54 protein-coding genes (1 of these 54 only partly in view) are annotated in these 57,671 nt (G+C 46.6%); 24 read left to right on the forward strand and 30 right to left on the reverse strand.

Annotation, left to right across the window (positions count from 1 at the left end; genetic code table 11):
• Positions 1-187 precede the first annotated feature (187 nt).
• From rfbA to galE, 3 genes are all read right to left on the reverse strand, one after another.
• The gene (rfbA, locus tag GO755_RS33895) at positions 188-1,048 is read right to left on the reverse strand and encodes a glucose-1-phosphate thymidylyltransferase RfbA (RefSeq protein ID WP_157589885.1); all 861 of its coding nucleotides are present in this window, start codon (positions 1,046-1,048) and stop codon (positions 188-190) included.
• A 106-nt stretch (positions 1,049-1,154) separates the two neighbouring features.
• Positions 1,155-2,216 (reverse strand): dTDP-glucose 4,6-dehydratase, encoded by a 1,062-nt coding sequence (gene rfbB / locus GO755_RS33900; protein WP_157589886.1) that lies wholly within the window; start codon positions 2,214-2,216, stop codon positions 1,155-1,157.
• Between the two features lie 60 nt (positions 2,217-2,276).
• Positions 2,277-3,311, reverse strand: coding sequence for a UDP-glucose 4-epimerase GalE (gene galE / locus GO755_RS33905; RefSeq protein ID WP_157589887.1), 1,035 nt, complete (start codon positions 3,309-3,311; stop codon positions 2,277-2,279).
• A 130-nt stretch (positions 3,312-3,441) separates the two neighbouring features.
• Here galE and GO755_RS33910 point away from each other — a divergent pair, with 130 nt between their 5' ends.
• Entirely contained in the window at positions 3,442-4,317 is an 876-nt protein-coding gene (locus tag GO755_RS33910; protein ID WP_157589888.1) for a transglutaminase-like domain-containing protein, read from the forward strand.
• Positions 4,318-4,332: 15 nt separating this feature from the next.
• Here GO755_RS33910 and GO755_RS33915 read toward each other — a convergent pair whose 3' ends face one another.
• A complete protein-coding gene (locus GO755_RS33915; RefSeq protein WP_394351058.1) occupies positions 4,333-4,881 on the reverse strand; it encodes a 4'-phosphopantetheinyl transferase family protein in 549 nt (182 codons plus the stop codon).
• A gap of 216 nt (positions 4,882-5,097) precedes the next feature.
• Between GO755_RS33915 and GO755_RS33920 the strand changes: the two genes are divergently transcribed.
• The 3 genes from GO755_RS33920 (at position 5,098) to folB (ending at position 7,446) form a co-directional block, all read left to right on the forward strand.
• Positions 5,098-5,994, forward strand: coding sequence for a WD40 repeat domain-containing protein (locus GO755_RS33920; RefSeq protein WP_317166013.1), 897 nt, complete (start codon positions 5,098-5,100; stop codon positions 5,992-5,994).
• 120 nt (positions 5,995-6,114) lie between these two features.
• Positions 6,115-7,023 (forward strand): DivIVA domain-containing protein, encoded by a 909-nt coding sequence (locus GO755_RS33925; RefSeq protein WP_157589889.1) that lies wholly within the window; start codon positions 6,115-6,117, stop codon positions 7,021-7,023.
• Positions 7,024-7,095: 72 nt separating this feature from the next.
• Positions 7,096-7,446, forward strand: coding sequence for a dihydroneopterin aldolase (gene folB, locus GO755_RS33930; protein WP_157589890.1), 351 nt, complete (start codon positions 7,096-7,098; stop codon positions 7,444-7,446).
• A gap of 100 nt (positions 7,447-7,546) precedes the next feature.
• Here the strand turns inward: folB and ytxJ are convergent, their stop codons facing one another.
• Both ytxJ and GO755_RS33940 read right to left on the reverse strand, forming a co-directional pair.
• On the reverse strand, positions 7,547-7,876 hold the full coding sequence (ytxJ, locus tag GO755_RS33935) for a bacillithiol system redox-active protein YtxJ (protein ID WP_111344942.1): 330 nt from the start codon (positions 7,874-7,876) through the stop codon (positions 7,547-7,549).
• Between the two features lie 54 nt (positions 7,877-7,930).
• Positions 7,931-8,239 carry a phosphoribosylpyrophosphate synthetase gene (locus GO755_RS33940; RefSeq protein ID WP_157589891.1) on the reverse strand — a complete coding sequence of 103 codons (309 nt, stop codon included), beginning with the start codon at positions 8,237-8,239 and terminating at the stop codon, positions 7,931-7,933.
• Between the two features lie 60 nt (positions 8,240-8,299).
• Here GO755_RS33940 and GO755_RS33945 point away from each other — a divergent pair, with 60 nt between their 5' ends.
• Entirely contained in the window at positions 8,300-9,559 is a 1,260-nt protein-coding gene (locus GO755_RS33945; RefSeq protein WP_157589892.1) for a 3-deoxy-D-manno-octulosonic acid transferase, read from the forward strand.
• 88 nt (positions 9,560-9,647) lie between these two features.
• Positions 9,648-10,574: a ribosome small subunit-dependent GTPase A gene (gene rsgA, locus GO755_RS33950; RefSeq protein WP_157589893.1), complete on the forward strand. Its 927-nt coding sequence runs from the start codon at positions 9,648-9,650 to the stop codon at positions 10,572-10,574.
• A gap of 78 nt (positions 10,575-10,652) precedes the next feature.
• Here the strand turns inward: rsgA and GO755_RS33955 are convergent, their stop codons facing one another.
• Positions 10,653-12,044, reverse strand: coding sequence for a cystathionine beta-synthase (locus tag GO755_RS33955; RefSeq protein WP_157589894.1), 1,392 nt, complete (start codon positions 12,042-12,044; stop codon positions 10,653-10,655).
• A 262-nt stretch (positions 12,045-12,306) separates the two neighbouring features.
• Here GO755_RS33955 and GO755_RS33960 point away from each other — a divergent pair, with 262 nt between their 5' ends.
• A complete protein-coding gene (locus tag GO755_RS33960; protein WP_157589895.1) occupies positions 12,307-12,714 on the forward strand; it encodes a hypothetical protein in 408 nt (135 codons plus the stop codon).
• Positions 12,715-12,980: 266 nt separating this feature from the next.
• Here GO755_RS33960 and GO755_RS33965 read toward each other — a convergent pair whose 3' ends face one another.
• From GO755_RS33965 to mce, 4 genes are read right to left on the reverse strand one after another with little or no spacing between them, the layout of a single operon-like run.
• Positions 12,981-13,601, reverse strand: a complete 621-nt coding sequence (locus GO755_RS33965) for a DUF4276 family protein (protein WP_157589896.1) — start codon at positions 13,599-13,601, stop codon at positions 12,981-12,983.
• Positions 13,598-14,692 (reverse strand): AAA family ATPase, encoded by a 1,095-nt coding sequence (locus GO755_RS33970; protein ID WP_157589897.1) that lies wholly within the window; start codon positions 14,690-14,692, stop codon positions 13,598-13,600. The genes GO755_RS33965 and GO755_RS33970 overlap by 4 nt, the downstream gene beginning before the upstream one ends.
• A gap of 38 nt (positions 14,693-14,730) precedes the next feature.
• The gene (locus GO755_RS33975) at positions 14,731-16,374 is read right to left on the reverse strand and encodes a M1 family metallopeptidase (RefSeq protein ID WP_157589898.1); all 1,644 of its coding nucleotides are present in this window, start codon (positions 16,372-16,374) and stop codon (positions 14,731-14,733) included.
• Between the two features lie 7 nt (positions 16,375-16,381).
• A complete protein-coding gene (gene mce / locus GO755_RS33980) occupies positions 16,382-16,789 on the reverse strand; it encodes a methylmalonyl-CoA epimerase (RefSeq protein WP_157589899.1) in 408 nt (135 codons plus the stop codon).
• Between the two features lie 80 nt (positions 16,790-16,869).
• On the opposite strand from mce, the gene GO755_RS33985 reads away from it, so the two are divergent.
• A complete protein-coding gene (locus tag GO755_RS33985; protein ID WP_142770511.1) occupies positions 16,870-17,196 on the forward strand; it encodes a HesB/IscA family protein in 327 nt (108 codons plus the stop codon).
• A gap of 154 nt (positions 17,197-17,350) precedes the next feature.
• The gene (locus GO755_RS33990; RefSeq protein ID WP_157589900.1) at positions 17,351-17,908 is read left to right on the forward strand and encodes an acyl-CoA thioesterase; all 558 of its coding nucleotides are present in this window, start codon (positions 17,351-17,353) and stop codon (positions 17,906-17,908) included.
• 59 nt (positions 17,909-17,967) lie between these two features.
• On the opposite strand, the gene GO755_RS33995 is transcribed toward GO755_RS33990, so the two are convergent.
• The 4 genes from GO755_RS33995 to GO755_RS34010 form a co-directional block, all read right to left on the reverse strand.
• Complete coding sequence (locus GO755_RS33995; protein WP_317166014.1) at positions 17,968-18,996, reverse strand: methionine synthase; 1,029 nt, start codon at positions 18,994-18,996, stop codon at positions 17,968-17,970.
• A gap of 82 nt (positions 18,997-19,078) precedes the next feature.
• Positions 19,079-19,585: a GNAT family N-acetyltransferase gene (locus GO755_RS34000; RefSeq protein ID WP_157589901.1), complete on the reverse strand. Its 507-nt coding sequence runs from the start codon at positions 19,583-19,585 to the stop codon at positions 19,079-19,081.
• A gap of 12 nt (positions 19,586-19,597) precedes the next feature.
• Positions 19,598-20,380 carry an SDR family NAD(P)-dependent oxidoreductase gene (locus GO755_RS34005; RefSeq protein WP_157589902.1) on the reverse strand — a complete coding sequence of 261 codons (783 nt, stop codon included), beginning with the start codon at positions 20,378-20,380 and terminating at the stop codon, positions 19,598-19,600.
• A 232-nt stretch (positions 20,381-20,612) separates the two neighbouring features.
• Positions 20,613-21,806: a Gfo/Idh/MocA family protein gene (locus tag GO755_RS34010; protein ID WP_157589903.1), complete on the reverse strand. Its 1,194-nt coding sequence runs from the start codon at positions 21,804-21,806 to the stop codon at positions 20,613-20,615.
• A gap of 74 nt (positions 21,807-21,880) precedes the next feature.
• Between GO755_RS34010 and pnuC the strand changes: the two genes are divergently transcribed.
• The 3 genes from pnuC (at position 21,881) to GO755_RS34025 (ending at position 23,985) form a co-directional block, all read left to right on the forward strand.
• Positions 21,881-22,549, forward strand: coding sequence for a nicotinamide riboside transporter PnuC (gene pnuC / locus GO755_RS34015; RefSeq protein WP_157589904.1), 669 nt, complete (start codon positions 21,881-21,883; stop codon positions 22,547-22,549).
• A 2-nt stretch (positions 22,550-22,551) separates the two neighbouring features.
• On the forward strand, positions 22,552-23,517 hold the full coding sequence (locus GO755_RS34020) for an AAA family ATPase (protein WP_227687190.1): 966 nt from the start codon (positions 22,552-22,554) through the stop codon (positions 23,515-23,517).
• Positions 23,518-23,676: 159 nt separating this feature from the next.
• Positions 23,677-23,985, forward strand: coding sequence for an isoamylase early set domain-containing protein (locus GO755_RS34025; RefSeq protein ID WP_111344898.1), 309 nt, complete (start codon positions 23,677-23,679; stop codon positions 23,983-23,985).
• Positions 23,986-24,074: 89 nt separating this feature from the next.
• On the opposite strand, the gene GO755_RS34030 is transcribed toward GO755_RS34025, so the two are convergent.
• Both GO755_RS34030 and GO755_RS34035 read right to left on the reverse strand, forming a co-directional pair.
• A complete protein-coding gene (locus tag GO755_RS34030) occupies positions 24,075-25,025 on the reverse strand; it encodes a hydroxypyruvate isomerase family protein (protein WP_157589906.1) in 951 nt (316 codons plus the stop codon).
• A 121-nt stretch (positions 25,026-25,146) separates the two neighbouring features.
• A complete protein-coding gene (locus GO755_RS34035; RefSeq protein WP_157589907.1) occupies positions 25,147-28,254 on the reverse strand; it encodes a PVC-type heme-binding CxxCH protein in 3,108 nt (1,035 codons plus the stop codon).
• A 197-nt stretch (positions 28,255-28,451) separates the two neighbouring features.
• On the opposite strand from GO755_RS34035, the gene GO755_RS34040 reads away from it, so the two are divergent.
• Complete coding sequence (locus GO755_RS34040; protein WP_157589908.1) at positions 28,452-28,688, forward strand: GlsB/YeaQ/YmgE family stress response membrane protein; 237 nt, start codon at positions 28,452-28,454, stop codon at positions 28,686-28,688.
• Between the two features lie 214 nt (positions 28,689-28,902).
• Here GO755_RS34040 and glgP read toward each other — a convergent pair whose 3' ends face one another.
• Positions 28,903-30,594, reverse strand: a complete 1,692-nt coding sequence (gene glgP / locus GO755_RS34045) for an alpha-glucan family phosphorylase (RefSeq protein WP_157589909.1) — start codon at positions 30,592-30,594, stop codon at positions 28,903-28,905.
• 271 nt (positions 30,595-30,865) lie between these two features.
• Between glgP and GO755_RS34050 the strand changes: the two genes are divergently transcribed.
• A complete protein-coding gene (locus GO755_RS34050) occupies positions 30,866-32,230 on the forward strand; it encodes a M28 family peptidase (RefSeq protein ID WP_157589910.1) in 1,365 nt (454 codons plus the stop codon).
• 16 nt (positions 32,231-32,246) lie between these two features.
• Here GO755_RS34050 and GO755_RS34055 read toward each other — a convergent pair whose 3' ends face one another.
• From GO755_RS34055 to GO755_RS34065, 3 genes are all read right to left on the reverse strand, one after another.
• Complete coding sequence (locus tag GO755_RS34055; RefSeq protein ID WP_157589911.1) at positions 32,247-33,911, reverse strand: hypothetical protein; 1,665 nt, start codon at positions 33,909-33,911, stop codon at positions 32,247-32,249.
• A gap of 77 nt (positions 33,912-33,988) precedes the next feature.
• A complete protein-coding gene (locus GO755_RS34060) occupies positions 33,989-34,480 on the reverse strand; it encodes an NADH-quinone oxidoreductase subunit C (RefSeq protein WP_157589912.1) in 492 nt (163 codons plus the stop codon).
• Between the two features lie 24 nt (positions 34,481-34,504).
• Complete coding sequence (locus GO755_RS34065) at positions 34,505-36,469, reverse strand: M1 family metallopeptidase (protein WP_157589913.1); 1,965 nt, start codon at positions 36,467-36,469, stop codon at positions 34,505-34,507.
• Between the two features lie 210 nt (positions 36,470-36,679).
• On the opposite strand from GO755_RS34065, the gene GO755_RS34070 reads away from it, so the two are divergent.
• Positions 36,680-37,171 (forward strand): DinB family protein, encoded by a 492-nt coding sequence (locus GO755_RS34070; RefSeq protein WP_157589914.1) that lies wholly within the window; start codon positions 36,680-36,682, stop codon positions 37,169-37,171.
• Between the two features lie 142 nt (positions 37,172-37,313).
• On the forward strand, positions 37,314-38,903 hold the full coding sequence (locus GO755_RS34075; protein ID WP_157589915.1) for an N-acyl-D-amino-acid deacylase family protein: 1,590 nt from the start codon (positions 37,314-37,316) through the stop codon (positions 38,901-38,903).
• Positions 38,904-38,975: 72 nt separating this feature from the next.
• On the opposite strand, the gene GO755_RS34080 is transcribed toward GO755_RS34075, so the two are convergent.
• Positions 38,976-40,241, reverse strand: a complete 1,266-nt coding sequence (locus tag GO755_RS34080; protein ID WP_157589916.1) for an MFS transporter — start codon at positions 40,239-40,241, stop codon at positions 38,976-38,978.
• Between the two features lie 164 nt (positions 40,242-40,405).
• Between GO755_RS34080 and treF the strand changes: the two genes are divergently transcribed.
• The 4 genes from treF to GO755_RS34100 all read left to right on the forward strand — a co-directional run bounded on the left by treF (position 40,406) and on the right by GO755_RS34100 (position 45,323).
• Positions 40,406-41,935 carry an alpha,alpha-trehalase TreF gene (gene treF, locus GO755_RS34085; protein WP_157589917.1) on the forward strand — a complete coding sequence of 510 codons (1,530 nt, stop codon included), beginning with the start codon at positions 40,406-40,408 and terminating at the stop codon, positions 41,933-41,935.
• 95 nt (positions 41,936-42,030) lie between these two features.
• Complete coding sequence (locus GO755_RS34090) at positions 42,031-42,786, forward strand: outer membrane beta-barrel protein (protein ID WP_157589918.1); 756 nt, start codon at positions 42,031-42,033, stop codon at positions 42,784-42,786.
• A gap of 99 nt (positions 42,787-42,885) precedes the next feature.
• Complete coding sequence (locus tag GO755_RS34095; protein ID WP_157589919.1) at positions 42,886-43,497, forward strand: hypothetical protein; 612 nt, start codon at positions 42,886-42,888, stop codon at positions 43,495-43,497.
• 170 nt (positions 43,498-43,667) lie between these two features.
• Positions 43,668-45,323, forward strand: coding sequence for a glycerol-3-phosphate dehydrogenase/oxidase (locus GO755_RS34100; RefSeq protein ID WP_157589920.1), 1,656 nt, complete (start codon positions 43,668-43,670; stop codon positions 45,321-45,323).
• Positions 45,324-45,336: 13 nt separating this feature from the next.
• Here the strand turns inward: GO755_RS34100 and GO755_RS34105 are convergent, their stop codons facing one another.
• Positions 45,337-45,648, reverse strand: coding sequence for a hypothetical protein (locus GO755_RS34105; RefSeq protein ID WP_157589921.1), 312 nt, complete (start codon positions 45,646-45,648; stop codon positions 45,337-45,339).
• Between the two features lie 303 nt (positions 45,649-45,951).
• Between GO755_RS34105 and GO755_RS34110 the strand changes: the two genes are divergently transcribed.
• From GO755_RS34110 to ffh, 3 genes are all read left to right on the forward strand, one after another.
• Positions 45,952-46,203, forward strand: a complete 252-nt coding sequence (locus GO755_RS34110; protein ID WP_157589922.1) for a type II toxin-antitoxin system HicB family antitoxin — start codon at positions 45,952-45,954, stop codon at positions 46,201-46,203.
• An 86-nt stretch (positions 46,204-46,289) separates the two neighbouring features.
• Positions 46,290-46,412 carry a type II toxin-antitoxin system HicA family toxin gene (locus GO755_RS41935; protein WP_317166017.1) on the forward strand — a complete coding sequence of 41 codons (123 nt, stop codon included), beginning with the start codon at positions 46,290-46,292 and terminating at the stop codon, positions 46,410-46,412.
• 4 nt (positions 46,413-46,416) lie between these two features.
• Positions 46,417-47,736, forward strand: a complete 1,320-nt coding sequence (ffh, locus tag GO755_RS34120; protein ID WP_157589923.1) for a signal recognition particle protein — start codon at positions 46,417-46,419, stop codon at positions 47,734-47,736.
• 76 nt (positions 47,737-47,812) lie between these two features.
• On the opposite strand, the gene GO755_RS34125 is transcribed toward ffh, so the two are convergent.
• Together GO755_RS34125 and GO755_RS34130 are read right to left on the reverse strand one after the other, a co-directional pair.
• On the reverse strand, positions 47,813-49,180 hold the full coding sequence (locus GO755_RS34125) for a DUF418 domain-containing protein (protein WP_157589924.1): 1,368 nt from the start codon (positions 49,178-49,180) through the stop codon (positions 47,813-47,815).
• Between the two features lie 26 nt (positions 49,181-49,206).
• Complete coding sequence (locus tag GO755_RS34130) at positions 49,207-50,619, reverse strand: DUF418 domain-containing protein (RefSeq protein WP_157589925.1); 1,413 nt, start codon at positions 50,617-50,619, stop codon at positions 49,207-49,209.
• A gap of 474 nt (positions 50,620-51,093) precedes the next feature.
• Here GO755_RS34130 and GO755_RS34135 point away from each other — a divergent pair, with 474 nt between their 5' ends.
• A complete protein-coding gene (locus GO755_RS34135) occupies positions 51,094-51,786 on the forward strand; it encodes a hypothetical protein (RefSeq protein ID WP_157589926.1) in 693 nt (230 codons plus the stop codon).
• 8 nt (positions 51,787-51,794) lie between these two features.
• Here GO755_RS34135 and GO755_RS34140 read toward each other — a convergent pair whose 3' ends face one another.
• The 5 genes from GO755_RS34140 to murC all read right to left on the reverse strand — a co-directional run.
• Positions 51,795-52,499, reverse strand: a complete 705-nt coding sequence (locus GO755_RS34140; protein ID WP_157589927.1) for a DNA alkylation repair protein — start codon at positions 52,497-52,499, stop codon at positions 51,795-51,797.
• A 65-nt stretch (positions 52,500-52,564) separates the two neighbouring features.
• Entirely contained in the window at positions 52,565-54,028 is a 1,464-nt protein-coding gene (gene ftsZ / locus GO755_RS34145) for a cell division protein FtsZ (protein ID WP_157589928.1), read from the reverse strand.
• Positions 54,029-54,110: 82 nt separating this feature from the next.
• Positions 54,111-55,523, reverse strand: a complete 1,413-nt coding sequence (gene ftsA / locus GO755_RS34150; RefSeq protein WP_227687191.1) for a cell division protein FtsA — start codon at positions 55,521-55,523, stop codon at positions 54,111-54,113.
• Positions 55,520-56,293, reverse strand: coding sequence for a cell division protein FtsQ/DivIB (locus GO755_RS34155; protein ID WP_157589929.1), 774 nt, complete (start codon positions 56,291-56,293; stop codon positions 55,520-55,522). Before GO755_RS34155 ends, ftsA begins: the two co-directional genes overlap by 4 nt.
• 36 nt (positions 56,294-56,329) lie before the next feature.
• Positions 56,330-57,671 carry the 3' portion of a UDP-N-acetylmuramate--L-alanine ligase gene (gene murC / locus GO755_RS34160; protein ID WP_157589930.1) on the reverse strand. The gene runs 44 nt beyond the window's last position, so 1,342 of the gene's 1,386 nt are visible here — the last part of the coding sequence; its start codon lies beyond the right edge, outside the window; the stop codon is at positions 56,330-56,332.

Genomic DNA, 57,671 nt, shown 5'->3' on the forward strand with positions numbered 1-57,671 from the left:
AGGAGAGAGCTTTTTACACTTAGAAATTACTTTGTAATACTAATCAACTTGCCCCTCTGACGATTAAAAGCTTGAACAAATTAGTGGAATAACTTCGAAGAATCAGGTTAAGAAAAAAACGCCGAAGCAATTGCCCCGGCGTTTTTTAATGAAATTTATATCAGCTAGTGATTGTAAATAGTATTTCTTATTTCAGCAAATTCAGCAGATAAGCACCATAGCCGCTTTTTACTAAGGGTTGGGCGATGGTAGCCAGCTGATCGGCCGTTATGAATTTCATCCGGTAGGCAATCTCTTCAGGACAGCCGATTTTTAGGCCCTGCCGTTCCTCAATTACATGAACGAACTGTCCGGCTTGCATCAGTGATTCAAAGGTGCCGGTATCAAGCCAGGCCGTTCCCCGATCCAGAACGCCAACTTTCAGTTTGCCACGTTCCAGATATACCTGATTGATATCCGTAATTTCCAGCTCACCCCGGGGCGATGGTTTAATATTCTTGGCTATCTCAACAACGTCATTGTCATAGAAGTAAAGCCCCGGAACAGCATAGTTCGACTTTGGCTTCTTTGGTTTTTCTTCGATGGACAATACGTTAAAATGGGCATCGAATTCGACTACACCATAGCGTTCGGGATCATGCACCTGATAGGCATATACCACGCCCCCATCAGGGTCATTATTAGCCTGGAGTAATTTTGAGAGGCCCGAGGCATAGAAAATATTATCGCCAAGAACAAGGGCAACTTTGTCGTTACCAATGAATTCTTCGCCAATGATAAATGCCTGCGCTAATCCATCGGGACTAGGTTGTACAGCATAACTAAACGTACAACCCAGACGCGTTCCATCGCCGAGAAGTTTCTCGAAATGAGGCAAATCGTGTGGCGTTGAGATAATAAGAATTTCGTTGATGCCCGCCAGCATCAGAATCGACAGCGGATAATAAATCATCGGCTTGTCATAGACCGGCATCAGCTGTTTCGACACAGCGAGCGTAAGCGGATGAAGACGTGTGCCAGACCCTCCGGCAAGAATAATTCCTTTCATAGTTTCTGAATGAGCGAATGAGTGAATGAGCGAATGAGTGAATAGTTAGCGCAAGACTGTTCGGCCGGATGGTATTCACTCATTCGCTCATTCACTCATTCACAATTTATCTATTCGCGTACATTCCCTGGTAATAACTCTGATAGTTGCCCGATGTGACGTTATCGAGCCATTCCTGATTTGCCAGGAACCAATCGACCGTTTTTTCAAGACCTTCTTCAAACTGTAGTGAAGGCTGCCAGCCCAGTTCGTTCATGATCTTGTGAGCGTCGATGGCATAGCGCAAGTCGTGTCCGGCACGATCTGTAACATAGGTAATAAGCTGAGCTGAGGTACCTTCGGGGCGATCTAGTTTGCGATCCATAATCTGGCACAGTAGATGAACCAGATCAATGTTTTTCCACTCGTTGAAACCACCGATGTTGTACGTTTCTCCTGGCTTACCTGTGTGGAAAACGGCATCAATGGCACGGGCATGGTCAACTACAAATAACCAGTCGCGAACGTTTTCGCCTTTGCCATATACGGGCAAAGGCTTGTTGGTCTGGATATTATGAATCATCAGCGGAATTAACTTCTCCGGAAAGTGATTCGGACCGTAGTTGTTTGAGCAGTTCGAGAGTACTACGGGCAGCTTGTATGTATTACCATAAGCCCGAACAAAGTGATCAGAAGCTGCTTTTGAGGCTGAGTAGGGCGACTGTGGATCGTAGGCAGTTTCTTCGGTAAAGAAATCTTCTGGGTTGTGCAACGAGCCATACACTTCGTCGGTCGAGACATGGTAGAACCGTTTGCCTTCAAAGCCGGACGCACTGTCCTTCCAGCTGTTTTTAGCAGCATTAAGCAGGTTCACTGTCCCGACTACATTGGTCATCACAAACGACATCGGATCTGTAATGGAGCGGTCAACGTGCGATTCAGCCGCCAGGTGAATAACTCCATCAAACGACATTTCTGCGAACATATCCTCCAGGAATTTTGCGTCAGTAATGTCGCCTTTAATAAAGGTGTAATTTGGTGACTGCTCAATATCCGACAGGTTAGCCAGATTACCGGCATATGTCAGCGCGTCAAGATTATAAATCTGATATTCAGGATATTTTGTAACAAATAACCGAACGACATGTGATCCAATGAAGCCAGCACCGCCAGTGATAAGAAGTTTCATTTTATGTAAGATTGAAGATTGAAGTTTAGGATTTGTGCCGGGCCACCGGCCCGATACAAACTACAAACTAATTTTTTGCTGCCACTGCCATGCATCGCGCAACGACTCAGCTAAGGTACGACGCGCCGTCCAGCCCAATACGTTATTCGCCTTCGAAACATCCGCATAAACTTGTTCAACATCACCGGGTCGGCGTGGACCAACAACGTAGTTTACGTTGACACCGGTCGCCTGCTCAAACGTTTTAATAACGTTCAGAACCGTCTCGCCACGTCCTGTACCAATATTAATGACATCATAGCTGGCTTCCGCAGTACCCTCATTTAGTTTCCGAAGAGCTTGTACGTGGGCATCAGCAAGATCCATTACATCGATATAATCACGGATACAAGTGCCATCTGGCGTATTGTAATCGTCGCCATATACTGTCAAACTGGAACGAATACCGGCGGCTGTCTGCGTAATAAACGGCACCAGGTTAGCAGGAACTCCTAGTGGTAATTCACCGATTTGCGCTGACGGATGTGCGCCAATGGGGTTGAAATATCGGAGAGCCAGCACTTTAACGGGTATGTTGGCGCGTACAGCATCACGAAGTATATCTTCGCCAATCGCTTTGGTATTACCGTAGGGCGACTGTGCCGGGAGCCGGGGTGTTTCCTCCGTCACGGGTAATAGTTCGGGTTGACCATAAACCGTGCAGGACGATGAAAAGACAAGATTTTTTATATTATGCTTCGGCATTAACTCCAGAAGCAACATCAGCGGATCAAGGTTATTCCGGTAGTATTTCAGCGGTTTAGCTACCGATTCGCCAACCGCTTTATAGGCCGCAAAATGAATAACGCCAAGTGGAGTTTCTTTCTGGAAGATGTCGTCCATGGCGACAGGGTCGTTGCAGTCGACAGAGTAGCAGGTCACGTCCCGACCCAGAATAGCTCGAAGCCCATCGAGAGCTGAGTGTTCGGAGTTGGAAAAGTTGTCGACAATAACCGGTTCAAAACCGGCTTCGACTAGCGACACAACTGTATGGGAGCCAATGAAACCGGCTCCGCCAGTAACCAGAATTTTGGGAGTATTGCCTGTGGAAGTCAAACCGTTTTTTATAAAAATTTTGTTACTACTTTATTGTAGCAACTCGTGAAACCAGACAAAAGTAGTATATTCAGGAGGTTTACGAAAGCAGTATTTATTCTAGGGTTATCCCATAAAGAGGCTCAAACGCATGAATGACAACGAATTGAAGGCCCTTATTTCGCTCTTAGACGACGAAGACCAGGAGGTTGTAGAGCATGTTGAACAGCGAATTCGGCAAATGGGCGGACAAATGATCCCACTTTTAGAAACCGAATGGGAAGGAAGTTTCAATTCTACTCTCCAAAAACGTATCGAAGAAATCATTCATGACCTTCAATACGAGTCTGTATTAGATCGCATGCGCGACTGGAAAAATGGGGGCGCCATGGATCTTCTGGAGGGCCTTTGGATTGTAGCGACGTACCAATACCCTGATCTTTCGCTTAAAAAACTTAAACAGGATGTTGAGCAGTTGTTCTACGATGTGTGGGTAGATTTCAAGACCGATATGCATCCCGACGAGCAGATTAAGGCGATGAATACGGCGTTTTTTTCCAAGCTGAAGTTTGCACCGAATACAAAGCATTTCCACTCGCCTGCCAACTCAATGATTAATCAGGTACTCGAATCGCGTCGGGGAAATCCGATCACGCTTTGTGTGCTCTATATGCTCATTGCCAAGCGGTTGAATTTACCTGTTTATGGAGTGAACTTGCCGAACCTGTTTGTGCTCACCTATAAAAATAATAGTGGTGTTCAATTTTATATCAATGTCTTCAACCGGGGTTTGGTTTTCACTACCAAAGATATTGATCAATATATTGATCAGCTGAATATCAAGCGACTGGATACCTTCTATCAACCTTGTACCAATGCTGACATTGTTCGGCGGGTATTGCGTAATCTGACCCTGGCGTTTGAAAAAAACGGCGATACCGACCGAGTACGCGAGGTTGAACAAATCCTTAATGCCGTTCGGGACGATGGTGATGGCCTGCCACTGTCCGATTATACGCAGCGGTGAGGAGTTAATGTACATTTAAAAAGCCACCGCCAGTAACCCTGGCCCGACCTGAAAACATCTGATTGTCAATTGTTCTTCATGATCAGGTAGTCGTACGTGACCAATGAGTTGTTCCGCATTATCGATAAAAGGTTCTACGTGCAGGTGTTCGCGGAAGGTAAGCTGCCGTTTTCCGTAAAGTTTATACAAAGCTTCTTTAGCACACCAATAGACCGCCAGTCGGTTAGGGTTATTATCGGCATGCGCAATTTCATCTGCCGATAAAACACGCGGTACAACTCGCCTGAACTGATCCCGAATAGGCTCAATATCAATGCCCACAGGCCTCGATCGGTGCAGTACCGCAGCCGCCCAGCCACCTGTATGCGACAGCGAAATATGCCAGGGTGTACCAATAAGGGAAGGTTTCCCAAATTCATCCTTTTGTAATCCCTGATAAGTAATGCCTTGCGCTTCGGTCAACTGCTGGATTGCTACCCGGCATGCCAGCCATTCGACCCGTTGAGCTGGATGAGTAATACGTGCCAACTCTTCCAGTTCTATACTGGTTAATGGCAAACCCATCCGAAGTGTTGGTTCATCTTCAGTAATGGCATGGAGTACCACTACACAATCGTCGTTTATGTTTATCGGCAAAGTCACGAATCAAAAGTCGGAAGACGTTCAAGAAAAAGAAAGGTTTAGCGACCTTTGGCGTTCAATTTTGATAGCTTGAGTGGGAAGCTCGCCCTTGAAGTTAGTTATACATAGCGAATAGTACTCGCTGGATTTCTCAAAAAGGTGATTGTAGAGAAAATAGATACATTCGGAGGGCATCGGGAGCCCATTTATGCACTTGAAGGCAGTGCATCTCCTGACCGTTTTTTTTCAACGGGTGGGGATGGACAAGTCGTACGATGGCGCTTGGATCGTCCTGATCTGGGTGAATTGATCGCAACCGTACCGGCATCTGTTTACGCATTAGCATTGAATCAGCTCAATGGCTTGCTATGGGTTGGTCAGAACTACGAGGGTATTCATGTGATTGATCCAGTTCAAAAGACGGAAGTTGCTTCGCTGAAACTGACATCAGCTGCCATTTTCGATATTAAATTTTATAAAAATGATTCCTTTGTCGCTCTCTCTGATGGCGTAGTGGCTATTGTGGATGCCGATCTTCTGGTTAATAGAAAACACCTGAAAGCATCGGATCAATCGGCGCGGTCTATAGCAATTAATCCTGTTGAGCGCGAATTCGCCGTGGGGTACAGCGATAATGTTGTCCGTATTTTTGACTTAGTAACTCATGAACTCAAAAAAGTCATTCACGCTCATACGAACTCGGTATTCACGATTGCCTATTCGCCCGATTTCCGATACCTACTTACTGCTGGCCGGGATGCTCATTTGAAAATATGGGACGTAGAGAAAAGCTATGCCTTACAAAATGATATTGTAGCTCACATGTTTGCCATTAATCATTTGGTATTTAGTCCCGACAGTCGTTTACTGGCAACCGCTAGTATGGATAAATCGATTAAAATCTGGGATGCCGAAACATATCGACTATTAAAAGTTGTCGATAGGGCACGCCATGCCGGACATGGTACGTCGGTTAATAAATTACTTTGGACTAATCCTCATCAACTTTTGTCGGCCAGTGATGATCGAACAATTTCGGTATGGAAATTGAGCTAATAGATTGAGACAAAATAGGAATCGCCTATTTTTCGGGCTATTTTTTGTAAAATCCGTAGAATGGCTGTTATTTCACCTTTATCTGATAATCAGTAACTCATTAAAACAATAAGCGCACCAATGAAAATTACGCCCATCGAAATCCGGCAGCACACATTTGAGAAGGGCTTGCGCGGTTATAGAACCGAAGATGTTGATGCATTTCTGGTTTCGCTCTCTCAGGAATGGGAGCGCGTAACTGGCGAATATAAAATGTTGAAAATGCAGCTTGAACTAGCCGAAAAAGAGTTGGGCAAGTTGAAAGAAATAGAAATGACGTTATTCCGTACACTTAAATCTGCCGAAGAAAATAGTGCACAGATTGCGGAACAAGCTAACAGCGCTGGTGAAAAATACGTTAATGAAGCAAAGCAGAAGGCTGAGGATATTCTGGCCGAAGCCCGCAAAAAGACGTCTTTAATGGTTCAGGATGCCGAAAACCAGGCCCGCTATTTGAAAGATAATATTCTAAATGATCTAAAATCGTTGGAACATGATTTCAAGGCGCTGGAAGGTTACAAGGAAAACCTGGCAGCCCAAATTCGAAATCTTGCCAGTAATGCGGTTGACAGCGTGGATCGCTTTGAGAAGAAATTCAGCAAACAAAATCTGAAAGGTAAAATCGACGAAGTGTCTTCTCAGATTAAAGATGAACTGAAGCAAACCGAGCCAAAAACGGAGGACGAAACACCTGTAGCAGTATCTTCGGGGCCTGTTGCCAGCGACGCTACAGAGTTACCTTCTCTTATCGAACGAGATAAGTTTGTTCCAGAAGCGATTCCGGAGGATGAAGCCATTGCAGGAAAACTGGATGAGGCCATTGGAACTACTCAACCAGAAGCCAGCCAGGAAATTGCAGAGCCAGCAATAGAGCAGACCACGCCCGAGTCGGTGTTGGCCGAAGCCAATACGCCCGAACCAGAGGTAGCCCTAAATGAAGCTACAGATGAACAACCTAAGAAGGGAGGTTCATTTTTCGACCAGATTTAATGTAATGTAGCAATGCAATATGTTGATGAAATAGAAAGTTCGCACCCAAATACCGCATTACTACCCTACAAGATGGGAACAATCGCTTTAGAGGGGCTTGAGTTTTTCTCCTATCACGGGTTTTATGATGAGGAGCAGAAAATAGGGAACAAGTATTCTGTCGATATTATTGTAACTGCCGACTTCTCGGAAGCTGCCCGGCGCGACCGCTTGAGCGCTACTGTCAACTACGAAGATTTATACCGGATTACAGTCGCTGTCATGCAGCAGCCCGCGCGGTTGCTCGAACACATTGCCCATCAAATTATTCAGGAGATACGGGCTAAGTATACTGACTTGGAAGCTGTTGAGGTCAGTGTGTCGAAATTCAACCCACCCATTGGCGGAGTTTGCCATCGGGCGAAAATTACGTTGAAAGAATAAAAGTTGTAAGTGATTAAGTAGTAAGTCATAAGTGGCTGGCGCATGCAGATAATACTGATGCGCCAGCCACTTATGACTTACTACTTAATTACTTCTTTACTTATACCGCCTGCTGCAGGCCAGCAAAAGAGATGGCCATGTGTGAAGCATCGTAAACACATTCACCGTTGCGAATTAGCAATACCTGTGGCGATTCGTGTTCAACCCCAAATTCATTTTCGATCTTCCTGGATATTGGTTTATTGGCCAGTAAGTCCAGATAATAGGGCTTAACACCAAGCTGGTCGTTCCAATTGCGTTCCATACGACTGAGCGCCATATGGCTTATCGAACAACTTGTGCTATGCTTAAAAATCAGAATTGGATGCTTCGCCGACTCTGCTTTAATGGTGTCAAGTTGAGCTTCGCTCGTTAGTTTGTTCCAGTTCATTGTATCAACATACATTCTGTTGACGTAAAAGCGTTTTCGATGCTAAAAAGTTCGTTAATTCTCAGGAGTATAACGAAGCTTCTCGGCCATTTCGGGCGAAATAGATTCGGAGTAAGCACCATATGCATCCACTAATGTGCCTTTGTTCCCATTCTTCGCTTCAATCGCATACAAAACCGTCTCATCGCCAGGATCGGTCATGCCTTCAAATCGGTATACATCAACGATATCGAAGTCGGAGGGACGTAGCTCAATATTATCGGGCTGGCAATGCAGATGATCGTGTTTCAGGTTATAATCCTGGGTAAAACCCGCTTGGCGGAGACCGTCGAGAGCTTCGGTGAGCGTGTCGTAGGTTTTCATAAATCAGGTGGTTTGATTGGGAGTGTGTAGCTTTGTTAGTATAACCAACCGCATAATAGCTTGTTTTCGGGATTCTATAATACAGGTATTTTTGTTTTTCAGCAATTAGTGCGTCTAACGGCTCCATTTAATCCAAAAGCCCGAAAGTGGGTCGATGGGCGACGTGAGTGGGCTGACAGACTTGCCCAGCAACTCGCCGACAATAAAAGCCCTATTGCGTGGTTTCATGCCGCTTCATTAGGTGAATTTGAGCAAGGCAGGCCAGTGATAGAAGCTTTTCGTATACACTACCCGGATCATAAAATTCTGCTGACATTTTTTTCCCCTTCAGGCTATGAAGTTCGTAAGAATTATGACGGAGCCGATTTTATCCTTTATCTGCCTGCCGACACTCCCGCCAATGCGCGTCAATTTGTTGATCTGGTAAAACCTGACATTGCATTTTTTATCAAGTACGAATTCTGGTACAACTACCTCCGCGAGTTAAAGCAGGCTAAGGTGCCAATCATTTCATTCTCGGCTATTTTTCGGCCCAGTCAGCTCTTTTTTAAGTCCTACGGTACCTTTTATAGAAATCTATTAAGGTACTTCGATCATATTCTGGTTCAAAATCAGGAATCGGTTGAGCTGTTAAGAAATATCGGCATCACTCAGGTTACACTGGCTGGTGATACCCGCTTTGACCGGGTGGCAGAGGTGGCAGCTGCCAGGAAAGAAATTCCCATTGTTCATGCCTTTAAAGCTAGTAAACCGTTGCTCGTTGTGGGTAGTGCGTGGCCAGAAGACATGAATGTATTAATTCCATTCCTGAATACCTTCGATAAACCTCTAAAAGCCATTATCGCTCCTCACGAAATTCACGACGATGAAATCGAACGCTGGCGTAGCCAACTCACACAGCCATCGGTGCGTTATTCTCAGCTAACAGCTTCTCAAGCGCTCGATCACTCAAGCGCTCAATCACTTTTCATTGACAATGTGGGAATGTTGTCATCGCTGTATCAATATGGAGAGTTTGCCTATATCGGTGGCGCGTTCAAACAAGGACTGCATAATAGCCTGGAAGCCGCCACCTTTGGAGTACCGCTATTTTGGGGGCCTGAGTATGATAAGTATCAGGAGGCTGTTGATTTGGTAAATGAAGGTGCAGCCTTTCCTGTCAGTACTACGACAGAGTTGTCAACTGCTTTCGAAAAACAGTATGCTGACCCGTCGAAGGCAGCTCAAGTGAGCCGCAATTATGTGCTAAGGAACATTGGCGCAACGGCGAAGGTTATGGACGTAGTAAATACATTAAAGAGCGAAAGAGTGAAAGAGTGAAAGAGCAAAATCTGGCACAAGCCAATTTGTTCCGAATGGCTTTCACTCTTTCACTCTTTCACTCTTTCACTCTTTCACTCTTTAAGCATTGCAAAAAGGCTTAGTCATACGTTCCACCGGCTCCTGGTACGAAATTCGTAACACAGACGGACATATTTTTCAGGGTCGGCTGAAAGGAAAATTTAAATTAAAAGATTTGAAAGTTACGAACCCAATTGCTGTAGGCGACTGGGTTTTGTTTGAGGTTGAAGACGAAGCCGAAAACACCGCAATTATCACGGACATTGTCCCTCGGGAGAATTACATCATCCGGCAATCTGTTCATAAAACAGCGCATGGGCATATTCTGGCAGCTAACCTAGACCAGGCTGTGTTGCTGGCAACGTTGGCCATGCCCCGTACATCACTGGGTTTCATTGACCGTTTTCTGGTGTCGGCGGAGTCTTTCAGAATTCCAACTACTATTGTTTTCAATAAAGCTGATATCCTGAACGACGAAGGGATGGAATACCAGCAGGAAATCATGGACTTGTACCAAAGCATCGGCTACAAGTGTCTTTCTACATCGGCAACTGAGGGCGAAGGAGTTGATGCATTTCGGCAGTTACTCGACCATAAGGTCACGTTGTTATCAGGGCATTCGGGAGTAGGCAAGTCGTCACTTGTAAACGCTATTGCGCCCGATCTGAACCTACGTACCAATGAAGTTTCGACCTTCGCGAACAAAGGCGTTCACACAACGACCTTTGCCGAAATGTTCGAACTAGCCCCCGACACGTACATCATCGATACGCCTGGAATTAAAGAGCTGGGTTTGATGGATACGTCGAAAGAAGAGGTCAGCCATTACTTCCCCGAAATGCGTGACCGCCTGAACCAGTGCCGTTTTCATAATTGCCTACACTTCAACGAACCCGGCTGCGCTATCAAAGAAGCTGTCGCCGAGGGTGAAATCGCCGAAAGTCGCTACATGAGCTACCTGAGTATGATTGAAGGGGTGGATAACCGGCGGTAGGAATGTATGTATGATATAGGATATATGATGTATGGCTCCTGCTTGTCATACATTATATATCCTATATCATACATCTAATCAGTTTGTCATTGCGGCCAGTAAATCAGCCTGCGTAATGATGTGTACCTGCTCTTTTTCGTCGCGGACAAGAAGCGCTTTGTTATCGCGGTCGATTAGTGATGAGAGGGCGTCGACGGTGTTATCTAATCCTACAAATTTGAATGGTTTATCCATAACCTCGCTGACCGGGTGGTCTTTTACCGCCGGATCTTCGATAAGTCGGTTTAAAACGGTTGAATCGGTCAGGCTGCCGACAATATGCCCATTCTCATCTGTCACCGGAATCTGTGAAATGCTGTGACGATTCAATACCTGAATGGCCTGACTCACCGACACCCCCGTACCAATTGTTGTTAGCTGAGCCTGCCGATGCGTCGTGCTGCCATTTTTATGATGAATAATATCGCGGGCGGTTTTGAATGCACGATCTTCCAGAAAACCGTGGTCTTTCATCCAGGTATCATTGTAAATCTTGGCGAGGTAACGCGTACCGTGGTCGGGTAGAAGAATGACCAGCACGTCGTTATCGGTGAGGTTTTCCTTCGCCCACTCCAACGCACCATGAACTGCTGTGCCACACGACCAACCGATAAACAGACCCTCTTCGCGAGCTAATCGCCGAGTCATAATGGCGGCATCTTTGTCGGTAACTTTCACAAAGTGATCGATCACACTGAAATCGACGTTTTGCGGTAAAATATCTTCCCCAATCCCTTCGGTCAGGTACGGATAGATTTCTCCTTCATCGAAAATACCTGTTTCCTTGTATTTTTTGAATACAGAGCCGTACGTATCCATCCCAATCGACACCACATCTGAGTTCTGTTCTTTCAGGAATTTCGACGTACCACAAATTGTGCCGCCTGTGCCTACGCCAGCCGCGAAGTGCGTGACTTTGCCATCGGTATCGCGCCAGATTTCGGGGCCAGTCGTTTCATAGTGAGCAGCTGTATTGGCTGGGTTGTCATACTGGTTAGGATATAGCGAGTTAGGAATATCTCGGTTAAGTTTTTTTGCCACCGAGTAATACGAGCGGGGATCGTCGGGTGCCACGTTCGTGGGGCAAACGACTACTTCGGCGCCAACGGCCCGCAGAATATCAATTTTCTCCTGCGATTGCTTGTCGGCCATCGTAAAAATGCATTTGTAGCCTTTCCCAATGGCAGCGAGCGCCAGGCCCATGCCTGTATTGCCGCTGGTTCCCTCAATGATGGTGCCGCCGGGTTTTAGCACTCCCCGTTGTTCAGCATCCTCGATCATCCGTATGGCGATGCGATCTTTTACCGAATTGCCGGGATTGAAATACTCAACTTTCGCCAGAACCGTCCCTCGAATACCTTTTGTGACTTTATTCAGCTTTACCAGGGGCGTATTGCCAATGGTGTCGATAATGGAATTATAATAGTTCATGTTGATAAGCAGGCGATTTCGCCAAATTATAGGGTTCAGCGCTGTGGTTTATATCGTTAACGCCAGAAGGTGGAAGTTCGTTTGATGAATTTACCCGTTAACTAACTCCTGTTTCTTCACAGTTCAACGTCTGTTTATAGCTGTTCATCAGGTGTTTTCGCTTGCTCATGCATACGCCTGTTTATGAGCAATTTAAAGCGATATACCTTTGTTGCGTTCCTTTTATTAACCGCCACGGCGAAACAACAACTACTAAAAAATTATGAAAACGTTTGTTCAATCTTTACTGACTGCCCTGCTTCTGAGCACGGCCACATTTGCATCACCTTTAGCCACTACCCCAGCCAAATCGGCGGCTGAGCCCGTCACGACAGGCTCGTACAAAGTGGCCGTTTTCCCTTCATCAAAACCTTCCCGACTGAATGTCTTCGTAGAGCGAACACCAGGTCAAAAAATGGCCGTTTCGCTGAAATCGGCAGATGGTACGTTACTAGGAAAACAGCTGGTGGGCAAGAAGCAGGGTAATTTTTGTTTCCAGTTCGACCTGTCTGAACTGAATGACGGTTCCTACTCTGTTGAGGTTGCTGCTGGCAGCGACGTAACGGTTTATCCGGTTAAGCTAGCCACGCAACCTGCTCAGGCAGCCGCTCGCTCCATCACACTCAACTAATCGAGCCGTGATTTTATGAATCAGCCACGGCCGTGAGGCCGTGGCTGATTTTTGGCGTTTTGCCTGATCCAGTAGGGATAGAAAGTTTATAGAGAAGAATATTATCGTGCATTAGCAAGCATGCCGTAGGTATGCAACGTTTGCGATTGGTTGCATACCTACGGCATGCTTTATCACACATAGAAGGCTGTTTTCTATAAACATGCCATACCTACGGCATGGATAACCAAAATGATAGGATAGTTAGTTTTGAACCTGCATTTGGTTCATTTTTGCTTGCTGTATTGGTCCAGAAAGGCAATTATCTGTTTGTGGAAATGGGCGAAGCTGCGGGATTGCTTGGCGAGTTCATTGAAGTCTGCTTTTTCAGCAATGGCTTGGGCGATTGATCGCATTTTTCGTCCATCATCTTTATCTCCGTATAAAAGCCGTTTTAGATCTTTTTGATGCAGTTTTTCTAAGCTGTCGTTGTTAGGCTTATTATTTATTTTCAGTTGGTAGGCCTGATACGCTAGCCAATGTTCGATAGCCTGAATTGGAACGTAGACTATTATTTGTTCCTGATAGCGCTTGTAGGCACTACCTAAAGCCTTATGCAGTTTTGTGCATTCTAATGTGTGTTCTTTCTGTTCGTCTGTCTGATCAGGGCCATCCAGGTCAATACCGACAATGCAGAAAGCCTGTTCTTCATCACGTAATGCCTTCAAACAGAGTTCTTCCGCTTCCTGTAATACCTTCGATTTACTGGGTTGCTTCTTCAGTAAATCTAAACTACTACGTTTGATTTGTAATCCTTTCTGAGTTGCAAGCCGCTTTACATAAACCGGAATGAACGAATACTCCGCAAAGCCTTCTGCAATCAGAGCGTACACAAGCGGTGGCTTCATAACGATTCTTCGGGAACACCGCCTAGCAAACCATACATCCAGCTTTCACCTAAATTACTGGTAAAGTCAATCTCTTTCGTGCCCGTCTCACGGCTGCGCTGATTTGAGGGTTCAATAATATCACGCTGTAAATTTTTTACGTGCGTTGCGCCCTCCTCATCTTTCGAAAATACAAATACAGCTTCAGGCATAGATGTAAATTCGTTCAGCACATTTTCATTGTGTGTTGTCAGAATGATTTGAATGTCCTTTTCGTCCGCCAGACGAAAAATAAAGTCCATTACCTCCCGAATACGACGTGGATGAATTCCCTTTTCCGGTTCTTCGAGAAGCAGGAGTTTTGGCGGATTTGGTTGGTTTATGATGCAGAGAAGAGCGATGAAATAAAGAGTACCTTCGGAAAGTTCGTCGGCCCAATAAATAGTCTTCTGCCTCTCGTTTGTTAAGCCAATACGCTTAAAGGTTTTGTCGCCAAATTGCTTAACTAATTCAGGTGTTGATTCGACATTCTGAAAATTGATTTCCGTAAATTCTGGAACACATTTCGCTAAATCAATTTTTATTTGAGCAAAAGTTGCCGGGTATTCGTCTCGAATTCGGTCAAAAAAAGCAATTAAATTAGACGCATCGGCGATTACAGACGCATCTCCACGTCCTACTGGAGAAGGCTTATCAAGTTTGTTAGTGTCAGGTTTGTAAATTATTACTGGTCTAATCTTTGCTTTTAGCTCTTCTGGATTATAATGAAGCGTTGTCCCTTTTGATCTTTGGTTGTGTTGAATTATATCTCTTGACCTTTCAATATTCTCAGAACTTGAAATTTGACATGAGAATATTATTTCAACATCATAATCTTTAATGTGATCATAGTATAAATCAATGCTTATTGATTCACCTTCACTTAACCTAAAAATTAGACGCTTGTAATCTTGCTCCTGTTGATTTGTATTATCCTTATCCATATACTCCAGCGCCTTCAAAAAATTCGTCTTACCCGAGTTGTTCGGGCCGATTAACAAATTGACTTTTTGAAGATCGAGCGTGACGTCTTTTAGACTCTTGAAGTTCTGGATGGAAACGCGCTTGAGCATGTCTGTAAAGTTATTTGTGGACAAGTTAAGTAATTCCTCTACTTGCCCATTTCGGTAGCACGCATCAACACGGTATTGTCGGGGTCAATAGCAACAGAACCAGGCTTGATTGCGAGCGGTACAGTGAACGTTTGCGTTTGCTCAGTCATCGTCAGGCGGGCAGTGCGGGTGATTTCTTTCCCGTTACTTCCTCGGATGCTGAATGTAAGCGGAACTACAAAAAGTGCTCCCGTTCGCTGTGTTTGTCGGACATCAATAACCAACGCTTTTTTTGTAGCGTCATAATTTGATCCCCAGACTAGTTCGGGATAACCGGCCTGGTAGAGCCATTGCTGGAAAAACTGACCCAGTTTCTTACCTGATGCGGTTTCCATCACGGCTTGTAAATCGCTGGATTGGGCGTTGCGGTTGCGATAGGTGGAGTAATAAGCCCGAATGCCCTTCCAAAATGCGTCGTCGCCGATTTCGTTGCGGAGCATATGTAGCACCCAGCCGCCTTTTTGGTAGGAATTTGGGTTTAACAAATCCATCAGGTTCGTCGTGGTCGAGTCAACAATAGTGCCTTTGGGTTTTAGGGCCGAGAAACGGAAAATCTGCCCTTTGTTCTGATTCAGTACAGCGTTGAGCGTGTCTTTACCATAAGCATGTTCGAGGTAGAGAGCTGAGAAATAAGTAGCAAAACCTTCGCTCAGCCAAAGCTGCGACCAGTCGGATTCTGTAGCCGAATTGCCGAACCACTGGTGGGCAATTTCATGCGCTAGTAAAGCCTCCACATCCGAATCCTTGTGCCCTACAATCACTTTCTCGTTGTAGAAAATGCAACTGGCGTTTTCCATTCCCCCAAAAATCGTGGTCGACTCAACATTGGCCAGTTTCTCGTACGAATACGGACCAATCTTATCGATGAAGTATTGCAGAATCTCCTTCGCCGGACGATAGTCGATAAACCCTTTCTGGCTGTCGTTGGGATACAACCAGCTTTGCACCGGCACTCCACTTACTGAGCCGACTTCCTCAACCGCAAATCGAGCGGCACCAATCACCATTACTTTCGTAGGAATGGGTGTACTTTCCTGCCAGCGTGTTAGTTTCCGACCATTAGGCAGTGGACTTTCGTTCAGAAGTTTACCATTTGCAATGACTCGATACGTCGCGGGTGCATTGACTGAAAAGGAGCAAGTTGCCTTGTCGGAGGGGTGATCGACAACGGGGAGATAATTACGGGCATTGTTTGGCCAGTTATCGCCAAAAAACGTGCGCTCACCAAACTTATTTTGACTGATAATCAATCCTTTCGATGGCGTACCGTCATAACGAATAACCACTTCTGTCGGCTGATTAGGAGCAGCAGGAAGATTGATAAATACCCGGTCGTTGCGTTGACTAAAAGGAGTTGCTTTGCCATCAGCCAAACTTACAGAACGCACTTTCATACCTTGTGCAGAATCTGCCTTACTACCGATCAGGTCGAACCAGACGGTTTGCCGGTCATCGGTGCGGGTGAATCGGATGGTAGTTTCCCCTTTAATCTGATTAGTTGAATCGCTCAGCGTGAGCGAGAATGCATAATTCTGAACATCGACGCCTGGCTGGGTATACCGAGCTAAATTGCCCGGTTGCTGGCATTGAACAGCCGATGTGACTGAAACAAATAAGGCAATTAATAGTCCTTTTCTCTTCATGCTGATTTTACTCCTTAATTTCCTGGCAAAGTTCGATTAATACACCATTTGTACCCTTAGGATGCAGGAAACACACTAATTTATTATCAGCCCCGCGTTTCGGGACTTCATTCAATACCGTAAATCCTTCATTTTTTAGCCGCTCTATCTCGCCCTCAATATCATCTACTTCAAAGGCTATATGGTGAATTCCTTCCCCTTTTTTCTCCAGAAATTTGGCAATCGGACTGTCAGGACTGGTGGCTTCGAGTAGTTCGATTTTGGTTTGATTCACTCGAAAAAAGGAAGTCATTACACCTTCGGCTGCAACAACTTCGGCTTTGTAGGGGGCCACGTTCAATAACTTTGTAAATAAGTCATTCGACGCGGCAATGTCGCGAACGGCTATACCGATATGTTCGACGTTAGTAAGCATGTGTTCTAAAGAACTTTTCCGTTTGGCCGAAAGTTATAGAGAAAGCATTGATATGCGTCAACATTGACTCGATTACGACTATGGTTACGGTTTCAGAAATTGCCAAAAATAAAATTGTTGAACTACGTCAGAAGGATGGCCTGGCCGAAAATTACGCCATTCGCGTAGGCGTACAAGGTGGAGGTTGCTCGGGCCTGATGTACGATCTTCAATTCGACGCTACGCAGCAACCAACCGACCACGTTGTTGAAGATAAAGGCGTTAAGATTCTGATAGATCGCAAAAGCCTTCTCTATCTGGCCGGTACCGAACTCGATTTTTCGGACGGATTGAACGGCAAAGGTTTCCAGTTCAAAAACCCCAACGCCAGCCGAACTTGCGGTTGCGGTGAGAGTTTCGCCGTCTGAGACCGGGATTTAGCTGATTATCGGATTAGCACGATTTTGTTGAAGCCGCTCGTAAGAAGCGGCTTCTTTGTTTTTAAACTTCACGGATTAATAGATATTTGTCGATTGCTGGAAGCAAAATCCAGAAAATCCTCAAATCTGCTAAATCCCGGTTATGACAGCCAAACCCGTTAGCCATTCACGCACGACTCTTACCGAATTGATGATTCCGGCTTATGCTAATTTTGGGGGCCGTGTACACGGGGGCATACTCCTGTCATTGATGGACAAAGTTGCGTACGCTTGTGCGGCTAAACACGCCGGTCAGTATTGTGTGACGGTTTCGGTGGATGGCGTTAATTTCCGGCAACCGGTTGAGGTAGGGGAGCTGGTTTCGCTGATGGCTTCGGTCAACTATGTGGGTCGAACGTCGCTGGTGGTGGGTATTAAAGTTGTGGCCGAAAATGTGAAAACTGGGAGCGTGAAGCACACAAATACCAGCTATTTCACCATGGTAGCGAAAGACGATCATGAGAAACCTACCGAAGTGCCACCGCTTCTGCTTGAAACGTCTGATGATATTCGCCGTTTTCTGGAAGCTATGAAACGCAAAGAACTTCGGGTCTTAAATGCAGAATATTTTCATAATGCCAAGACCCAAATGCTGATCGACGAGAGTGTTGATAAGTTAGTCAACGAGCGTTGTGAATTGGCAGACGGATTGGAGTTGTAGTACCGACCGTCCCGGTCGGGTGTGTATCTGGTTGACACGGCCGACCGGGACGGTCGGTACTACAGTTCCCCACGCACAATCTTAGCCCCAGCCACCATGTTCGCCAGCTTTTGTTTGGCTGCCCAGCGGGCGGTTTGGCTTAGGCCGCAATCAGGAGCAACGGCTAGCTTTTCGGCCGGAACATAAGGCAGACATTTGCGGATACGTTCGGCTACGTCTTCGGGCGTTTCGATGTAGTAGCTTTTTACATCGATGACACCCACTGCTACGTCGAACTTCTCCGCAAAACGTTCCAGGAGATTCACTTCTGAGAAATTCAAGATGGTCATTTCGGAATGAAGCTCATCGACAGTCATATCCAGAAAGTCAGGAAGCATAGGAGCGATGGTCTTCTTTCCAACTGATCGACCTTTGTAGTTGCCAAAGCATAAGTGCATCGACAATCGGGTTTTACCGACGCCTGGCGCTACTGTCCGGTTAAAAATATCGACGAAGCGCTTGGTATCTTCCCGATACGCGTAGCACGACATGGATGGCTCATCGACACATATTTCGGGTACACCCAATTCAACCAATGTAGCAATTTCCTTGTTCACTAATGGTAACAAGGCTTCCGTTACTTCCCAACGGTCTTTGTATAGAGTACCCGGCAATAGTCGTCCACTGAGCGTGTATGGGCCTGGAATCGATACTTTTATGCCCTGTCCTTCGGGAGCCAGCCGCTTTAGCCGTAAATATTCTTCAACAACACCTAACCCGTTAGGAGCGGTTAGAGGTTCTATGATATTATGCTTGCCACGCTGATCATGAGCTGGTGGACCAAACCGACGTAATTCTGTCTCATTGTTCTGGATGCCGTTGATATAACCGTAAAACGATAGATTGAAATCGAAGCGGGTTTGCTCGCCATCAGTAATGACATCTAGTCCGGCAGATACCTGGTCGTGAACAGATGCGACAACGGCATCTTCAATCATTTCATTGATGTCGGCTGGGCCAAACTGACCGAGATGCTGACTGGAAAATTCGAGCCAGCCCGGAAAGGGCATCGAGCCGACAACAGTGGTTTTAATGGGGACTGGCTGCACAGTATTGACTAAATTGAGTGATGAGATCAGTTAACTTTAGGCACTTTCTTACTGGCAAAAGCACTTCTTCATGAGGTTTTAACTAGTCGAAGTTATATTCCCACCACAGTATATCTTCTATGCGGTCAAACAACCGAAAACCATTTTTTTCCAGTACTTTCTGGGATGCCACATTGTCTGTGTTTGTATCGGCTACTACTCGCACGACCCCTGGTTGCTGACCGGACCAGTCTACCAATCCACCAACCATTTCGGTCATGTATCCCTTTCTCTGCACGGCTGGATAGGTGCCGTAGCCAATTTCGATGGTCCCGGTTTCGTCGGGCTCTCCTTTAAATTTAGCTTCGGCCACAAATTGTTGCTTCTCCCGATCAATAGCCAGCCATAAGGTGTGGTAAAGCGGATCGAGTGTAGAGTTCTGCAAACGAGGTATCGTAAAATGAGTAATGATGCTCAGAACTGGCTCTATCGCTTCCCTATATCCTTTTTTTAACCCCAATGTAGCTTCCAGCCGGTGTTTATCTGCAATGTGTAGCCGAAGTTGATCGAGGTTCAGCGGAAGTAGCGTCAAACGGGGCGTTTCGATCATGGTTGATAGGAATCATAATTGCCCTTCACTCACACTCCAGCCTCCATCAATGGTGAGCACTTGGCCGGTGGTGAAGGCAGAATAGTCAGACATGAAATAAACAGCGGCTCCGTCCAGATCGTCGGGGTGACCAATGCGCCCTCCATCGAGCGGCTGCTTGGTTTTGGTAAAGGCTAAGATCGTCTCGTCATTGGTCGCACGCTGGGCCATTGGTGTTTCGACCAGAGCAGGTGCCAATACATTTACCCGAATGTCATCCTTCGCATAGTAAGCTGCCACCGACTTTGTGAAACCAATTACGCCCGATTTCATCGCGGCATAGGCATGAGTCGCAAAGTAGGCAGGCGAGGGCCGAGACCCTAGTACAGAACCCATGTTGAGAATAGCACCACCACTGCCCTGCGCCCGAAAAGCCCGGACAGCCGCCTGATTGGACAACATTAACGAAGTCATGTTGAGGTTAACCGTGTAATTCCACCCTTCGAGGGTAATATCATGAAGTGGTCCATCTCCGAAACGCCGTCCGCTACCGCCTGCCACATGATACAATCCATCGAACCCACCAAAAATCTGTTGACAAAGCGCAATGGCTTTAGGTGCCGTTTGTGGATCGGAGGCATCCCCCGACATCGCTAATCCATTGCCATCCAATTGCTTTTCTGCTTCTGCACAACTTTCCGGATTACGTCCAACCACAACCACTTGTGCTCCTTCCCGTACAAACGCCAGTGCAGCCGACAAGCCCATACCTGTTGTACCGCCAATGACAACAATCTTTTTATTTTCTAACCACATGGTACTATTGGATAAGCGAATAGGTATTTAGTCTCGCAAGAAACAAAATAGACCGGCTACTGCCAACCGTTGTTTTGTTTATGTAGCTGATTTTCGCTTTCTATCGAGTTGATGGTAGGTATGTTAGTTATTAGTAGAGAAGACAGTAACTGAAGCGTTCAGTAGTCATTTCCTGATCGATTTACCTGATAGCAAGCAGAGAGTTCAACGCTCTCGGCCTGCTATTGACAGTTTACAATAAATCTCGCTCAATTATCTTTCCGCTGGCTTTCTCTTTCAGAATCACCTTATTCCGGCCATCGTGGGTCATTTCCTGTTTGATGAGATAATGATCTTCGTCGTATTCGACTAAGGTAGATTCGGGCTTGAGGCCTTCTTGTCCGCGCCAAACGGGTAGGTTTACTTTTTCCCATTGCTTCGTTTCTGCCGATTTATAAGCCGCATCCAACACCGCATTGACAACATACCCATCGTAGAATGTTTCGGCGGGTTCGCGACCTTCTTCCTGCGATTTGAACATGTCGGTAAACATGTGATTGTAACCCAGATCATTTACTTCATCGCCAACGGGAAATAGCCAGCCCGTATTCGATTCGGCCTTTTCTGCTACGTAGTCGGCACCTTTGCCGGTAGTAAACATCTCGAAGCCAGTACGCAGAAAATTGTTGATCCAGATGGTTCCTTCTGTTCCCATCACTTCGTCGCGGAGGTCCATACCGCCCCGGAATGTCCAGCTTACTTCAAACTGCCCAATGGCTCCGTTTTCGTATTTTACTAAGGCAATGGCGTGATCTTCGGCATCAATGGGTTTTACCTGGGTAGCGGCCCAGCACATGACTTCAACCGGTTTTACATCTTTGCCAATGAAATTTCGGGCTATTTCAACGCAGTGGCAGCCTAAGTCGAGCATACAACCACCACCGGCTTGTTCTTTATCCCAAAACCAGTCGGAGTGAGGGCCAGGGTGTGTCTCGCGGGATTTTGCCCAGAGAATTCGGCCTAATGCGCCGTTTTTAACGCTATCTAGTGATTTCAGAAACTTGGGTGTGTAGCACAGGTCTTCTAGATAACCAGCAAAAATCCCAGCTTCCTCAACAGTTTTCATCATACGCAGGGCTTCTTCGCCTGTGCGACCCAATGGCTTCGTACAAACCACCGACTTCTTGTGTTTCGCGCACAGGTTGACAGCCGTTTCGTGAATGTTATTGGGCAGGGCAATACAAACCATATCCACATCGGGGTGGGCAATGACTTCTTCCATATCGGTCGAAGCAAAATCACAGCCATAGTCGGCTTTAAATTTATCGGCGGTTTCCTGGCGACGGGCATAAATGGCTACCACTTTGTCGCGGCTGCGCTGACCGTGAATGGATTCGGCGTAGAAACGGCCTATGAAGCCGCCACCAAGCATGGCAATACGTTGCATAAAGGTTCAGGTAAAAGGTTAATCCGTACTTTCGTAACACTAAATAGCTACAATCTCGACTGATAACGCCATTCATGCCTAATTTTTTTGACATCCATACCATTTTCTTTACGCTATGGGATTACCCCATGAGTTATCTGGAGTTTTTCGGTGTGGTAAGTGGATCGGCGGCTACCTGGTTGGCTGCTCGGGCGCATGTCTGGAGCTGGCCCATCGGTGCTGCCAGTGTACTGCTGTTTTTCTTTCTGTTTTATCAGATTCAGCTGTACCCAGACATGTTTTTACAGGTGTTTTTCTTTGTCACAAATCTACAGGGTTGGTGGCGATGGACACACCCGACCGTCGATGAAGCTGATCAACGAAACGAACTTCGTGTTACCCGACTGGTAGGGCGTCCGTTAGTTTTGGTTTTGCTTGGTGGCGTAGTAGCTACCGGGATTATGGGCACGTTTGCGCAGAATCTGCACGTCTGGTTTCCGGTATTATTCAGTAAGCCCAGCGCCTTCCCCTATTTAGATTCCTTTACGACTGTCATGAGTATCATTGGTACGTTCATGATGATTCATAAAAAGCTGGAATGCTGGTGGGTTTGGCTGGCCATTGACATTATCAGTACCTATATGTACTTCACAAAAGGGGTAAAACTAGTGGGCGTGGAGTACGCTATTTTCTGCCTGATCGCTTTTCAGGGAGCCTGGCATTGGACGAAGGAGTATCGAAGTTACTCGGGACAAACAGCATGATAATGGGCCTCGTTTTCGGGAAGTTTATGCCGGTTCATAACGGGCATCTGGCGTTGATTGAGTTTGCTCGCAAGCAGTGCGACCGGCTGATTGTATCAATGACCATTTCGCCTGATGATGTAATTTCGCCCGCTCTCCGAATTCAATGGCTGACTGAATTACTCGCTCCATATTCTACTATAGAGGTTGTAGCGGAGACGAACGAGTTTCACGATCCAACATTGCCGTTGTGGGAAGCGACTAAATTATGGGCGGCTTTTATTAAACGACGCTTCCCAAACGTGAGCGTATTTTTTTCATCGGAGGCCTACGCAATTCCATTAGCGCATCATTCGGGTTTACGGCATGTGGCTTTTGACCCTCCTCGGGAGAAAGTGCCTGTTTCGGCTACGCTGATTCGGGAACAACCAGCCAGATATTGGGATTTTATTCCTGATGTGGTGAGTCCTTATTTCGTCAAAAAAATATGTTTGTACGGTCCTGAGAGTGTTGGTAAAACCACATTGGCCCGGCAGTTGGCCACCGACTACAAAACGATTTTTGTACCCGAAGTTGCCCGAGATATGATTACATCCAATGAATTTACACTCGACGATTTTGTTCGTATTGGTCAGGCGCAAACCGAAGCTGTACAGCAAGCAGAGCGGCAGGCAAACCGGATTTTATTCTGCGATACGGACGTAATTACGACCCAGATTTATGCAGATATTTATCTGCGCGAAGTACCGCCATTTCTTTACGAATTGGAGCGCCAGGTGCATTATAATGCCTATATACTGTTGGATATCGACGTTCCCTGGGTTGCCGATGATCTACGTGACCACGGCCATAAGCGGCCTGAAATGCTGGCTCGTTTTCGGGCTGAGCTTGATCGCCGAAATTTGCCTTACTATTTGGTAAGTGGCTCATATTCAGAGCGGATGAGTACCATAAGTAGAATTACGGATAGGTTACTCGAAACAGCTTAAGCCGTTCAATAAAATTGGATGTTTTTTAGATTGTCAAGTATAAAGCAAAAATTATAAATTATAATTATTTAAAGATTTTTTACCTATAACCTACTGATAATTATGATATTACCAATATTGTACTATAATTTTGCATTGGAAACCAAACAGTAAACCTCTATGGCAGTTGCCAAACAATTTCTAAAAAGCAAACCGCTTGCAAAAGTAACGTTTGAATTGTCGGCTGAGGCCGTCAACGGCGCAAAAACGGTCGCTCTGGCCGGTGAATTTAATAGCTGGGACCCTAGTGCCCAAGTTTTAAAGAAGCAGAAAGATGGTTCGTACAAAACGACTGTTGAACTGCCTGTGGGTGGCGAGTATCAATACCGCTACATTTTGGATGGTACGACTTGGACAAACGATTGGGCTGCTGATAAATACGTAGCCAGTGGCGTTTCGAGCGATGAGAACTCAGTTGTTGTTCTCTAAGAAAGACATTTGGTACGAACGATAAATGGGTAATTAGGTGTCATTGTGACTTGCCTAATTACCCATTTACTTTTAAGTCTACCTACTAGTTATATCGTAAAACTGTCGGACTCGACGTAGGCTTTGATCAGGGCCACTTCACCTTCTTTACCTTGTTGGGATTTGCCGTGTTCCATACCAAAAATGAACTCCTTATTCTCGGCTTTCTGCTTTTGGTAAATGTGTTTGAACACGTTTTTGTAATTGATTTCGCCTGTAGTCGGCTCGTTACGGCCTGGGTTATCACCAATCTGAAAATAGCCAATTTCGCTCCAGCACCAATCAATGTGCGGAATAATATGCCCTTCGTTTTTCTGCATGTGGTAGATGTCGAATAGAATCTTACACGATGGACTATTTACTGCCCGACAGATTTCATACGTCTGATCGGAGGTGCGCAAAAACAAGTTTGGTGTATCGCTGAGTGGTTCCAGCACCATGGTTAGGTTACCCGCTGCCAGAATATCGGCTCCCCGGCGAAGGGCATCAATTACGTTGCCCGTTTGAATACCAATAGGCAGTTTTCGCTCGAAATCGCCGGGTACAACCGTTGTGAGTTTCGTGTTGCAACGTTTGGCGGTTTCAACGGCTTTTTTGCAGCCGTTCAGGAAAATATCGATGTACTCCTGCTTTCCGGCTGCCAGGGTATTTTGCCCATTACCGCCTTTGTCGAGTACGAACACGCCCATGGTTATACCCAGGCGCGCCATCTCTTCACCGAGTTTGGTTTGTAAGGCAGGGTCGCGGCCCATCATACCATTGTCTTCCATCGCCGTAAAACCCATATCGGCCATAAACTTTAACTGGTCGATGAGGTCTTTTCCTGCGCTGTTTTCAAACATGCCAAAGTGCGGGGCATATTTGAGTTTAAAATTATTCTTAGCCAGGAAATTAGGCTGCGAATGCCAGTTCTCGGCGATCGATTCGCCCGAAACGGAGGCACCCGTCAGGCCTAAGCCAGCTGCGCCAAAAGTTGATTTTACGAAGTTGCGTCGTTGCATAAGGGTTGTCTGAACCGGGATTTAGCAGATTTAAGGATTTTCTGGATTTTGTTTTTCGATTCGCTTCGAAGAAGTGCAGAACAAAATCAGTTTTAATCCCTAAATCTGCTAAATCCTGGTTCTATTTCTTTTTTAAACTTGCTAAATATTCAACTAAATCCACTAATTCCTGCGTACTCATGGTCTCCTGTAAGCCAGATGGCATCATTGACGAGTCTATCTGTTTCATGGAGACTACGTCAGCCATTTTGTAATTCTGCACGACTCCACCGGGAAACTTCATTTGCAGATCCGTCTCGGTTTTGCTGGATACAATACCCGTCATGGAGCTTCCATCCTTAAACTTGACATCCCAGCCTTCAAAGCCAAAACTAATACCCGCGTCGGGGTGCAAAATAGCCAGATATTGCCCTTCTTTAGGTAGTTTGGAGCCAATTTCAGAAAGTTTAGGACCAAAATCCATTCCCTCGTTATTGACCTGGTGACAGGTAGAACAGCTGTTTTTGAAGGTGACTACGCCCCGCGTTGCATCGCCATTCAGAGCGAGTAATTCGTTCAGTCCGGGCAGCTTTTTACCTTCAGCACTTTTGCCTCCATCCAGGAAACTAGCCGCCTGCTGGCGAACATTTTTGCGCCAATCACCACTCACACCTTGTACGGCGGCTTTTTTGTAGTCACCTTTTATGTCGCCAGATTTTAAGAGAGCCACAACCAGATCGGCCCCTTCCGTACTACCGCCTAATGAACGTGTTGCTTCCTTTCGGAGCACTGCTGGGCGTTTTTCATCTAAAGCCACTCGTTTCAAAATGTCAATGGATTCTTTATTCCCGATACGACGTAAAGCCATTAGCATATTAGTCGCGGCTTCTGTATCATTGCCGTCTATCACGAACCAAACTAACGGACTCCCGCCCTGTTTCAGTAATTGTCGGGCAGCATCACGACCCATGCCCTCTGTCGCTTTCTTTACTGCCAATTGCTTGAGACGGTCGTTTTCAGAAGTCGGTTCATAGCGTGTCACAAGCTCGATGTATTCGGTCGTTCCATACACATCGCCCATCAGTTTGGTGAGAGCAGCCGTTGCAACAGATGAGCTTTTTACAAAATCAGGATCAAGGTGGCGTAATGCTAATTTGGTCACATCGGTTGAGTTGCTATTGGCTTGCAAAATGCCCAGTAGTGCGTTTGATTTTTCGGTAGCACCAGGATTGAAATCGAATGCCCGGAAGTAGCGTAACCGTTGGCTGAGATCCACCGAAGGGTCGCCTGCGAGCTTAGCCAATAGAGGAACGGACTCTTTGGTACGAGCACGCCAGACAATGTCACGGCCACCTATATTTGCAAGCGGATCATTCTTCATTTGCTTCATCCAGGCGGTGTAATAGCTATCCCAGTTACCTTCGGCACCAATGCCTAGTGCTTCAAGATACCAGCGGTCTTTACCATCGTACTGGCTAGCCAGTTGTGCCCATAAACCCGGAGCTTCTGCTGATGTACTCCGTCGAAGCGCAATGATACACTCGCGACGTACCTGTGCATCTTGGTCATTGACTAATTGCTTTATGTATGGAATTACATCAATCTTAAGCTCACGGGCGGCTCGGAGCGCCGTAATGCGTAGATCGGGATTAGTGCTTTTCAGTGCTGTTTCAATGTATTTTGGGCCTTTCTCCAACTTGCTCAACAACCACAATGCGCGGGCTTGCATCCGTGGATTGCCTGACGATTTGTATAAGTTGGCCAGTGGCTTTTCTGCTTTTTTGTCCAGTTCGCGCAATTTCTGCCAGCCAGCATACCGGATTGACATATTTGGGCTTTGCAGGGCTTCAATGGCTCCGGCAGTAGTCGTGAGATCCACTTTCGGCATGGCATAAGGTGAATTTGGGGGCGCCACGCGATAAACTCGTCCCCGGTTCTGATCACCTGCCTGGTGACCACCTACGCCTGGGTCATACCAGTCGGCAATGATCAGTGAACCATCGGGAGCTACGCATACATCAGCAGGTCGGAACCACTGGTCACGCGCGCCTTCAAGCACATTCACAATCTCTGCCTTGTAGCCTGCGCCATCTTTCTGAACCGGATACGATCGCACTACGTTTGGTCCCGCATCGCAGTGAATCATCTGATTACGAAAAACTTCGGGCAGGAGTTTACCTTCGTACACAATCATTCCCGTTGGCGAACCCGCACCCGTCTGTAGCAGGTTGGGTACAACACCTGGGTCGTTCAGGTGCCAGTGACGACGTGGAATTTCAGGTTCAATATTTTCCCGATTAGCCTGCCAGCCCGCACCTGTCATTTCGTCGGTGTAGCCATAATTGCCGCCTTCCATTACATAGTTAATTCGGACACCTTTGTTGCCATCGTCGTCGTTATCCGACTGCCAGAGCGTACCGTATGAGTCGACGGCTATCTCATAGTTATTGCGGAAATTCTGGGCTAGCATTTCTACGTTTTTACCATCGGGATCGCAACGGAATACCATGCCCTGCTTGAAATTCTGTTTATTAATCGTTTTTCCGGTAACAACGTCTGTAATAGCGTTACCGTCCTTATCGAGGAGCTGTTCCCCTGCATTACCAAAGTTGAAATACCATTTGCCGTCGGGTCCGAACACAAATGTGTGCATGCCGTGGTCGTGCTGCTCACCCCCGATACCAGTAAAGAGCAGTTCTTTTTTATCGGCTTTGTCGTCTCCATTTTCGTCGGTCAATACCCAAACGTTCGGGCTATCAGAAATGATGACTTTGTTGCCTTGCACCCATATACCGAGCGGAGATTCGATGCTCGGGTCCTGATAAAATACTTTAGAGATATCGGCTTTCCCATCGCCATTCTGATCTTCCAGAATCACGATACGGTCGCCTTCTTTGTGGGTGGGATTGCCGTTAATGGCTGGACGATAATTATAAGCCTCACATACCCACACCCGACCCCGTGAATCTACGTCAATGTCGGTTGGATTGGTTAGCATTGGCTCCGACGCAAAGAGAGTTGCTTCCAGCCCTGGTGCTACATTCAGGCTCCCAACGGCGTATTTAGGATCATGTTTATCGTCGTCGCTCATTTGAGCAAACAAACTGGTCAGGTATTTGCCCGAAGCCGCATTCAGGTTACGGTTCTGGTAAGCACCAATAAACCCGCCACCAATTAGCAAACCGGCTGCCGATAGGGCAATAGCCCGACGGGTAAATGTAAAGCGTTTAGATACGGAAAATGGGGTCATATGCTTGAGCAACGGCGCGGGGTTAACTCGTTAAACTGTGCCATAACTATCTATTGAGTAAAAATAACAGGAAGGCCAGTTTATACCCATTTGTATTTTTATTTTTTGCCTCTATTTAATCTTACAATAAGTCAATAGTGTTGCCTTTTATGTACAATTGCAGTGCCATATGGCAATTCACCTAAACACTTATACCCATGGGTTTTCTGTATTCTATTTTAATCGGTGGAGTCGCTGGTTACATTGCTAGTCGTATTATGGAAAGCCACCATTCGGCTTTGTTCAATATTATCCTCGGTATTGTTGGCGGCTTTGTCGGTGGATTTATTGCCCGCAGACTCGGGAATGACCCCGATAACGATGGCTTATTTATGAATCTTCTTATTGCTGTAGGCGGTGCTATCGTACTTATTTTCATAGGGCGATTGCTTTGATTTTGACGGCTCGGGGAGAGCTGCTGGAGCCGTGCCACAAACCGTGGCACGGCTTTTTTTGAAATCTTATCAAGATTAATCAATTGATTATCAAGGTGCAACGGTTGCCATCGATGCTGTTCGACCCTTTCGGGGTCGCATGTTTATAAGCTGTTGATTTGGCTATAAACATGCGACCCCGAAAGGGTCGAAAAACAACATCCTTGATACACAATTAGCTTAACAATGGCTCTTTCACCGATTCGGTAAATAGTCTACTATCCTGCGGAAGTGAATACAGCTGCTCATAGTATTCAGTCGCCATTCGATCGGCATCGAATTGAGGAACAACATCCTGCATACTGGTTTTTAGCATACGAAGCCATTGACCTGGTTGATCATAGTACATAGGCAAAATAACCGTTTCTAAAAGCGTGAAGAGATTGTTAGCATCGAACGCGTCCTGCTCGTGTGCAGGCCAGGCGAGGTCAGCTTCAGGTAGGACGAAACTGTTGACACCATTCCTGGCAAACTCGGGTATCCAGCCGTCGTTGGTTGAGCAATTAATGGCGCCATTCATCGCAGCGGTCATGCCGCTGGTGCCGGATGCTTCGCGCGTTAGCCGGGGTGTATTTAACCATAAATCGGCTCCCTGTTTCAATAGTTTTGAGAGATGCATTTCGTAGCCAACCAATACAGAGCAATTGACATACTGTTTCGCTGCATGTACCAGCCGGTCGAATGTACCAATGCTCGCATGATCGAAGGGGTACGGTTTGCCTGCCCAGATAAGTTGGACAGGATAACGTGGATTCGTCATTAGTCGCTCAAACCGGTCTGGGTCCGAAAGCAGGAGGTCAGCCCGTTTATAACTGGCAAACCGACGTGCCCAAACCAGTGTAAACACGTCAGGATCATACAAGTCGCCAGTTTGATCGGCTACTTCGTCAAACAGCTTTTTTTTATTCGTTTTCTTCAGCGTTGCTAGTTGAACATCATCGTCGCTTTTTGCCGCTGTTTCTAGCATCGGGTCTCCCCAAAAGGCCTGATTTTGGGCGTTGGTTATAGATAGAATCGGGCAGATGTTATCATAATCTTGCCACATCTCTTGACAGACCTGCTGATGACGTTTCGATACCGCATTTGCACGCCCGGCCAGCCGAAAAGCGCCCAACGCCCAGTTGAACTGATCGTCGATGATACCGGTGATAAGACGAACCTCATCTAAAGGCAAATAATTGAAAAAGCCCATTCGATCCAGCAGCCGGATATCGGTTCGTGGATTACCGGCTTCTTCAGGTGTATGCGTAGTAAATACCAGTCGCTCACGAACGGCATCAACGCTCCCTAACTTATCATACAGATAAAATCCTAAAGGGAGCGGGTGGCTCTCGTTCATATGGTATACGTCGGGTGCTAACTTTAGCTGTTCCAGTAATTTGGCTCCGCCAATGCCCAACAAAATACTTGATGCAATCCGGGTCTCAGGATTGGCGTCGTAGAGTTTATGACAGATCGTTTGAGCCAGATAGTCATTTTCGGGTAAATCTGTCGACAGAAAGTAAGTTGGCACTGTATCAAATACCGTAGGCGGCAGATAATACGCAGTTACCCAAACGGGTGCATGATTGACCCAAATCTGAAACTTTATATCAGTAGGCTGAAGAAAGCTGTACTGTTTTTCCATGAACAGAACGTCCATCGTCTGATCGGCCTTGCGGACCTGATCGTAATAGCCGTATTTCCATAGAATACCAATAGCCACCATTGGCTGTTGCAGGCTGTGAGCACTTCGCATGTGTGAACCCGCCAAAAAACCAAGTCCACCCGAATATATTTTGAGCGGTTGATCAAAAGCGAATTCCATGGAAAAATAGGCAACCTGACGGAGTTTAACCGACTGGTTATCATTGTTTATGCTATCCATGTTATCAGGTTGTATAAGAGAGATAGAAAACACTGAAGGATAATCAGCAATCCCTTCTGTTACTAAAGTCAACCCGGCGTTTGGTTGTATTGTTACATCGTTCGTGAACCTTAATAGAATTTTAAAATTAACCTACCTTCAGGTGTAAACGCGTATACGAAAACCTGTGCCGTCATAGCAAGCGATGAACATGAACCTTTGTACCAGAAATGGGCTTTAAAGTTTCCGCAAAACGATTATCTTGCCTTTTTAACCGATACAACCGATCATCATGAAACAAACCATTACACTTCTTCTCATTCTATGCATTAGCTACGCGCAGGCTCAAAATGCCGACTCGGTAACGATCCGAAAGTTTTATAATGAAGCTCTTGCAAATGGGAAATCCTATGAATGGCTGCGTCACCTAACCAAACAGGTTGGACCACGTCTGAGTGGTTCGACAGGAGCACAGAAAGCTGTCGATTGGACAAAACAGCTGATGGAGCAAGAGGGCTTCGACCGAGTGTTTTTGCAGGATGTGATGGTGCCTCATTGGGTACGCGGGGCCAAAGAAGTGGCTTATATCCAAAATGGCAAACAAAAAACTACAGTGCCAATTGCGGCTTTGGGTGGATCGGTGGCGACAGCGCCAAAGGGAGTTGAAGCCGGGGTGATCGAAGTAACCAGCTTTCCTGAATTGCGGGCACTAGGTGCTGACAAGGTTAAGGGGAAGATTGTGTTTTATAATCGGCCAATGGACCCGACAAAAATTAACACGTTTGAAGCGTATGGTGGAGCGGTAGACCAACGCGCTAATGGTGCTACCGAAGCGGCCAAGCTTGGTGCTGTTGGGGCTATTGTTCGCTCAATGAATCCCAGACACGACGATTATCCGCACGTAGGGGGTATGCGCTACGGCACCGGCGTTCCACTGATTCCAACGGCTGCCATTAGTACAAATGGTGCTGATTTGCTCAGTAAAATGTTAAAGGAGAATCCCAATCTGACGTTTTATTTCAAGCAAAACTGTGAGACGCTGCCTGATGCGAAGTCATATAATGTTATCGGCGAAATCAAGGGTAGCGAAAAGCCGGATGAAATCATCGTAGTAGGCGGGCATTTGGATTCCTGGGATCTGGCCGAAGGGGCTCAGGATGATGGAGCTGGTTGTATGCAATCAATAGAAGTGCTTCGGCTCTTTAAAGCGCTGGGTATTAAACCCAAGCGTACACTTCGAGCTGTCATGTTTATGAATGAAGAAAATGGTTTGCGTGGAGGTGTTCAATACGCTGACCTGGCCAAGAAGAACAACGAGAAACATATGGCCGCTGTCGAGTCCGATGCCGGAGGATTCACTCCACGCGGTTTCGGCATTGTTGGAACTCCCGAGCAACGGGCCAAAGTAATGCCCTGGAAGCCATTGCTAGCTCCTTATGGACTACTTGAAATTGGCGCGGGTGGGGGCGGAGCCGATATTGGCCCACTGGCTCAATCGGGCACAGTATTATTTGGGTTTAGACCCGATTCACAGCGCTACTTCGATTACCACCATACCGCTGTCGACAATTTTGAAGTTGTGAGTCAGCGCGAACTTGAATTAGGAGCGGCTTCGATGGCAGCCCTGATTTATTTGCTGGATCAGTACGGATTGTAAGTTGACAACCCTTGACTCAGAGATTTTTATCAAGTTCTTTCTTAACGTCTTCAAACGCGCCCGGTAAGGGCGCGTTTCGTTTTACAATCTTCCCCGTCCGATTGATAATCGTTGCCGATATATCCTGATCAGACCGAAGTCGATCAACGGCGTTAAGAAGTTGAGTATTTGTTAAAAGCAAATGGTCGCCGGAGAGGTTATATCGCGTAGCTATTTCTGGCCAAAGTGATTTGTCGGAATCGGGCATGGGTAAATAGATCAGCGCAAAATCACGGGCGCTATAGGCATTACGCAGACGCTGTGCATCGAGTGCCGCCTGACGACCGGCTTCGTCGGAGGCAGATGTCATGAGCAAATAAATTACTTTTCCCCGATTGGCATTGATAACCTGATCTAAGAGTGACGATCCGTTGCCGAGATCATTACGGGTCATGAATATACCAGGTGAAATTTCCAGACTATTGGTTGATATACCAGCCTTTCGCAGTGTTTGAATAGCCGCCCGAATACGAGTGCTGTCTTTTACTTCGAGTCGATATAATTCATCAAGCGATTGCGCCAGCGTAGGGTTTTTCACCTGCGGTCGGGCGTAGTCGTAAAGAAGTCGCGCAAAATTTAGTGTAAGCCCTGGCAATGAGTTGGCAAGCCAGTAGGCCGCAAGATAATCGACCGCTGTGCTATCGAACTGACGAATGCTACGCTGAATGAGCAACTCGTAGTTTACCAAGCGTTGCAAGGTATCAGGACTACGCTTGACTAGCCCGTCGAAAAATTTCAAATCAGCTTGTCGGGCTGAATTAGTCATGGCATAATCGCTGAGTCGAATGCGCTCATCTGCAGTCAGATTTTTGCCATAGCGTTCCAGTAAGAGGGCTAACGCTCGTACTGTTAGTCCGTTAGCTCGGGTCGCTTCAGTGGTAAGTCGTTGGGTAGCGTAGTTCGCAAACCGATTCATGGCCGATGCGCGGGCCGCCGTCAGAAGTTGGTCATTAGGTGGGCGTAGTGAATCGTTCAGGAGTTTAGTTAATTCATCGTTTTCATAAGTGGCTTTGTCGTACAGGAAAGCAGCTGCATTGTAGCGATCAGCATAGCCAACCCAGCGCTTAAGCAGTGGGAAGGGCTTTTCTTTGGCTGAAAAAGCCAGAAATGGAGCCTGATACGCGCTGGAAATTAATCGGTAAGCTGCGTCGTCACTCGCATTGGTAACCTGATTTGTGATTTTTTTGCCATCAGGTTTATTAGGATAAGACGCTTCAAACGCCTTATAACGCGCAAATTGCTGATTCACTTGCGCGTTGACTCCCCCAAACCGAAACGGAACAGCAGTTGTAAAGAGTGAATCGGCATCTATTTCAATGGTGAGGGTACCGGTCGAGGCCAGAAAGGCGGTTGAGATACGACCATAATTGAAATACATTTCTTCCTGCGGGAAAATCAACGGCAGCGATACCCGAAAGGAACCATCTACATTCAGTGGGGCTTGCCGTACTAATTCGCGGCTTGCCTGAAGAATATTATTGCGACTGACAAGCACGGTCGGCGATTCTCGATATAGTCGTGCCGACAGGTGGTAAATACGGCCCGTTACAATTACTGAATCGGTTTGGGCAACAGATAGCGTTGGGCGTAAACAGTAGACCGTAAGCAGTAAGCCCAAAAGGCGTGGTAAAAGATTTTTCATCGGTTCAGGAATACAGATATAGCAATAACAAACGAAAACCCGAAACAGTCAACTTCATGGTAAAAAAGGCCACTTGCTTACTTGGTTTTGATGCCGTGATACTGATCCTGTTCCTGATAATCGGTACGAAGTGGATAGCCGACCCAATCAGTGGGTAGTAGAATCCGGCGGAGGTCGGGATGATTCTCGAACCGGATACCAACCAGATCGAACGTTTCGCGCTCGTGCCAGTCGGCGGTTCGCCAGATGTGCGCTACACTTGGTATTACCGGCAGTTCGTTACTAGTGGTGTTGCGAGCTAGTACCACCTTCACCATCAGATTATGTTCGTAAGGGATGGAAGTAAGGTTATAAATGACCTCCATTGTATTGGCTTGAGGGCCATTATCGATACCTGTAACGCAGGCTAGCAAGTCGAAAAAGAGCCGTTCGTCATCACGCAGGAATTGGCAAATAGCTACCAGCTGGTTTGCTGGAACAGTCAGATAAGGTTGTAGGTTCTGCGTATTGGCCTGCAAGTCAGAGCCGAATTGAGCTGCCAGGAGATCGGTTATTTCAGGAAAGGTCATATCATCAATTAGAGAAAAGTTCTATTACGCCAGCCAGGCCAGCCACTGCATCCAGTTTTCAATCCAGAACAAAAACTTAGTGGCAAATTTAGCCGCCGGAGCCGACGACGGTTCGAGGGTTAAGCTATTGTTATTGAGGTTGGTATCCATGTAAATCTTCTGTTTTGGATCAACGTTTGCCCAAACAACCTTTGCATTCTCGCTGAGCGTAAACTGATGTTGGCGTCCTTTGCCATCCCAGAAGAGCATGAGCTCGTGACCGTTGTCGAAATGGACAAGTATATCCACAGGCATTACGCCATCGCCGTTGCGTTGTACCGTTATAACGCTCTGTTGCTGCTCATTGACCCGTCTGTTTTTTAGCGAAAGGAGTTCGTAATCAATAACGTTATCACCATAAAGTGCCTGCCTGAAAAACCAGTCCATGTTGGGGCCGTATTTAGTGCCAAGCCGCTTCGGTACTAGTTCATTCACGATGTCAATGAAGTTCTGCCCATCCGGGTGCTTGAACTTCCAGCGAACGAAATACGTCTGCATGATCTCGTCCATCAGAGTCCGACCGACCAGTCCTTCAAGCGTTCGCATCCAGGTTGCTGTTTTAGTGTATGTCAAAACACTGTATTGGCCTTCGGGCAGTTGCCAGGTATTTCCAAACGAAGAACCTAGGGCTGGGTTGTCCTGATGCACATAACTATCCCGCGAACTTTCCAGGTCACCCCATCGGAACCCAAATAAATCAACTTGAGCAGAGCGAGCGCCGTAAGTTGCGTCCATAATCCGGCCTTCATAATATTGGTTGAAACCCTCGTCGAGCCAGGCTTCTTCAAATTCATTGGTGGCCAATAACTGCATAAAATACTGATGGCCAAATTCATGAATCGTTATCTCTTCTGGAACACGGACTCCGGCGGGCAAAAATGAAGCAGTTCCGGCTGTGATAAACGTGGGATATTCCATACCAAACGACCCATTGGCGTGTAAAGGGGGATCGACAATGGTTAGATTCGGAAAAGGGTATTTGCCAAGGTATTTATCGAAGTAGGTGAGAGCTGCCTTAGCTGCATCAAGGTGACGTTGAGCCTGATGAACATGTTCGGGTTGCATCACTAATTCGATGGCAACCTCGCCACCCGAAGGACGTTTCCACTTATCGTTGATAACCTGGAAATGAGGAGAGGCAGTCCAGGCAAAATCGACCACATCTTCAGCATGGTAGAGAATCGTTTTGGTGCCGTTGCTATGCAATTTCTCAGATTGAAATAAGCCAACAGCACTCACCCAATAGTCTTTTGGGGTTGTGATGTTCACATCATAAACTCCATAATCGGCGTAGAATTCGGAATGGGCATGAAACTGGTGGCAATTCCAATGGCCTGTTTTTCCTGGACCAACGGGTTGGTATCGGGTTCCGGCTGGTTCGTAGACACCAATTTTTGGAAACCACTGACCAACCAGAAAAAAGTCACGGCTGAAGCCTGTACGGGCAAAAATCTTAGGCAGTTTGGCGCGAAACGCGATGTCGAGGACAATGGTCTCGCCCGGCCCAACGGGTTTGTTTAAAGGCACTCGGATCACAGTGTGATCGTCGCTATTGGTGTCATCGGGCTGGAAGAATTGATAGGCCAGGGCTTCCCCATCGCGCACCTTCATTGAAACGACATCAATAGAACCGTAGGGGTCTTCCTTGGAATTTCGGTCAATCTGGTCACCCCGCAACTGCCCACCCGATTCGCGCATAAACGTAGACTGATCATTGCGGAAGGCATTAAGATACAGGTGGAACTGCAACTCCCGGATTATATCATTAGATGGATTTCGCCAGGTGAGTGTTTCCCGACCATCGAGTTTTTTCGTAACGGGATTCAGTTTTACATCGATCTGATAATTAGCCAGTCGTGGGCTTAACGGGGTTGGGAAGATCGGTTTTTGACCATAGCCAGTTAAGGCGATGCAAAACCCAGCAATAATAAGCCAATGGCGAGATGTCATACAAGGCAAAAACTAATGGTTGGCTACTTGTACAAAAGTAATTGTATTACTGTGATAACGAATATAGTCTAAATCGGGCCGCACCATTAGGCAGATTTTTAGACGGGAACAGCCTGTTTCTAGGCGCTGGAAATCATCAAAACACTGCTGACATAGGGCTGTCACAGGGGGCATTTACCTTTGTTTCAACAATAAACCAACGACAATTCTATGGAACTGATTCCGCTGTTTTTGACCGAAATGGAACGTGAAGCACAAACTACCCGCAAAATGCTGGAGCGTATCCCTGATGACAAATACGACTGGAAACCGCATGAAAGAAGCATGACGATTCGGCAATTAGCTACGCATATCGCCAATTTGCCTACCTGGGTAACCATGGCGCTAACAACGGATGGACTGGATTTTGCCAGTAGTCCGTATCAGGAGGATGTGATTAACAATACCGCTGAGCTAATGAATTATGCTGAAACGTGTTTGGCAAATGGGAAGTCGACATTAGTGCCCGAAAATGAAGCGATCCTGAATGAACCCTGGACGCTGCGAAATGGCGAGCAAATCCACTTCGTTTTAGCCAAACATGAAGTCATTCGGACAACGTTTTGCCAGATTGTACATCACCGGGCACAGTTAGGCGTCTTTCTACGATTATTGGATATACCGATTCCTGGAAGTTACGGTCCAAGTGCCGATGGTGAGTAATCTTGATAGTGGGGGACGGTTTTAGGTAACTGTCCCTTTTTTTTATTGTACTATTCCATCTGATTCCCAGAGGATTTGATTTTGGCCGGAAAAACAGCCATATTCAGAGCTGATTGATTGTTTTACCTTCTTTGTCAAAACGATGCACTTCCGTCTCTACGCGCTGTTTTGTTGCCTCCTTACGTCTTGGTTTACATACGCTCAGCCTTATGATCTTGTGATCAAAAATGGCCGGGTAGTCGACGGCACGGGCAATCCCTGGATCTATGCCGATGTTGCTGTTCAGAATGGCCGCATTGTTCGGATTGGAGCGATACCGCCAGCCGATGCTAAACGAACTATCGACGCAAGCGGGCTTATTGTCGCCCCCGGCTTTATTGATGTACACGCCCACGTAGAAGGCAGTTTGGAAGCTCAGCCCGGTGCGCCCAATTTCATTCATGATGGAGTTACCACCGTGATAACCGGTAACTGTGGAGGATCGAGCGCCAATCTGCGAACTTACTTCGATACACTCCGAATGATGAAGACGTCGATAAATGTCGGCTCGTTGATTGGCCATAATTCGGTACGAATGAAAGTCATGAAAATGGCGTTTCGCGAACCCACTGCCCGCGAGCAGACCGACATGGAAGCCCTCGTTGAACAGGCAATGAAAGATGGCGCGGTGGGCCTGTCAACCGGACTGATTTATACACCGGGTACCTACGCCCGCACGCCTGAGGTCGTCAACCTGGCTAAAATAGCCTCGCGCTATGGCGGTTTGTATGCATCGCACATTCGCAATGAAGGACAGAACGTAAAACAGGCCGTTCAGGAAGCAATTCTAATTAGTCGCGAAGCTCAGATTCCGGTCGAGATTTCACATTTTAAAGTAGCCAGTAAGCCGTTATGGGGAAAAAGTACAGAAACCGTTGAGTTGGTCGAGGCTGCCCGACGCGAAGGTTTAGACGTGACAGTGGATCAATATCCCTATACGGCATCCAGCACATCGCTGGAAAGTATTGTGCCGTCGTGGGCCTTAGCCGATGGCGATTCGGCGGTGCTCGTTCGATTCCGTGACCCAGCTACCCGCACCAAAATTCGCACTGAAATGCTGGACGGGTTGGCGAAAAACCTGCGTAAAAACTATGAATACGCCGTTGTATCCAGTTACAAACCCGACACAACGTTTAACGGCATGAGCATCAGTGCGATCAATCAGAAACTAGGCCGGAAAAATACGCCCGATACAGAAGCCGACCTGATTATGGATCTAATGGAAAAAGCTAATCTGAAGCGCATCCAGATGGTTTACCATACTATGTCGGAAACCGATGTTGAAAACATTCTTCGGTATCCCAATACTATGATTGCGTCTGATGCTGGTGTCGCCAAGTTTGGGTCGGGTATGCCGCACCCACGCGCTTATGGGACCAATGCCCGTGTATTAGGTCGCTATGTCCGCGAACGCCATATTATTCCGCTGGAAGAAGCCATTCGTCGGATGACTTCGCTGCCCGCTCAACGTTTCCGCCTGACAGACCGCGGCTTACTCCGTCCCGGCTACGCTGCCGACATTGTGCTATTTGACGAAAAGACTGTTTCAGACAAAGCCACATACGAACAGCCTCATGCCTACACAACGGGAATCTCATGGGTTATTGTCAACGGAACCCCCGTCGTTGAAAACAGTAAACATAACGGTCAACGACCAGGGCAACTGCTCATGGGGCCGGGCTATGGGAAGTGATGTATGATATAGGATGTATAATGTATTTCTACTTCAGAAATTTATACATCACACATCCTATATCATACATCTCTAGTGTCCTGCCATCCCTGCCGTCATCTTAACCTCCCTTCCCGTTTTCTTCTGCATACGGCTAAAAACCGTGATCAATACCAGCAGCAACCCAATGGGGATCAATGAGAAATAAAACGCAGTTTGGCCATCGTAAGCTTCGAAAACGTGACCTGTGATGATAGATCCCGTTGTGCCACCTAAGGCTGAGGAAATCACAATCAAGCCTGCCATTGGGCCGTGCTGACGAAGCGGTAAGCTACTCAAAATAGCCGAGTTAATAGCTGGGTAGATTGGCGCGATAAAGAGGCCAATTAAAGGGAAAATGAACGCTGCTATGGGCGCATCTCCCCAGCCAGTTACCGTCCGGCCATCAACGCCAGACGCCAGAGGGAGCGCCAGCAATACTAAGCCAGCCGATGCGACCAGACAAATCATTAAGAGCCAATACCATGAAATTTTACCCAGTAATACGCCCGCCAGAAATCGACCTGCCGCCGTTGAGGCTGCTAGAATGCTCGCCATTTCAATGCTAAGGGATGTGGGGAGTTGCAAAATTTTACTGTTGAAGGTCGGGAGCCAGCTCATTATGCCCTGCTCCATCAGCACGTATACGAAAGCTGTTCCGATGAACACCAACACCACGGGTGTAATGGCCAAACGGAACATATCAGCGAGATCATCGACTAAACTTTTCGGCACTTCATTCTTTACACTCGATTCGTCAATTGGCGTACTGAGCAGCAGCAGAAACGCGACTAAGGCGATACCCGCCAACACATAGTAAACCGTCAGCCAGGATGTTGACTGGGGATTCGTATCATCCACGAAAGCGCTGAACAGGAAATAGCCTGATAAGACACCAACCATGAAAAACGACTCCAGAAAATTCATGAAGCTGGCGTGCCCGTTCGAGTCGTTTGTGATTAAGCCAATCGTGGCAAAGATGGATACTTTTATGAGCGCAAAGCCGGCACCCGTAGCCGCAAATAGCAATTTTGTCGTCCAGAAAGCGGGCACCTGAGGCATCAGTAAACAGGCCAGAATAACCAGACCGAGGGCCACCAGCATGGCTCGTTTATAGCCAATGCGGATAATGTATGAGGCCACAATGAACGATACAAAAGCAATCGTTAAATCCTTGAACGCTTCGAGTACACTGGCCGATGATGCCGACACACCATAGTTGTTTTGAACCTGCAAAATCACCGTTCCAACACTGTTGAGCAGGATGGCGAATACGAAATAGTTGAGAAGAAGTGAGAGTTTTATGCGCCAGTGAGCCATGTTAATACGGTGGTTATAGGTTTAGGACAATAAACATACGGGTTTCCTTTTATTATTTTTTCCAGTTCTATTGTGGCATTTTGCATTTTTGCCTGTCCAATAGGCCTATTCCCTGACAAAGTGGGCCTTTTCTAGTTAAATCATCTGAACCTTTATTTTCTATTTTGGCAACTTCATCTTTCCCCAAATCGCCTGATCAACTTTTCGGCACGCTGTTTCAGGATGTGCAGTTAGGGCATGTTTTCGCCGACTCCAAAACATTCGTAGACTGTGTACCCAAGCTCGTTCCCGAAGATCTTGTTGCGCTCTACGAAAGCGAGAAAACCAAAGTGGATTTCGATCTGGCTGCGTTTGTGCATGAGTATTTTGTCTTACCCGATAAAGTTGCCAGCGACTACGTTAGTGATACCACCATCACTACAACCGAACACATAAATCGACTTTGGGACCGACTTACGCGTCAGGCTGATCCACACATAGAAGGCAGTTCGCGGATACCATTGCCGCACCCGTATGTCGTTCCGGGTGGGCGGTTCCGGGAGATTTTCTACTGGGATAGCTATTTTACCATGCTGGGCCTGAAAGAATCCGGGCGAATTGACCTGATACGCGGAATGCTCGACAATTTCGCCTTCCTGATCGACCAGTTTGGCTTTATCCCAAACGGAAACCGGACTTATTTTTTGAGCCGGTCTCAGCCACCTTATTTCGCACTGATGGTAAGTCTGTTAGCCGAGATTGAAGGAAAAGAGGCACTGGTCAACTACCAACCGCAACTTCTGAAAGAATATGATTTCTGGATGGATGGGCACCATTCTTTAACAGACGAACAACCTGTAGATAAACGTGTTGTCAAACTGGAAGGCAATCGAATTTTAAACCGTTACTGGGACAATACGCCTACACCTCGCCCCGAAGCGTATCGGCAGGAAATCGAACTAACCGAAGAAGCGCAACCGCTGGGTGTCGTGGCCGAAGAATTATACACGCATATCCGGGCTGCCTGCGAATCGGGTTGGGATTTTAGTAGCCGCTGGTTTAAAGACCAGAAAGCAATGACCACGATTGACTCGGCCAATATTGTTTCTATAGATTTAAACTGCCTGCTTTACTGGCTCGAAGTAACACTACACGATACGGCTCTTCGGACTGGTAACCATAAGCTGGCCTATGATGAGTACGACTGGTTGATTAAAGACCGAAAGAAAGCTATCCAGCAAACATTCTGGAATGAAGAAACAGGGTTCTTCCATGACTATGATGTTGTTGCTGGTCGACAAACCGAAGTACTAACGTTGGCGGGAGCCTTCCCGTTATTCTTTAAATTAGCTACTCCCGAACAGGCTGCACGCGTTCATGACCGGCTCAAAGCCGATTTTCTGCAAGCGGGTGGTTGGGTGACAACGCTTAATCAAACGGGACAACAGTGGGATTGGCCCAACGGTTGGGCACCGTTGCAATGGATTGTCTATCGTGCTCTGACCAATTATGGTTTCACTGAAACCGCTAATGAAGGTCGTGATCGATGGCTGGCACTAAACGACAAGGTTTTTCGGGCGACAGGCAAGATGATGGAAAAATATAACGTCGTTGATGCGGCTATAACCACAGGTGGGGGAGAGTATCCCAATCAAGATGGGTTCGGCTGGACAAACGGGGTATACCTGGCCATGAGTGTGCAAAATAAAGATTAATATATTGATAATCAATGATTTATATTGATTGAATATTTGTGGCATCGAATTTGTAGAGTAAGCCTGTAACAACTTACCCTAAAATTTAGTAGGCCATGAAAAAGCTCTTCGTAACCGTACTGGCTGCTGGTATGACAACCGTTGCCTTTTGCCAGAAGACGTTTATTCTATCACATCAGGATAAAAAAGGTTTTTTTGCTGTATCGGCGGGAGCTAGTATGCCTGTCGGTCGATTTGCAAGCTGCTCATCTACCGACAATCAGGCTTGTATGGCTGGAAATGGACTTGCCTTTAATGTATCGGCGGGTTATCGGGTTGCTGGGCCTGTAGGATTGATGATTCGTGGCGAACAGCATCGAAATTCGGTAAATACCGCTGCCATGCTCGATGCGCTTTATCGCAACGAGTCGGATGTCTGGACCGCTAAGGCCGATAACTGGTCAATTATGACGGTGATGGTTGGGCCATACATTTCGATTCCAATAACTGGTCGATTCTCAGTTGATGGACGCCTGCTGGCTGGAAGAGCATTGGCTGTTCTCCCGAATACGTCGATGGCTGGTACATTCGGGCATACCGAAATGTCGGTGAAAACGACGGGTTCGCAGAGTAATGCAATGGCTTATGGTGGTGGTTTATCTGTCCGCTATCGGCTTGGCCGGAGTACGGCCCTTAACCTCAATGCCGATTATAGCCGCGCTGATTTTACATTTACCAATCTGACCTCAACGGCTAAAAGTAATAACAGCGTCTCGCAAAGTTCAACCTATAGCAGCGACCGAACCGTTGGCGTTGTAAGCGTATCTGCTGGCTTAGTGGTATTATTTGGTACCAAATATCGTCCTTTCTAACAACCGTTTGCTAAGCTCAGCCGACAGTTCATCCCTATTTGGTTGTACCCCTGACTTTGGGAGTGTAGTTTAGTAGCTGATTCTTAACTAACTTAGGTCATGACACCCACTCGCCGACATGCCGTTCTTCGGCGTGTAAAAGATATTACCCTTAGTACCACCCTTAGCCTGGCACTTCTTGGCGGTGCCGTTGCACTTCAGAGCTGTGGCAACAACGACTCCGACGAAGAGCAAACGGAAACCCGCTTCGGAAAAGGTGTGCGGACGTATATCACTGAAACTGCCCCCGGTAATTTTAAAATCACCGATGAAGTGCAAGCCGATCCAGGCAAGGCAGGAGCTATTGTGAGTTATTATGATGGTCACCGCGACACGCTAAGTGTTGAAGCTGCCAAGCGACTTGTTGAGAATGACCAGTCAACAAATACTTACCTCCATAATCCGGGAGCGTATCATTCCTATCATCATAATGGGTTGGCCAATGCGCTGTTGTGGGGGAGTCTGGGCTATATGCTGGGCCGTTCTACCGCTCCGCAATACCGCGATGACGCACGTCGATACGGCTCAGGAATCTATGCTAATTCCGATTTGTACAATCGCTCTACGCGCGTTGGTGAAAACGTTCGAACCTCCCGCGTGACACGTACTGTTCGGCCATCGAGTGGGCGTAGTGGATTTTTTGGAGGCCGCAGCCGTAGTTTCTCTTCATAAGTTGGATAAATTAAAGATAGTGAGGCAACTAATTGCCCAGTTTCTGCCGTTACCTGATTAATCTATGGCAAGAATTTGGTAGATATGAGCCAGAATTTTCGAGCAATAGCTTGATTATTTCTGATGCTATCTGTCTGTTCATTGACTTAATCAGGATTGATCTGAGTACTATGAATCGGAACGTAAATCGGGAGCGGCTACGGCAGGAATCATTTGATGTTTGTATTATTGGTGCGGGCGCCAGTGGGGCTGGTGCAGCGTTAGATGCCGCCTTACGCGGGTATCGCGTTGCCCTGATTGATCGGGGGGATTTTGCCAGTGAAACCTCGTCCCGTTCCACCAAACTGATTCATGGGGGCGTTAGGTATTTAGAGCAGGCGATCAAAAAACTTGATTTAGCACAGCTTCGTCAGGTACGTCACGGTTTGGCAGAACGCCGGACAGTTATTCGAAATGCTCCACACTTAGCTCATCCACTGGCAATACTTACCCCTGTATTCAGTTGGTTCGAGGGGCTTTATATGACTATCGGCCTCACGCTCTACGATTTAATTGCCGGTCACGATTCTTTTCCAAAAGGAAGTTGGCTCAACCAGGCAGAGGCACTAGTCAAAAGCCCGATGCTGACGCGTGAGATGCACAGTGCAGTATTGTATTACGACGGGCAATTCAATGATGCCCGTTATGCACTGGCTCTTGCTCACTCAGCCGATGAAGCTGGAACCGCTGTAGTTAACTACGCTGCGGTAACTGGTTTTAGGCGTGAGAATGGACGGATTAAAAGCGCTACGGTTCAGGATCAGCTTACGGGCGAAACAATCGAAGTACAAGCCACCATATTCCTGAACTGTACCGGCCCCTATGCCGATGCGCTTCGCTTGCTGGCTAATCCGACTATCGACCAACGTATCCGGCCGAGTAAGGGAGTTCATATCGTATTGCCACGCGAAACGCTGGCTAGCGATTATGCTATACTGATTCCTAAAACTGCCGATGGTCGGGTCGTGTTTGCGATTCCATTTGGCGATAAAGTATTTGTCGGGACAACCGATAATGATTACAAAGACCTGAATCAGGAACCCGTATTGGAGCCTGATGAGGTCGATTATCTACTCGAAACGGTACGGCCTTATTTAGCCAAAGCGCCAACTCGCTCGGAAATACAGGCTGGTTTTGGTGGTATCCGCCCATTGATTGTCAGTAGCCGGGCCGATACAAAAACATTGCTTCGGGACCATGAGGTGGAACACGATCCGGAATCTGGCTTACTAAGCCTGCTGGGAGGGAAGTGGACAACCTATCGGATAATGGCACAGGATGCCATTGACCGTGTTGCCGAATTACTGAACAAGCCCGTTAAGAGTAGCACCGAAAACCATTATTTAATTGGGGGCGAAAACTACCGTTTCGACGACTGGCAATCCCTGGAAGCGCACTATGGTCTTCCTGCCGATGTTTGTCAGCACCTGATGAAAACCTATGGCAACCGTGCTGAACGTGTTGCGAAACTAGCACAACAGGAATTGGGCTTAGCCGAGAAATTAATCGACAGTCAACCTTTTCTAAAGGCTGAAGTCGTGTATCAGGTACGTGAAGAAATGGCAGTTACTCTGCGGGATGTACTGGCTCGGCGGTGGCGTCTGGAGCTTTCAAATTGGCAACTAACGGCTCAGCTTGCCCCACAGGTTGCCGAATTGATGGCTGCTGAACTGAGTTGGAGCGAGACGTATCGCGCGGAGCAGACACGATCTTATCAACAGTTGCTTGGAGAGTTTATAAAGCAGGCTGGACTGCCTTTCGAACAGTCCGTTATGGCCCCTATATAGCTTTTCTGTACCTCTACTTCTTGGTATGGTGAGCATGACTCACTTCCCGAACCATAGTCATCAGGCGTTTCCAACAGCGGCCAATGGTTTTCTTATCTTGTACTTTCGCTGGCGCAGTCGTTGCCGGATTTTCTGGTTTAGCCGTCGTATTACGAACTAAAACAGGATTGCTGGCTGGTTTGAATGACTCTTTACTGGAAGTTGAGGTCGTAGTGAATGCAGTTTGCAAAGGCATCGCGACGGTAATCGACGATACAAACGGGCAGGTTACTAAGGAAGCAGTAGCCAGATAGCCCGCAGCTTTTTTCATCAAAAGAGTTCTCATGAGGCAGTTGGTTTAGAGTTACTGTAGGGTCATACCAGCAATTCTTGCAAACAATGAAGATGCATTCACGGCTAATATAAACATAAATAGTACTATTGCCTCATATAGTTGAATTAAAAGTTAAAGAAATAAGTGATCGTCTATTCTCTATCAACTATAATGCCAAAAAAATATTGTTCTGTACGAAAGCGAAAAAACAGTATTTTTTTATTGTGTTCATATGCATCCACAACCTTGTTAACTATTTGGCAATTATTGACCGTTGGAAACTGTTATCTTTGTAACGACATGGTCCATATAGCAATGAAACAAGCCACGTATCGAGTTTTATTACGTAAAGAGCCAGAGGGCGTTTACACGGCGGTAGTGCCGTCCATTCCTGGCTGTGTAACGTGGGGTGAAACTATTGAAGAAGCAATTGCGATGGCTCGTGAAGCTGCTGAAGGTTGTTTAGAGGTATACGCTGAAAAGGGAATCCCTATTGAAGACGATAGTGAAACATTTGAATATTCTATCAATCTGCCGTTTACACCACTAACTGATCAGGCAGCCTAATTTTTAATGGATTATTCACCGAAACGTCTGATTAGTTTGTTGAAGGAAGCGGCTGGGAATTACAGCGCATAAAAGGCAGCCACCACATCTATTTTAACGAAGAACTAAATCGCACTATTCCTGTACCAATGCATGGTAATCGGGATATGGCAAAAGGTACATTTTACACCATTTTGAAACAAGCCGGTATTGACCGGAACGAGGTCTAAACGCATGTTCGAGAATCTTCAGGATAAGCTAAATAAGGCTATTAAGACCCTTAAAGGGCAGGGCCGCATTACCGAAATCAACGTTGCCGCAACTATTAAAGAAGTTCGTCGTGCTCTCACTGATGCTGACGTAAACTATAAAGTTGCGAAAGAAATTACCGATCGTATTCGCGATAAAGCGCTTGACCGAAAGGTGCTTATTTCCGTAGAGCCGGGCCAGTTATTCGTCAAAATCGTTCAGGAAGAACTGACCGAGTTGATGGGTGGTGAAGCACAGGGTATTAATATTAAAGGCGACCCAGCTGTAATCCTGATTGCCGGCCTGCAAGGATCTGGTAAAACAACCTTTACGGGCAAACTGGCGGCCTACCTCAAAAAGCAGGGACGTAATGTACTTCTCGTAGCGGCTGACATTTACCGTCCGGCAGCTATCGACCAATTGAAAGTTCTGGGCGAACAGGTCGGTGTGGATGTGTATGCCGAACCTGAAAATAAAGATGCAGTTGCCATTGCGAAAAATGGTATCGATCAGGCCCGTAAAACAGGTAAGAAAATCGTGATTATTGATACTGCCGGACGCCTGGCTGTCGATGAAGCGATGATGCAGGAAATTGAAGCTGTTAAACGTGCTATTAACCCTACCGAAACACTGTTCGTAGTTGACTCCATGACGGGGCAGGACGCTGTTAATACGGCTAAAACGTTTAACGAACGGCTCAATTTTGATGGGGTCGTACTAACTAAACTCGACGGTGATGCCCGAGGTGGAGCGGCTCTTTCTATCAAAACAGTCGTTAATAAACCGATCAAATTCATCAGCACAGGCGAAAAAATGGAAGCGCTCGACGTGTTCTATCCAGATCGGATGGCTAGTCGGATTCTAGGCATGGGCGATGTGATTTCCCTGGTAGAACGGGCGCAGCAGGCATTTGACGAAGACGAGGCCAAGCGCATCAATGCCAAGATGCGTAAGAATCAGTTCGACTTCGACGACTTCCTGTCGCAGTTGCAGCAGATCAAAAAGATGGGTAATGTCAAAGACCTGCTCGGAATGATTCCAGGTATGGGAAAGATGGTTAAGGATTTAGACATCGATAACGATTCGTTCAAACCTATTGAAGCCATCATTAGTTCAATGACACCAAAGGAGCGTAGTCGCCCTGACATCATCGATGGAAGCCGTAAAAAACGTATTGCTGCTGGTAGTGGCACCAATATTCAGCAAGTGAATAACCTGTTGAAACAGTTTGATGAGATGCGCAAGATGATGAAGAAAATGAACACCATGCAGTCATCTGGCAAGCTGAACAAAATGATGCGATAATCCCTAAGCATCATAAAGAAAATAGCCCTAACTGTTTTGACACGGTCAGGGCTATTTTCTTTGTAGCCTTTGAGCCTTAAGCAACGTCTAGCGCTCGGCGCATGGGTTGGGCTTTCCAGTATGTCAAACTGCGCCAGACCCATTCAAACGGACCAAAGCGGAAGTACGTCAACCAGATGGGGCTGATAATGAGTTGGAAAATCCAGACCGCAACGACCACGTAATACAGTTGGTAATATGACAGCTTGCCGTAATAGCCCAGCCCGTACCCGTGAAAAAACAGCGTACAGATAATCGACTGCGATAGGTAATTCGTGAAAGCCATTTGTCCTACGGCGGTTAAGGCCCGCATTAGCCAGGGTACCAGCGCCGACCGGTAAATCAGAATGAGCAAACTGGCGTGCCCTAATGCCAACAAGATCCGACGTAGGTCATACACCTGAAACGGGATGGTTCGGTAAGTGTCAACGAATAAGCTGGGATTTTGAATCCAACCTACCTGCGAGTATACGTAAAACCAGCTTATCGGTAAGCCTACACCATAGCCAATAAGTAACGTTAGGGCATAAGTTGTCGTAGATAGCTTGTTAGAGAAAAAGCCCCATTGCAACAGGGCCATGCCTATAAACATCATCATCAGCCAATCCCAGGTACCAAAATAGGTGCCGTAGGTCTCGCTCTCACTGTTTCGGGGGACCAAATGAGCGAAGACAGTGCCATAGTTACCCCGCATTTCCTTTAGTTCTTTCTCATCTTTTTTAGGATCTGGCTTTCGATTCTTCTCAAATTTTTCCCAGGCCGCTTTGGCTTCTTTCTGTTTTTCGGTTGGCTTTTTATGGGCTTTCTCCAGCTTAGTGGCTTCAAGATAACCTGCCCGGTTTTCGCGCAACCCACTATACCATATTTCCGTTCGAATTGTATTGATACCCAGACATAAAACGGCCAACCCAATCAACCAGGCGGCTTTTGTTTTGCGGAATGGGTACAGTAGCATGCCGCAAAGGCCATAAAAGAATAGAATGTCGCCAGACCACATCAAAATATAGGCGTTAAAAACACCAAATAACACCAGCCAGAGCAATCGTCGGTAATAGTATTCCGCTACGGTGGGGCCATCTTCCAGTTCCTGCTTACTCATCGTAAACAAGACCATGCCCGCGCCAAACAGCATAGAAAACAAGCCACGCATAGTTCCTTCAAAAGCAACCCCAACAATGGCGAATGTATAAAAATCCGGCCCTTCTGTTTTACTCAGCAAGGGGATGAAATTAGAGCCCAGAAAGCCGAATCCTGGGATGTTCATCATCAGAATACCCAATAAGGCGAACCCTCGGATAAGGTCTATTGTCTGTATACGATTGGCTTTGGCTACCGGTTGCGGAGCTTGAAGATTGACCACAGGCATGTAGTCAGCGGGTAGCGTATCAATTGAATTGGTTTCCATAAGATCGTTTGGTGAGAATAGGTGAATTAGGCCAGGATAGATGTTTTGGGAGTAGCTGGTTGAGTTAATCGCATGGGTTGTCGCTCCCCATAAGTCAGCGAACGCCAGAGCCATTCCAGGGGGCCAAATCGAAAGAATTGTAGCCAGGCCACGCTGAACACCAGTTGTATGAGCCAGATTTCGGCTACTACGAAATAGAGCTGATAGAATTTCAGATCGCCATAATAACCCAGGCCGTAGCCATAAAAGAAGAGCGTACACAAGACCGACTGCATTAGGTAGTTTGTAAAGGCCATTTGTCCCACGGCACTTAGCCCTTTCCACAACCATTGCGCTATTCCTGAGCGATAAAGTAACAAGATGAGGCTGGCCCAGCCAATGCCCGAAAACGCTCGCTCAAATGGCATCAGTACATCGTCGAGCGGAAGTATACTGGTGCTAATAAATTTACTATAGTCGATTATCTTCAGCTCGTGTGAGGGCAGCGAAAGCCAGGCCATTGTTTGGCCGATCAGTAAGCCACCGACAGCTAACAAAGCGTATTGGCTGGTGGTGAGTTTGTTTGAAAAGAAGCCCCATTTAAACAGAGCCATCCCCAGTAACATCATCGAAACCATATCCCACAAACCAAACTGGTAGAAGAATGGAGCTTCCATTCGCTGTATTTGGGGAAGCAGGTGGTTCCAGACAGTAACATAATCGGAACGCATGGCCAGAATAGTCGCCTTATCCGCTTTCTTATCGTACTTTTTGCTCTTTACCATGCCTTCCCAGGTCTCCTTATCTTCTTTTTGATCGTCAGTCAGTTTTACTTTCTTGTTAGCTGGCTTAACTGCCTTGAGCTTCTTTTCAAAAGCGACGACTTTCTGGTACTTCTCATATTTCTGCTTTTGTTCAGCAAAATCCCAGTAGTATTTACCGCTATAAATCAGCCCTACAACAACTGCGCATAGTACTAATGCCTTCGCTGACAGACGCTTGAATGGGAACAGGAAAATGCCCACAATACCATAGTCAAACAAAATATCGTAGTGCCATAGGAGAACAAGCGCGTTGATTAACCCAAATACAATGAGCCACAATTGGCGTCGAATGAATAGTTCGGGTGCTGCCATACCCGAACCCGTCCGACTCTTAGCCAGAAACAGGATGATTCCTGCCCCAAACAGCATAGAAAACAGCGCCCGCATTTTGTTCTCAAATAGAATGTAAATCAGGGTTTTCAACCAATAATTGCCACCATGTGGTCCCCGAATTAATTCCTGAACGCTGGCTTCGGTCAGTCCGAATGCTGGAATGTTCATCAACAGAATGCCCAGCAGAGCTACACCCCGCAGGATGTCGATGGTTTGAATGCGCGTGGCTTGAGCAACGGGTTGTAGGTTAAATTTTGGCTCCATACCAGCCAGATCAACAGAGGAAAGGGTTTGTGAAATCATATATAGTGAGGAAGTTTATTGGTTAAGTAGTTTCGGTAACTCGCCATATAATTGGTACTTCTTAATGGGTAAGACCTGTTATCAATTCAAGCGTAGAGAACGCTTAGTCGCTTGACAATCAGATCAAAATGCCTGCTGTTCGCATGGTGTAATATACTTGTTAGTTTTGAAAAGTCCCGAAATCACTGAGCTAACATGCTGTGAATTAATTAACTGGTCTTGGATGGGACGTCACTGAGAAGGTTAGCGCTTATCCAGGTAGGATTTTATGACCAGGTTTTAGACGAAGCCATAATGACTTCTCCATTTATAGACTTATTACCACCACACTTAAAGTCAAACTTACCTCATACATAGTTTTGAGTTCGGGCGTTTTTAGGTGCATTAGTTTTGGTCTGACAAAGGGGGCAGAAAACTTGAAAAAGCCGTTCGCAAACCCCACAGTTTTTGTAAAACCTTCTCTTGCTTAAGAACATGACCATTCTGCCTATCAACGAAAAGTCAGCAGTAGAGCTAGCCATAGAGGAAATTCATCAGAGCCCTATTCTCGTTCAACTACCCACTGTATTTGCACTCCTGGCAGCGCCTACGAGCAAAGGTGTAGCGCAATTGGATAGATTGAAGTCAAGATTGGGTGGTAAGAATTACGGGACTGTGATTGGCTCGCTAGACAACTTTATAGCCCAGGCCAAACAAGACTATTTGCCCGATGCGTTTACGAGTGCCAAACACTATGCCCGCTTAAATGGCGCCTTTATTCGGCTTCCGTTCAGGGATAAAACTTTCCAGTCTGAAACAATTAAAGATGGCACCCATCAGGGATTGCTGTTAGCAGGTGCTTATTCTGATCTATTGATAAAGATTGAAGAGTCTTTTGCCGGCTATCCACCCGATAAAATCTGGGATCACAAGAATTACAGCGCACCCTTGTGTACTAGTTGCAATGTTAGTGGAGACCCAGATGGTTCAATCGTGGCATTCGACAAAGCGCTGAGCTTTGCGAAAGCGCGAGGTGTTAAGCTGTTTCTTACTACCACCAAACAGGCCGCGCAGAAGGGTTCTTATCCCATATTAGGTTTCGAGAAACACAAAGTTACTGTTCACCGTCAAGGGCCAAGTCTGGAAGCCTTTAAAGCCAGAATACCTGCCTATCTTAGAAGTTGGTAAACGGCCTATCATAAATCTAGATAATACCGTCGACGAGCGGGCTCGAATCGTTCAATAGCATAGCGTAAGGTGGTACGCGGCATTTGCTGAATATGGTCGTGCAGAAACTCCTCCAGCGCATCTACATTTCGTTTGCCCACTTCGCGCAGCATCCAGCCAATGGCCTTATGAATCAGGTCGTGTTTGTGAGATAGGAGAAGTTCGGTGATGGCGAAGGTATCGCTAAACTGCCCCAACCGAATCAAGGCAAAGGTGGAAATGATAGCGATACGTTGGCTCCATAAATGATTTTCACTGGCCAAATCATAGAGAATAGATCGATCTCCCTGAATAACTGATCGACCAACTATATGTGGACAGGTAACATCCACCAAATCCCAGTTATTGATATACTGCCTGTTAGCGAGGTAGCGTTCCAGAATTTCTGACCGTTTGGTTGAGCCAGCCTTTTTTATTTGATTAACCCAAATCAGCAGCCCTACCATTCGGCATTCGTGATACGGATCACATACCAATAATTCCGTTTCCTGTATTGACAGGTTTTGGTACTGTTTGGCTACAATATGTTGTTGGGGCATCGAAAGACCCAGAAACTGGTCACCTTCGCCATACTGACCTGGGGCGGTTTTGAAAAATCGCGCTATCAAAACGGCTCGTTCAGGTTGGGCTAAAGCGAGTAATGCATTTTTTACGGCAGTATACGTCAGATCCATTAGTGACAAAAAAAGCAGAGACTTAGCTAAGTCTCTGCCAGAAATAGAGCCGAATGGGCTCCTGATTAATCATTCAGTTTCGAACGCACAAACTCCTGTTCAGCTAATAGCGGTAGCGAATAAAGGACTGTCTTATTCCGTTCAAACGTAGGACGGTCAAGGTCGGCAGCTAAATACTGGCCTTTTACAAACGCTTCTACGGTACGGCGGATTAAATCAGCATCGTTAGGACGTTTCTCTTCCTCTTCATCCAGCTCCAGAACGTCAATGTCCCGATCGTCATCTATAAACGCACCTGTAAGCACAGGCGGTTCAGGACGAATAATGGATGAACCGCCATTGTAGCCACCAGTTGGGGTTTGTTTATCGTCGGGCTTGACACTAACACCGACAGGCTCTGAATCTGTTTCATTACCATCGGCGTCGACCAGGACCAAATCTTCAGGCTTTTCTTCTTCATCCAGACCACCCTGAAGTAAATCGACGTTGGGGTCAGTTGGATCATCTTGTATCTCTTTCTTGTCCGGCTCGAGAGGATTTTTAAGCTGGTCCATTAACGCAGACGTTCCATCGAAGCCAGCAGCAATGATGGTTACCCGCAGGTTCTCCCCAAGATTTTCGTCGGTGATGGCCCCAAATTTAAACATACGGGCTTCACTCTGAATTTTCTTGGCAACGTGTTCCGAAATTGCCATTTGCTCTTTCAGCTTCATGGCATGTTGCTTACTCGACGAAATGGTCAATAGAATCCGTTTAGCACCCCGGATATCGTGGTCATTCAGCAAAGGTGAATTTAACGCAGCTTCGATGGCCTTAAGTGCCCGATCTTCGCCCCCAATTTCTGCCGAACCCATAACAGATTGGCCGGCTCCTTCAAGCACTTTCTTAACGTCAGCAAAGTCAGCGTTGATGTCGCCCTGAGTCGTAATAATTTCAGCAATACTTTTTACCGCATTGGCCAGTACGTCATCGGCATGAGCGTAGGCTTCAGTCCAGGTTAGTTCGCTGTACAATTCGGCTAGTTTATCGTTCAATACGACGAGGACAGTATCGCAGCTTTTCTTTAGCTTTTCAATCCCTTCCCGAGCCTGCTCTTTTTTATCTGTCCCTTCATACCAGTACGGAGCTGTTACAACTGCTACAGTCAGTAGGCCCATTTCACGAGCTACTTCGGCTACTACGGGCGCTGCGCCGGTACCGGTACCGCCACCCATACCCGCCGTAATGAAAACCATTTTCGTTGGCGGAGCGAGCAGGTTTCGAATTTCATCGATACTGGCACGAGCGGCATCTTCACCTGCTTTGGCTTCGGTACCTGCCCCTAACCCGTCGCCCAATTGCAATTTTGTTTGCACAGGGTTACTCATAAGAGCTTGACGGTCAGTGTTACACACGGCAAAGCTGACATCGCGCATCTTCAGTTTGTCCATGTGCTTAACGGCATTACCTCCCATGCCGCCCACGCCGACAACCTTAATTATGATTGGGTTATCGTCTGGTATTTCGAATCTATAGCCCTGACTATTCATCGTGTGGGTTGTGGTGTCTGTTCATTTACAAAAATCTGCATCTGGTCATTAAACCGGTCAATGAACCGATTTAATGGTCTTGCTAATATGGATCGGTTTCATTGCCACGTGATGGCTGAAGCGCTTCCATAAGCTTATCGAACCAACCTTTTTTGGGTGGCTCGGGCGTTTCTTGGATCTTGCCACCTCCGCCTATGGGTTTAACGGTTGTGCCACCCCCAATTGGGTAGACTGGCCTACCGCCTGAGCCAATTGGTTGATCTTCTTCTTTATGGGCTCGATTTGGATCGCTAATAAACGAAATACGATTGTCGATCGTCTTGTAACCTGCCCATACTAAACCAACAGCAGTAGCATAAGCAGGATCGCCAACCAGATCGGCACGGCCATTGGGTTCAAGATGTTCTGGAAAGCCAACCCGAACTTCTTCAACTCCCGTTACACGTCCAAAAATATGTTCTACACCCGGAATCAAAGCTGAACCACCGGTTAGTACAAGTCCACCCAGCAGTTTACCGTCGTAGCCCGACCGAATAATTTCAGCCTGAACCAATGCGGCAATTTCGCGCAGTCGATCTTCAATAATAACGGCTACATTTTTCAGTAGGACGTCTTTCGGTTTGCGATTACTGAGCCCAGGTACAGCAACTACCTCATTTAGATTGTATTCACCGGGATTAGCGCTTCCAAATTTCTTCTTGAGCAATTCCGCCTGATTAGGGAGAATTTTACATCCTGCCTGAATATCGGATGTCAGACTATTTCCGGCCCAGGGAAAAACGGCTACATGGCGAAGCACATTCCGGTAATAGATAGCCATTTCGGTGGTGCCACCGCCAATATCGACCAAGGCAACACCGGCATATTTTTCTTCGTCAGTCAATACAGCTAAACCCGATGCCAAAGCTGACAGCATCATGGTGTCCTGCGCGAGGTTATTGCGTGTAATACACTTACGAATGTTCCGGGCTGCGTTTGCTTGGGCTGTAATTAATTGAAAATCAGCACCAAGCTTCACACCATTTCGACCAACAGGCTGATTGATATTCGTTTCGGTATCGACTACGAAATCCATTGGCAGAACGTGGATAATTTCCTTGTCGGCCGGAATCGACGTACGATACATATCATTCAGTAAATGATCAATGTCTTCGGTCTGCACTTCATCGCCCGACGATGAGCGCGTAATACTCCCACTCGATTTAACCGACGTAACGTGCGAACCACTGAAACTGACATTAACTAAATGAATGTTCAGGTTAGATTGGTTAGATGCCTCTGCTACAGCTCGCCGGATAGCGTTCACTGTATTATTCACATTCACGACAGACCCTTTGGCTACTCCATCGGTTAGATTCGTTTCTCCAACGCCCAACACTTCGAGCGTTTCCTGTTCTTTGTTATTCCGAATCAACCGTCCGGCCACGGCACACACCTTAGTGCTGCCAATGTCCAGACCTACTACAATTTTTTCGTCCATGCCCGTTGATGTCATTCGCAAACTATTTGATTTCGGTACTGGACGCTTACCCGGCTATAACGATCCCATCCTTTGGCTGGTAAAACGTCCGTATAGACTAATTTTAACTTTCTAAACTTAGCATCCAGTTCGGTGGGTGGCCCAAATTCAATCTGATGATTACCCATTTGCGGCCACATGGTCACCTCACCCTGTTTATCAACTGATAGTTCGGCGATTTGTGCACGCCAGAACGAATCATTATGTATTCGTTTTAATAAATCCAGTAACGCCTTGTTTCGTTCACTAGCCAACGAACGATTCTGATCGAAATAATTACCGGTCAGAATTGGAACGCGGGCCGAGTAATTCATTGAGATCGGGAAAAAATGCCCATCCTCACTTACATACTGTCCTGATACTGTTCTTGCCCCATCACTAGCGGTCACTAACCGGGCCAACGGTCGAGGTTGTTCGATCACGACGAGTAAGGTACCTGTTAAATCACGAGAAATCTGACAATTTTTTACCAATCCATGTTGTTTTAACCTCTTTTCCAATCGTCGTAAATCAACATCGGCATAATCTTTGCCTATAATTGGATCGGCACCCTCGTTAGTCAGATAGCCCATTGCGTCCCGACGGGTCAGAAAACGGTATCCATCAGTCTGATCGATCCGTATAATCACCGCCTGAACATGCTTCTGCCCATGCCGAATTTCGGTAAAAGCAATGAGGCCAAACAGACTCAAAAGCCCTCCGAAGGCGAACAACCACTTTTTGGATGATTTAAAGGTAGAAAACATCTGTAAATAAGATGAATTGTTTTTCAGTTATTTTATCTATTGGTAGGTTACGATAGATTTTAATGTTGGTAATAGTTGGTCAATATCACCAGCCCCAATGGTGACAAGCAGTGAAGGCTTCATTTTTCGCACAACGTCGGGTAATTCAGCTTTGGTGCATTTTTGTTTAGTTTTCGAGTGTACGCCCCGAAAAATCAGGTCTGACGTAACACCTTCCATCGGTAATTCGCGTGCGGGATAGATATCCAGTAAAATGACGTTGTCGGCTATTGACAGACTTTCTGCAAAACCTTCTGCAAAATCGCGGGTACGACTGAATAAATGAGGCTGAAAAATTGCCGTTAGTTCCTGGTCTGGATACAAAGCTTTCACCGACGATAAGAAAGCCTGCACTTCTGCAGGATGGTGAGCATAGTCGTCGATAAGCACGGCTTCATCAGTTTTAACAATATATTCAAATCGTCGACGAACACCTCGATACGTAGTTAGCGCCGACCTGATAGCTTCTGGCGCTACACCTACTTCCAGCGCTACGGCCCCGGCCGCAACTGCATTTTCAACGTTATGAAATCCGGGCACCATCAAGTGAATATCAGCAATAATTCCTTTTGGATGAACCAGATCGAATATAAATGCAGCCTGGTCAATTCGAAGATTTTGACTGTAATAGTCGCCTGCCTTGAGAGAATACTGTCGAACCTCCGCTTTTGTTTTGTCTGCCAGAGATAAACCTTGCTTCATGAACAAAATACCATCGGTTTCGATTTGGTTTACGAATTTACCAAATGACTCAAGTACAGCGTCGTGGGCTCCGTAGATATCCAGATGATCTGCATCGGTCGAAGTTACGATGGCATAGGTTGGGAATAAAGTCAGAAACGACCGATCAAATTCGTCTGCCTCGACGACACAAACAACTGAGCGAAGGTCTTCGGCAGGTTCGTTGAGCAGGAAATTTGTGCCGTAATTATTCGTAATTCCGCCCAGAAAAGCCGCACAGTTTACGCCTGCAGCGCGTAGAATATGCGCAACCATTGATGACGTGGTGGTTTTTCCATGCGTTCCCGCAACCCCAATTGTTGTCATCTGCCCTGCCAACAAGCCCAGAACCTGTGAGCGTTTTTGGAGCGTAAACCCTTTTTCGGTAAAGTAAATGTATTCAGCGTGCGTTTTAGGAACGGCAGGCGTATATATAACCAAGGTTTCGGCAGAGTTTTCCCGAAAGGCAACTGGTATCTGGTCAACGTCTTCGGTAAAATGAATCGCCATACCTTCTGCTTGCAAGGCATCGGTCAGGGCAGTAGGCGTTTTGTCATAGCCAACTACAGTGTAGCCATTAACCTTAAACCAGCGGGCTAGCGCACTCATGCCGATGCCG

It is taken from the genome of Spirosoma arboris (genome assembly GCF_009754945.1).
Taxonomy (GTDB): domain Bacteria; phylum Bacteroidota; class Bacteroidia; order Cytophagales; family Spirosomataceae; genus Spirosoma; species Spirosoma arboris.

Bases quoted from the DNA above. Each gene is read 5' to 3' on its own strand.
- GO755_RS34025 (WP_111344898.1), top strand. From the start codon at position 23,677: ATGGCAGTTGCCAAACAATTTCTAAAAAGCAAACCGCTTGCAAAAGTA.
- GO755_RS34135 (WP_157589926.1), top strand. From the start codon at position 51,094: ATGACCATTCTGCCTATCAACGAAAAGTCAGCAGTAGAGCTAGCCATA.
- GO755_RS34010 (WP_157589903.1), bottom strand. From the start codon at position 21,806: ATGCAACGTATTGCCATGCTTGGTGGCGGCTTCATAGGCCGTTTCTAC.
- ftsA (WP_227687191.1), bottom strand. From the start codon at position 55,523: ATGACATCAACGGGCATGGACGAAAAAATTGTAGTAGGTCTGGACATT.
- GO755_RS34095 (WP_157589919.1), top strand. From the start codon at position 42,886: ATGACACCCACTCGCCGACATGCCGTTCTTCGGCGTGTAAAAGATATT.
- GO755_RS34055 (WP_157589911.1), bottom strand. From the start codon at position 33,911: ATGAAAAATCTTTTACCACGCCTTTTGGGCTTACTGCTTACGGTCTAC.
- folB (WP_157589890.1), top strand. From the start codon at position 7,096: ATGGGAACAATCGCTTTAGAGGGGCTTGAGTTTTTCTCCTATCACGGG.
- GO755_RS34090 (WP_157589918.1), top strand. From the start codon at position 42,031: ATGAAAAAGCTCTTCGTAACCGTACTGGCTGCTGGTATGACAACCGTT.
- GO755_RS34130 (WP_157589925.1), bottom strand. From the start codon at position 50,619: ATGATTTCACAAACCCTTTCCTCTGTTGATCTGGCTGGTATGGAGCCA.
- ytxJ (WP_111344942.1), bottom strand. From the start codon at position 7,876: ATGAACTGGAACAAACTAACGAGCGAAGCTCAACTTGACACCATTAAA.
- GO755_RS34100 (WP_157589920.1), top strand. From the start codon at position 43,668: ATGAATCGGAACGTAAATCGGGAGCGGCTACGGCAGGAATCATTTGAT.
- GO755_RS34005 (WP_157589902.1), bottom strand. From the start codon at position 20,380: ATGTGGTTAGAAAATAAAAAGATTGTTGTCATTGGCGGTACAACAGGT.
- glgP (WP_157589909.1), bottom strand. From the start codon at position 30,594: ATGGATAGCATAAACAATGATAACCAGTCGGTTAAACTCCGTCAGGTT.
- pnuC (WP_157589904.1), top strand. From the start codon at position 21,881: ATGCCTAATTTTTTTGACATCCATACCATTTTCTTTACGCTATGGGAT.
- GO755_RS34110 (WP_157589922.1), top strand. From the start codon at position 45,952: ATGAAACAAGCCACGTATCGAGTTTTATTACGTAAAGAGCCAGAGGGC.
- GO755_RS34070 (WP_157589914.1), top strand. From the start codon at position 36,680: ATGGAACTGATTCCGCTGTTTTTGACCGAAATGGAACGTGAAGCACAA.
- GO755_RS33955 (WP_157589894.1), bottom strand. From the start codon at position 12,044: ATGAACTATTATAATTCCATTATCGACACCATTGGCAATACGCCCCTG.
- ftsZ (WP_157589928.1), bottom strand. From the start codon at position 54,028: ATGAATAGTCAGGGCTATAGATTCGAAATACCAGACGATAACCCAATC.
- GO755_RS34035 (WP_157589907.1), bottom strand. From the start codon at position 28,254: ATGACCCCATTTTCCGTATCTAAACGCTTTACATTTACCCGTCGGGCT.
- GO755_RS34040 (WP_157589908.1), top strand. From the start codon at position 28,452: ATGGGTTTTCTGTATTCTATTTTAATCGGTGGAGTCGCTGGTTACATT.
- GO755_RS34000 (WP_157589901.1), bottom strand. From the start codon at position 19,585: ATGATCGAAACGCCCCGTTTGACGCTACTTCCGCTGAACCTCGATCAA.
- ffh (WP_157589923.1), top strand. From the start codon at position 46,417: ATGTTCGAGAATCTTCAGGATAAGCTAAATAAGGCTATTAAGACCCTT.
- GO755_RS34125 (WP_157589924.1), bottom strand. From the start codon at position 49,180: ATGGAAACCAATTCAATTGATACGCTACCCGCTGACTACATGCCTGTG.
- rfbA (WP_157589885.1), bottom strand. From the start codon at position 1,048: ATGAAAGGAATTATTCTTGCCGGAGGGTCTGGCACACGTCTTCATCCG.
- rfbB (WP_157589886.1), bottom strand. From the start codon at position 2,216: ATGAAACTTCTTATCACTGGCGGTGCTGGCTTCATTGGATCACATGTC.
- GO755_RS33910 (WP_157589888.1), top strand. From the start codon at position 3,442: ATGAATGACAACGAATTGAAGGCCCTTATTTCGCTCTTAGACGACGAA.
- GO755_RS33990 (WP_157589900.1), top strand. From the start codon at position 17,351: ATGACAGCCAAACCCGTTAGCCATTCACGCACGACTCTTACCGAATTG.
- GO755_RS33960 (WP_157589895.1), top strand. From the start codon at position 12,307: ATGAAAACGTTTGTTCAATCTTTACTGACTGCCCTGCTTCTGAGCACG.
- GO755_RS33925 (WP_157589889.1), top strand. From the start codon at position 6,115: ATGAAAATTACGCCCATCGAAATCCGGCAGCACACATTTGAGAAGGGC.
- mce (WP_157589899.1), bottom strand. From the start codon at position 16,789: ATGCTTACTAACGTCGAACATATCGGTATAGCCGTTCGCGACATTGCC.
- GO755_RS33970 (WP_157589897.1), bottom strand. From the start codon at position 14,692: ATGCTCAAGCGCGTTTCCATCCAGAACTTCAAGAGTCTAAAAGACGTC.
- GO755_RS33915 (WP_394351058.1), bottom strand. From the start codon at position 4,881: ATGGGTTTGCCATTAACCAGTATAGAACTGGAAGAGTTGGCACGTATT.
- GO755_RS33940 (WP_157589891.1), bottom strand. From the start codon at position 8,239: ATGAAAACCTACGACACGCTCACCGAAGCTCTCGACGGTCTCCGCCAA.
- GO755_RS34060 (WP_157589912.1), bottom strand. From the start codon at position 34,480: ATGACCTTTCCTGAAATAACCGATCTCCTGGCAGCTCAATTCGGCTCT.
- GO755_RS34050 (WP_157589910.1), top strand. From the start codon at position 30,866: ATGAAACAAACCATTACACTTCTTCTCATTCTATGCATTAGCTACGCG.
- GO755_RS34020 (WP_227687190.1), top strand. From the start codon at position 22,552: ATGGGCCTCGTTTTCGGGAAGTTTATGCCGGTTCATAACGGGCATCTG.
- GO755_RS34105 (WP_157589921.1), bottom strand. From the start codon at position 45,648: ATGAGAACTCTTTTGATGAAAAAAGCTGCGGGCTATCTGGCTACTGCT.
- GO755_RS34065 (WP_157589913.1), bottom strand. From the start codon at position 36,469: ATGACATCTCGCCATTGGCTTATTATTGCTGGGTTTTGCATCGCCTTA.
- GO755_RS34080 (WP_157589916.1), bottom strand. From the start codon at position 40,241: ATGGCTCACTGGCGCATAAAACTCTCACTTCTTCTCAACTATTTCGTA.
- GO755_RS33965 (WP_157589896.1), bottom strand. From the start codon at position 13,601: ATGAAGCCACCGCTTGTGTACGCTCTGATTGCAGAAGGCTTTGCGGAG.
- GO755_RS33985 (WP_142770511.1), top strand. From the start codon at position 16,870: ATGGTTACGGTTTCAGAAATTGCCAAAAATAAAATTGTTGAACTACGT.
- GO755_RS34030 (WP_157589906.1), bottom strand. From the start codon at position 25,025: ATGCAACGACGCAACTTCGTAAAATCAACTTTTGGCGCAGCTGGCTTA.
- GO755_RS34140 (WP_157589927.1), bottom strand. From the start codon at position 52,499: ATGGATCTGACGTATACTGCCGTAAAAAATGCATTACTCGCTTTAGCC.
- GO755_RS34155 (WP_157589929.1), bottom strand. From the start codon at position 56,293: ATGTTTTCTACCTTTAAATCATCCAAAAAGTGGTTGTTCGCCTTCGGA.
- GO755_RS34075 (WP_157589915.1), top strand. From the start codon at position 37,314: ATGCACTTCCGTCTCTACGCGCTGTTTTGTTGCCTCCTTACGTCTTGG.
- GO755_RS33975 (WP_157589898.1), bottom strand. From the start codon at position 16,374: ATGAAGAGAAAAGGACTATTAATTGCCTTATTTGTTTCAGTCACATCG.